At 64.1% G+C, this 55,612-nt stretch carries 57 protein-coding genes (2 of these 57 running past the window's edge); 27 read left to right on the top strand and 30 right to left on the bottom strand.

What is annotated here, in order from left to right; translation table 11 throughout:
* On the bottom strand, window positions 1–163 hold the 5' end (the start) of the coding sequence (gene smpB, locus V6657_RS08965; protein WP_048932312.1) for an SsrA-binding protein SmpB. 284 nt of this gene lie to the left of the window's left edge; only the first 163 of its 447 coding nucleotides appear in the window; the start codon lies at window positions 161–163; its stop codon lies beyond the left edge, outside the window.
* 134 nt (window positions 164–297) lie between these two features.
* Between smpB and V6657_RS08960 the strand changes: the two genes are divergently transcribed.
* A complete protein-coding gene (locus tag V6657_RS08960; RefSeq protein WP_021194398.1) occupies window positions 298–735 on the top strand; it encodes a type II toxin-antitoxin system RatA family toxin in 438 nt (145 codons plus the stop codon).
* Window positions 722–1,090, top strand: a complete 369-nt coding sequence (locus V6657_RS08955; RefSeq protein WP_048932313.1) for an RnfH family protein — start codon at window positions 722–724, stop codon at window positions 1,088–1,090. The genes V6657_RS08960 and V6657_RS08955 overlap by 14 nt, the downstream gene beginning before the upstream one ends.
* 7 nt (window positions 1,091–1,097) lie before the next feature.
* Here V6657_RS08955 and V6657_RS08950 read toward each other — a convergent pair whose 3' ends face one another.
* Complete coding sequence (locus V6657_RS08950) at window positions 1,098–1,625, bottom strand: hypothetical protein (protein ID WP_048932314.1); 528 nt, start codon at window positions 1,623–1,625, stop codon at window positions 1,098–1,100.
* Between the two features lie 153 nt (window positions 1,626–1,778).
* Complete coding sequence (locus V6657_RS08945) at window positions 1,779–2,723, bottom strand: DMT family transporter (RefSeq protein ID WP_048932315.1); 945 nt, start codon at window positions 2,721–2,723, stop codon at window positions 1,779–1,781.
* A gap of 167 nt (window positions 2,724–2,890) precedes the next feature.
* Between V6657_RS08945 and guaB the strand changes: the two genes are divergently transcribed.
* The 3 genes from guaB to guaA all read left to right on the top strand — a co-directional run bounded on the left by guaB (window position 2,891) and on the right by guaA (window position 6,654).
* Window positions 2,891–4,354 carry an IMP dehydrogenase gene (gene guaB, locus V6657_RS08940; protein ID WP_048932316.1) on the top strand — a complete coding sequence of 488 codons (1,464 nt, stop codon included), beginning with the start codon at window positions 2,891–2,893 and terminating at the stop codon, window positions 4,352–4,354.
* 124 nt (window positions 4,355–4,478) lie between these two features.
* Window positions 4,479–5,060 (top strand): hypothetical protein, encoded by a 582-nt coding sequence (locus V6657_RS08935; protein WP_048932317.1) that lies wholly within the window; start codon window positions 4,479–4,481, stop codon window positions 5,058–5,060.
* Complete coding sequence (gene guaA / locus V6657_RS08930) at window positions 5,035–6,654, top strand: glutamine-hydrolyzing GMP synthase (RefSeq protein WP_048932318.1); 1,620 nt, start codon at window positions 5,035–5,037, stop codon at window positions 6,652–6,654. Before V6657_RS08935 ends, guaA begins: the two co-directional genes overlap by 26 nt.
* Window positions 6,655–6,735: 81 nt before the next feature.
* Here the strand turns inward: guaA and V6657_RS08925 are convergent, their stop codons facing one another.
* From V6657_RS08925 to V6657_RS08890, 8 genes are all read right to left on the bottom strand, one after another.
* Window positions 6,736–9,069: an EAL domain-containing protein gene (locus tag V6657_RS08925; protein ID WP_048932319.1), complete on the bottom strand. Its 2,334-nt coding sequence runs from the start codon at window positions 9,067–9,069 to the stop codon at window positions 6,736–6,738.
* 371 nt (window positions 9,070–9,440) lie between these two features.
* A complete protein-coding gene (locus V6657_RS08920; RefSeq protein WP_048932320.1) occupies window positions 9,441–10,697 on the bottom strand; it encodes an MFS transporter in 1,257 nt (418 codons plus the stop codon).
* Window positions 10,694–11,023, bottom strand: coding sequence for a hypothetical protein (locus V6657_RS08915; protein ID WP_048932321.1), 330 nt, complete (start codon window positions 11,021–11,023; stop codon window positions 10,694–10,696). The genes V6657_RS08920 and V6657_RS08915 overlap by 4 nt, the downstream gene beginning before the upstream one ends.
* A gap of 16 nt (window positions 11,024–11,039) precedes the next feature.
* Window positions 11,040–11,492, bottom strand: a complete 453-nt coding sequence (locus V6657_RS08910; protein ID WP_048932322.1) for a MarR family transcriptional regulator — start codon at window positions 11,490–11,492, stop codon at window positions 11,040–11,042.
* A gap of 123 nt (window positions 11,493–11,615) precedes the next feature.
* Window positions 11,616–12,074: a DUF3828 domain-containing protein gene (locus tag V6657_RS08905; protein ID WP_048932323.1), complete on the bottom strand. Its 459-nt coding sequence runs from the start codon at window positions 12,072–12,074 to the stop codon at window positions 11,616–11,618.
* 7 nt (window positions 12,075–12,081) lie between these two features.
* On the bottom strand, window positions 12,082–12,456 hold the full coding sequence (locus V6657_RS08900; protein WP_048932324.1) for a CHAP domain-containing protein: 375 nt from the start codon (window positions 12,454–12,456) through the stop codon (window positions 12,082–12,084).
* Between the two features lie 145 nt (window positions 12,457–12,601).
* On the bottom strand, window positions 12,602–13,270 hold the full coding sequence (locus tag V6657_RS08895) for a PQQ-binding-like beta-propeller repeat protein (RefSeq protein WP_048932371.1): 669 nt from the start codon (window positions 13,268–13,270) through the stop codon (window positions 12,602–12,604).
* Between the two features lie 37 nt (window positions 13,271–13,307).
* Window positions 13,308–14,528: a hypothetical protein gene (locus V6657_RS08890; RefSeq protein ID WP_048932325.1), complete on the bottom strand. Its 1,221-nt coding sequence runs from the start codon at window positions 14,526–14,528 to the stop codon at window positions 13,308–13,310.
* A 110-nt stretch (window positions 14,529–14,638) separates the two neighbouring features.
* Here V6657_RS08890 and V6657_RS08885 point away from each other — a divergent pair, with 110 nt between their 5' ends.
* The 4 genes from V6657_RS08885 to V6657_RS08870 all read left to right on the top strand — a co-directional run bounded on the left by V6657_RS08885 (window position 14,639) and on the right by V6657_RS08870 (window position 19,080).
* On the top strand, window positions 14,639–15,418 hold the full coding sequence (locus V6657_RS08885; protein WP_048932326.1) for a DUF899 domain-containing protein: 780 nt from the start codon (window positions 14,639–14,641) through the stop codon (window positions 15,416–15,418).
* Complete coding sequence (locus V6657_RS08880) at window positions 15,396–16,214, top strand: DUF2182 domain-containing protein (RefSeq protein WP_048932327.1); 819 nt, start codon at window positions 15,396–15,398, stop codon at window positions 16,212–16,214. Before V6657_RS08885 ends, V6657_RS08880 begins: the two co-directional genes overlap by 23 nt.
* A 123-nt stretch (window positions 16,215–16,337) precedes the next feature.
* Entirely contained in the window at window positions 16,338–17,546 is a 1,209-nt protein-coding gene (locus V6657_RS08875) for a DUF418 domain-containing protein (RefSeq protein ID WP_048932328.1), read from the top strand.
* A 142-nt stretch (window positions 17,547–17,688) separates the two neighbouring features.
* Window positions 17,689–19,080 (top strand): L-cystine transporter, encoded by a 1,392-nt coding sequence (locus V6657_RS08870; RefSeq protein WP_048932329.1) that lies wholly within the window; start codon window positions 17,689–17,691, stop codon window positions 19,078–19,080.
* A gap of 51 nt (window positions 19,081–19,131) precedes the next feature.
* Here V6657_RS08870 and pcaQ read toward each other — a convergent pair whose 3' ends face one another.
* The gene (pcaQ, locus tag V6657_RS08865; protein ID WP_048932330.1) at window positions 19,132–20,076 is read right to left on the bottom strand and encodes a pca operon transcription factor PcaQ; all 945 of its coding nucleotides are present in this window, start codon (window positions 20,074–20,076) and stop codon (window positions 19,132–19,134) included.
* A 94-nt stretch (window positions 20,077–20,170) separates the two neighbouring features.
* Here pcaQ and pcaH point away from each other — a divergent pair, with 94 nt between their 5' ends.
* The 3 genes from pcaH (at window position 20,171) to thpR (ending at window position 22,324) form a co-directional block, all read left to right on the top strand.
* Window positions 20,171–20,911, top strand: a complete 741-nt coding sequence (gene pcaH, locus V6657_RS08860) for a protocatechuate 3,4-dioxygenase subunit beta (RefSeq protein ID WP_048932331.1) — start codon at window positions 20,171–20,173, stop codon at window positions 20,909–20,911.
* The gene (gene pcaG / locus V6657_RS08855) at window positions 20,911–21,606 is read left to right on the top strand and encodes a protocatechuate 3,4-dioxygenase subunit alpha (RefSeq protein ID WP_048932332.1); all 696 of its coding nucleotides are present in this window, start codon (window positions 20,911–20,913) and stop codon (window positions 21,604–21,606) included. Before pcaH ends, pcaG begins: the two co-directional genes overlap by 1 nt.
* 133 nt (window positions 21,607–21,739) lie before the next feature.
* Complete coding sequence (thpR, locus tag V6657_RS08850) at window positions 21,740–22,324, top strand: RNA 2',3'-cyclic phosphodiesterase (RefSeq protein WP_048932333.1); 585 nt, start codon at window positions 21,740–21,742, stop codon at window positions 22,322–22,324.
* A gap of 23 nt (window positions 22,325–22,347) precedes the next feature.
* On the opposite strand, the gene V6657_RS08845 is transcribed toward thpR, so the two are convergent.
* Window positions 22,348–23,043 (bottom strand): DsbA family protein, encoded by a 696-nt coding sequence (locus V6657_RS08845; protein WP_048932334.1) that lies wholly within the window; start codon window positions 23,041–23,043, stop codon window positions 22,348–22,350.
* 13 nt (window positions 23,044–23,056) lie between these two features.
* A complete protein-coding gene (locus tag V6657_RS08840; RefSeq protein ID WP_048932335.1) occupies window positions 23,057–23,938 on the bottom strand; it encodes an MBL fold metallo-hydrolase in 882 nt (293 codons plus the stop codon).
* A 111-nt stretch (window positions 23,939–24,049) separates the two neighbouring features.
* On the opposite strand from V6657_RS08840, the gene V6657_RS08835 reads away from it, so the two are divergent.
* Together V6657_RS08835 and V6657_RS08830 are read left to right on the top strand one after the other, a co-directional pair.
* Window positions 24,050–24,952, top strand: coding sequence for a LysR family transcriptional regulator (locus V6657_RS08835; RefSeq protein ID WP_048932336.1), 903 nt, complete (start codon window positions 24,050–24,052; stop codon window positions 24,950–24,952).
* A 54-nt stretch (window positions 24,953–25,006) separates the two neighbouring features.
* Window positions 25,007–25,951, top strand: a complete 945-nt coding sequence (locus V6657_RS08830) for an endonuclease/exonuclease/phosphatase family protein (RefSeq protein WP_048932337.1) — start codon at window positions 25,007–25,009, stop codon at window positions 25,949–25,951.
* Window positions 25,952–25,961: 10 nt separating this feature from the next.
* Here V6657_RS08830 and V6657_RS08825 read toward each other — a convergent pair whose 3' ends face one another.
* The 5 genes from V6657_RS08825 to V6657_RS08805 all read right to left on the bottom strand — a co-directional run bounded on the left by V6657_RS08825 (window position 25,962) and on the right by V6657_RS08805 (window position 30,580).
* Complete coding sequence (locus tag V6657_RS08825; protein WP_248694701.1) at window positions 25,962–27,176, bottom strand: MFS transporter; 1,215 nt, start codon at window positions 27,174–27,176, stop codon at window positions 25,962–25,964.
* Window positions 27,177–27,237: 61 nt separating this feature from the next.
* The gene (locus V6657_RS08820) at window positions 27,238–28,065 is read right to left on the bottom strand and encodes an isocitrate lyase/phosphoenolpyruvate mutase family protein (protein WP_048932338.1); all 828 of its coding nucleotides are present in this window, start codon (window positions 28,063–28,065) and stop codon (window positions 27,238–27,240) included.
* A 3-nt stretch (window positions 28,066–28,068) separates the two neighbouring features.
* Window positions 28,069–28,740: a 2-hydroxychromene-2-carboxylate isomerase gene (locus V6657_RS08815; protein ID WP_248694702.1), complete on the bottom strand. Its 672-nt coding sequence runs from the start codon at window positions 28,738–28,740 to the stop codon at window positions 28,069–28,071.
* Entirely contained in the window at window positions 28,733–29,569 is an 837-nt protein-coding gene (locus V6657_RS08810) for a CmcJ/NvfI family oxidoreductase (protein ID WP_048932340.1), read from the bottom strand. The genes V6657_RS08815 and V6657_RS08810 overlap by 8 nt, the downstream gene beginning before the upstream one ends.
* A 66-nt stretch (window positions 29,570–29,635) precedes the next feature.
* Complete coding sequence (locus V6657_RS08805; RefSeq protein WP_048932341.1) at window positions 29,636–30,580, bottom strand: LysR substrate-binding domain-containing protein; 945 nt, start codon at window positions 30,578–30,580, stop codon at window positions 29,636–29,638.
* A 138-nt stretch (window positions 30,581–30,718) separates the two neighbouring features.
* Between V6657_RS08805 and V6657_RS08800 the strand changes: the two genes are divergently transcribed.
* The 9 genes from V6657_RS08800 to V6657_RS08760 all read left to right on the top strand — a co-directional run bounded on the left by V6657_RS08800 (window position 30,719) and on the right by V6657_RS08760 (window position 39,302).
* A complete protein-coding gene (locus tag V6657_RS08800) occupies window positions 30,719–31,936 on the top strand; it encodes an MFS transporter (protein WP_048932342.1) in 1,218 nt (405 codons plus the stop codon).
* Between the two features lie 234 nt (window positions 31,937–32,170).
* Complete coding sequence (gene queE, locus V6657_RS08795; RefSeq protein WP_048932343.1) at window positions 32,171–32,809, top strand: 7-carboxy-7-deazaguanine synthase; 639 nt, start codon at window positions 32,171–32,173, stop codon at window positions 32,807–32,809.
* Between the two features lie 75 nt (window positions 32,810–32,884).
* Complete coding sequence (gene queD, locus V6657_RS08790; protein WP_009238193.1) at window positions 32,885–33,361, top strand: 6-carboxytetrahydropterin synthase QueD; 477 nt, start codon at window positions 32,885–32,887, stop codon at window positions 33,359–33,361.
* Between the two features lie 10 nt (window positions 33,362–33,371).
* Window positions 33,372–33,920, top strand: coding sequence for a tRNA adenosine(34) deaminase TadA (gene tadA, locus V6657_RS08785; RefSeq protein WP_048932344.1), 549 nt, complete (start codon window positions 33,372–33,374; stop codon window positions 33,918–33,920).
* Window positions 33,917–34,834 (top strand): muramoyltetrapeptide carboxypeptidase, encoded by a 918-nt coding sequence (gene ldcA / locus V6657_RS08780; RefSeq protein ID WP_048932345.1) that lies wholly within the window; start codon window positions 33,917–33,919, stop codon window positions 34,832–34,834. The genes tadA and ldcA overlap by 4 nt, the downstream gene beginning before the upstream one ends.
* A 124-nt stretch (window positions 34,835–34,958) precedes the next feature.
* Complete coding sequence (locus V6657_RS08775; protein ID WP_048932373.1) at window positions 34,959–36,581, top strand: ABC-F family ATPase; 1,623 nt, start codon at window positions 34,959–34,961, stop codon at window positions 36,579–36,581.
* A 276-nt stretch (window positions 36,582–36,857) separates the two neighbouring features.
* Window positions 36,858–37,112, top strand: a complete 255-nt coding sequence (locus tag V6657_RS08770; RefSeq protein ID WP_048932346.1) for an acyl carrier protein — start codon at window positions 36,858–36,860, stop codon at window positions 37,110–37,112.
* Window positions 37,113–37,202: 90 nt separating this feature from the next.
* Window positions 37,203–38,450: a polyketide synthase gene (locus V6657_RS08765; protein ID WP_082170118.1), complete on the top strand. Its 1,248-nt coding sequence runs from the start codon at window positions 37,203–37,205 to the stop codon at window positions 38,448–38,450.
* 63 nt (window positions 38,451–38,513) lie between these two features.
* Window positions 38,514–39,302 carry an alpha/beta hydrolase gene (locus V6657_RS08760; protein ID WP_248694703.1) on the top strand — a complete coding sequence of 263 codons (789 nt, stop codon included), beginning with the start codon at window positions 38,514–38,516 and terminating at the stop codon, window positions 39,300–39,302.
* Here the strand turns inward: V6657_RS08760 and V6657_RS08755 are convergent.
* Window positions 39,299–39,826, bottom strand: a complete 528-nt coding sequence (locus tag V6657_RS08755; protein WP_048932350.1) for a hypothetical protein — start codon at window positions 39,824–39,826, stop codon at window positions 39,299–39,301. The two genes, V6657_RS08760 and V6657_RS08755, sit on opposite strands and share 4 nt — an antisense overlap.
* Before the next feature lie 153 nt (window positions 39,827–39,979).
* Between V6657_RS08755 and V6657_RS08750 the strand changes: the two genes are divergently transcribed.
* Window positions 39,980–41,416 (top strand): aldehyde dehydrogenase family protein, encoded by a 1,437-nt coding sequence (locus V6657_RS08750; RefSeq protein WP_048932351.1) that lies wholly within the window; start codon window positions 39,980–39,982, stop codon window positions 41,414–41,416.
* Window positions 41,417–41,470: 54 nt separating this feature from the next.
* On the opposite strand, the gene V6657_RS08745 is transcribed toward V6657_RS08750, so the two are convergent.
* Both V6657_RS08745 and V6657_RS08740 read right to left on the bottom strand, forming a co-directional pair.
* The gene (locus tag V6657_RS08745) at window positions 41,471–41,704 is read right to left on the bottom strand and encodes a DUF1289 domain-containing protein (protein WP_048932352.1); all 234 of its coding nucleotides are present in this window, start codon (window positions 41,702–41,704) and stop codon (window positions 41,471–41,473) included.
* Between the two features lie 58 nt (window positions 41,705–41,762).
* Window positions 41,763–43,622, bottom strand: a complete 1,860-nt coding sequence (locus V6657_RS08740; RefSeq protein WP_048932353.1) for a glycoside hydrolase family 15 protein — start codon at window positions 43,620–43,622, stop codon at window positions 41,763–41,765.
* Window positions 43,623–43,657: 35 nt separating this feature from the next.
* Between V6657_RS08740 and V6657_RS08735 the strand changes: the two genes are divergently transcribed.
* From V6657_RS08735 to V6657_RS08725, 3 genes are all read left to right on the top strand, one after another.
* A complete protein-coding gene (locus V6657_RS08735) occupies window positions 43,658–44,890 on the top strand; it encodes a DUF2252 family protein (protein WP_048932354.1) in 1,233 nt (410 codons plus the stop codon).
* Window positions 44,891–45,050: 160 nt separating this feature from the next.
* On the top strand, window positions 45,051–46,592 hold the full coding sequence (locus tag V6657_RS08730) for a methyl-accepting chemotaxis protein (protein WP_048932355.1): 1,542 nt from the start codon (window positions 45,051–45,053) through the stop codon (window positions 46,590–46,592).
* Window positions 46,593–46,656: 64 nt separating this feature from the next.
* Window positions 46,657–47,184, top strand: coding sequence for a hypothetical protein (locus V6657_RS08725; protein WP_248694704.1), 528 nt, complete (start codon window positions 46,657–46,659; stop codon window positions 47,182–47,184).
* A gap of 9 nt (window positions 47,185–47,193) precedes the next feature.
* Here V6657_RS08725 and V6657_RS08720 read toward each other — a convergent pair whose 3' ends face one another.
* The 8 genes from V6657_RS08720 to V6657_RS08685 all read right to left on the bottom strand — a co-directional run.
* Window positions 47,194–47,916, bottom strand: a complete 723-nt coding sequence (locus V6657_RS08720; RefSeq protein ID WP_082170119.1) for an MgtC/SapB family protein — start codon at window positions 47,914–47,916, stop codon at window positions 47,194–47,196.
* Between the two features lie 96 nt (window positions 47,917–48,012).
* Window positions 48,013–49,116 carry an SDR family oxidoreductase gene (locus tag V6657_RS08715; protein ID WP_048932357.1) on the bottom strand — a complete coding sequence of 368 codons (1,104 nt, stop codon included), beginning with the start codon at window positions 49,114–49,116 and terminating at the stop codon, window positions 48,013–48,015.
* Window positions 49,117–49,397: 281 nt separating this feature from the next.
* On the bottom strand, window positions 49,398–50,429 hold the full coding sequence (locus V6657_RS08710; protein WP_048932358.1) for an XdhC family protein: 1,032 nt from the start codon (window positions 50,427–50,429) through the stop codon (window positions 49,398–49,400).
* A 49-nt stretch (window positions 50,430–50,478) separates the two neighbouring features.
* Entirely contained in the window at window positions 50,479–51,126 is a 648-nt protein-coding gene (locus V6657_RS08705; protein ID WP_048932359.1) for a carbon monoxide dehydrogenase subunit G, read from the bottom strand.
* Entirely contained in the window at window positions 51,117–52,376 is a 1,260-nt protein-coding gene (locus V6657_RS08700) for a VWA domain-containing protein (protein WP_182570808.1), read from the bottom strand. Before V6657_RS08700 ends, V6657_RS08705 begins: the two co-directional genes overlap by 10 nt.
* Before the next feature lie 2 nt (window positions 52,377–52,378).
* Window positions 52,379–53,275 (bottom strand): MoxR family ATPase, encoded by an 897-nt coding sequence (locus V6657_RS08695; protein ID WP_048932996.1) that lies wholly within the window; start codon window positions 53,273–53,275, stop codon window positions 52,379–52,381.
* Window positions 53,276–53,296: 21 nt separating this feature from the next.
* Window positions 53,297–54,103, bottom strand: a complete 807-nt coding sequence (locus tag V6657_RS08690) for a xanthine dehydrogenase family protein subunit M (protein ID WP_048932995.1) — start codon at window positions 54,101–54,103, stop codon at window positions 53,297–53,299.
* 15 nt (window positions 54,104–54,118) lie between these two features.
* Window positions 54,119–55,612, bottom strand: partial view of a xanthine dehydrogenase family protein molybdopterin-binding subunit gene (locus V6657_RS08685; RefSeq protein WP_048933000.1) — the 3' portion only. Its footprint extends 885 nt past the window's final position; only the last 1,494 of its 2,379 coding nucleotides appear in the window; the start codon falls outside the window, past its right edge; its stop codon occupies window positions 54,119–54,121.

The raw sequence follows: 55,612 nt of genomic DNA, 5'->3' as shown, positions 1-55,612 counted from the left end.
TCAGGAAGAGCTCCGCATTGCGGATGACGACATAGCCTTCCTTGATCTGGGCGCGGTTGGCGCGGATGGCCTTCACCTCCCAGCCCTCGAGTACGATGCCCGCCTCGTAGCGCTCTTCGATGAAGTAATCGAAAAAGGCTTTCTTGTTGTCGGCGATGGTCATGCGTTGGAATGTGTGGTGAGCGCATCGGGGTGACGATCCCGGCATGCGCTGCGATAAAATGGCGAGTTTAACAAATCCGCTGCAGCCCGAGGCTTACGCCCGGAGGTGCGGCGCGCAAAGCTCTCGGATGGCGCATGGCAGACGTTGAAAAAACCGTGTTGATCGGCTACTCGGCCGAACAGATGTTCGACTTGGTCACCGACGTCAAGGATTATCCGAACTTCTTGCCGTGGTGCGGCGGCGTAGAGATCTTCGAGCAGACGGAGACGTCACTCGATGCGCGCGTCGATATTGCCTTCAAGGGTATCCGCCAGCATTTTCGGACACGCAATACGCAAACGCGACCCACCCGGATCGATATGCAGTTTGCCGATGGCCCTTTCAAGGCCTTCACCGGCTTTTGGGTGTTCACGCCGTTGCGCGCCGACGCCTGCAAGATCAATTTCCACCTGCATTACGAGTTCTCCAGCCACCTGCTGGAAAAGATCATCGGCCCGGTGTTCAGCATGATCGCCAATACCTTCGTTGATTCCTTCGTCAAGCGCGCTGAGACCGTCTATGGCGAATCCTGAGCAGCTCGAGGTGATGGTTTGCCTGGCGACGGTCACGCCGCCGCGGCTGGTCAATGTGCTGGTGTCGGCGCAGTCGACAGTGGCTGATGCGGTGCGGCTCTCGGGGGTTCTGGATGGATCGGATCTGACGATCGATACATGCCGCCTGGGCATCTATGGCAAGCGCAAGACGCCGGATGCGCCGCTGCATGCGCGTGATCGGGTGGAAATCCTGGGTCCGCTGATCGCAGATCCGAAGACGGCGCGCCGGCGCCGTGTGCAGAAGGTGCGGGCAACCGGTACGCGCGAAGGCCTGAAGTGGCTGCGTAATGGGGCGCCACCCGAGGCGCCGCCCAAAGACAACGTCCTCAAGTAACGATCGTTCAGTTGCAGTTGGCGCTCAGGGCTGCCTGGTTGCGCGCTACGGCGGCGGCGCGCTGGTTGTCATCCATAAAGGCAATTGAGCCGTCGGCCTGCGCGGTACCGATGCGGCGGCCTTCCTGCATATACGTGGTTTCGTTGCGCAGGCGCGCGCATTCCGCCTGCTTGCGCTGAGCGGCTTCGGCCTGTTTGGCCTCGTCCTGCTCCTTCTTTGCGCGATCGGCCATGCGTTTGCGCAGGGCTTCGTCCGGATCAACGGCGACGCTGGAGGCAGGTTGGGTGGCCTTGGGTGCAGAGGCAGCCTGAACGGCGGAAGCCGGAGCCGGGATTGCCTCGTACGCGGTAGCCGTGCGGCTGTTCGGGTTGCGGATGATGCGGCTGGGCGGTACCGACGGCGGCGGCGCCGCGTCGCTGTACACCATCAGGCCTTTCTCATCGCGCCATTGCCAGGCCCATTGCGCTTGAGCAATCGGGCAGGCGAGGGCGATCAGGGTAGCGGTGGCGGGCAGCAGGACGTGCAGTCGTTTCATGGGGTTCTCGTTCGATGGCCTGCCGACGGCGCGCTGGCCGACCCGACGACGGCCCACGACGCGCACGGGAGCCCGGTGGCGTGATCGCCACTCGCAAATTGAGAACGATGGCGTAACCCGGCCATCGACTCGCCCCCCGGCAAGGCGCCCAGTTTATGCAGACTTGTCTTCTGCGTGCAAGCGTACGGACCAGCCGACACCCGCGATCAGCAAGGCGATTGCGGCGATTTCAAGCGGGCGCGGCCAACGCCCGTCGTACACAAAGCCATATGCCAGCGCGAACAGCGTCTCGAACACGATCAACTGGCCGGACAGCGTGAGCGGCAGGCGGCGGGAGGCCATGTTCCACAGGTTGTTGCCGATCAGCGACGCGCCGAGTGCCACGGCAGCGTTCACCGCCCAGAACGTGCCCCACACGCGCCCGCTGCCGCTGGTCCAGCCTATGCCGCCCACCAGCAGGGCAGCTGCGGTCAGCGCGGCCGACAGAGCGCCGCTCGAGATGCCGTACAGGGCCGACCATTCGTTGCTCGAAAAATGCGGATTGCGTTGCAGGTAACGCGCGTTGTCCACCGCGTACCACGTCCAGCTGCACAGCGCGCCGGCCGCGCAGACAATGCCGGCGATGCGCTGCCAGACGGGTCGCGCGGTGGCTGCAGCCGTTGCGGCCCCGTGGCCGAACAGATCGATGTTGATGCACACGATGCCTGCAGCCACCACCAGTAGCGGCCAGATCAGTCGGGAAAGCGGCACGGCGCCGTGGTCGCGGTGGCCGAGCACTGTCACGGTGATGGGCAGGATGCCGACGATGAGCGAAGTGGGCGCAACGCCAGCCAGTTGCACGCCAAACGCCACCAGAACGTAATAGACAAGGTTGCCGCTGCAGGATTGTTTGACCAGCGCCACGCAGTCGGCGCGGGTGATCTTGCGGGCAATGCGGGGAAGGATCGGGGCTGCAGCAATGGCCGCGATGGCGCCGTAGGCGAGGTAGCGGCCGAGGGCGAGTTCCCAGGGGGAGAACGCGGGCAGCGCGCGGGGCGCAATGAAGACCATGCCCCACATGGCCCCAGCCAGCAGGGCGCACAATACGCCAATTCCCATTCGAACACTCGCGAGGCTGGCACGGTATGACCACCAGCGGCGGCCGCTGGCGGCGCAGCGCGCTTTAGATGCGTGCGCGAAGAAAAATTTATCGAGCATAGCACGGCCTTCTACAACCGTGGGGCGATTTCCCGTATAATCCGATTTTGCGCCTAGAGGAAATTGCTATGCGTCTTGTCCAGAAAGCACTCACATTCGATGACGTGCTGCTCGTCCCGGCTTACTCGGCCGTCCTGCCCCGCGATACGTCCCTTCGCACCAAGCTCACCCGTTCGATCGAACTTGCCATTCCGCTCGTCTCCGCTGCCATGGATACGGTTACGGAAGCGCGGCTCGCCATCGCCATGGCGCAGCAGGGTGGTATCGGTATCGTCCACAAGAACCTGAAGCCTGAAGAACAGGCGCGCGAAGTCGCCAAGGTGAAGCGCTTCGAATCGGGCGTGCTGCGCGATCCGATTACCATCGGCCCGGACATGAAGGTCCGCGATGTGATGGCGCTGTCGGCACAGCACGGCATCTCGGGTTTCCCGGTGCTGGAAGGCAAGAAGGTGGTGGGCATCATCACCAACCGCGACCTGCGCTTTGAAGAAGAGCTGGACGCCCCGGTGCGCGCCAAGATGACGCCGAGCGAAAAGCTCGTCACCGTCAAGGAAGGCGCCTCGCTGGAAGAGGCTAAGCGCCTGATGAACAAGCACCGCCTGGAGCGCGTGCTGGTGGTGGGCGACGATTTTGAACTGCGTGGCCTGATCACCGTCAAGGACATTCAGAAGGCAACGGAATACCCGCTGGCTTCGAAGGACGAGCGCGGCTCGCTGCGCGTTGGCGCGGCGGTTGGCGTTGGCCCCGACAATGACCTGCGTATTGACCTGTTGGTCAAGGCCGGCGTGGACGTGATCGTGGTCGATACCGCGCACGGCCACAGCCAGGGCGTGCTCAGCCGCGTGCGTTGGATCAAGGACAACTACCCGCAAGTGCAGGTGATTGGCGGCAATATCGCCACCGGCGATGCGGCCAAGGCGCTGGTTGACCATGGCGCGGATGGCGTCAAGGTCGGTATCGGCCCAGGCTCGATCTGCACGACGCGGATCGTCGCTGGCGTGGGCGTGCCGCAAATCTTTGCGGTGTCCAACGTGGCCGAGGCGCTCAAGGGCACGGGCGTGCCACTCATCGCTGACGGTGGTATCCGTTACTCGGGTGATGTTGCCAAGGCACTGGCTGCCGGCGCGCACACCGTGATGATGGGCGGCATGTTTGCCGGTACGGATGAATCCCCGGGTGAGGTGTTCCTGTTCCAGGGCCGCTCGTACAAGAGCTACCGTGGCATGGGTTCGGTGGGCGCGATGAAGGATGGCGCTGCCGACCGTTACTTCCAGGAAGACAACACCGCCAACGTCGACAAGCTCGTGCCGGAAGGCATCGAAGGCCGCGTGCCTTACAAGGGCTCTGCGTTGCCGATCGTGCATCAACTCACGGGCGGTGTTCGCTCGTCGATGGGCTACTGCGGTTGCGCATCGATTGCCGAATGGCACGAGAAGAGCCAGTTTGTGGAGATCACGGCCGCAGGCATGAACGAATCGCACGTGCACGACGTGCAGATCACGAAGGAAGCGCCGAACTATCACCGCGACTGATCGGCAACTCGATCACCGCACACAAGATAGAAGGCAAGCAGTACTGCCGCCGGGGCGCGCGGGCGCTCCGGCTGATTCAACCGGTGGCCGGAGCACGGGCGGCCACCCGCAACTGGAGACACTGATGAAAGCGCTTTTGCGACTCGTTCTGTTTCTGGATGCGGCTGTCGCACTGTGCGTCGGTCTCGTCCTCCTGGCCTCGCCGATGACGTCCGTCTTCGGCGCACTGCAACTGCCGCAGCCGGAACCGGCGATGTACGGCCAACTGCTCGGCGTCACGCTGATCGGGCTGGCCTGGCTGTTGTGGCAAGCCACCATCAACGGGCAACTGACCACTGCGGTGGCGCAGGTGGTTGGCCACGTGAACCTGGCAGTAGCCGTGCTGGTGATTGCGTGGCTGCTGTTCTTCCACCTGCCGGTGGAAGGCGCGGGCCGGATCTGGCTGCCGACGTTTGCTGCAGTGCTGGCGGCGTTCTCTGCCGTGCAGATTCCCGCATCGCGCCGCGTGCGCACCAATGAGCGCGAGCGCGCGCAGAAGGCTCGCGATGAAGCCGCTGCCGCCCGCGAACGCCAGCGCACGGAAACCACCGCCGAGCGCAAAGAGCCCGCCTACATGCCGCCGCCTGGGTACGGCCCCGGCACTGAAGTCGACACGATTGCCGATTCCATTCCTCCCCAACATGCACGACAAAGTCCTCATCCTTGATTTCGGCTCGCAGGTTACGCAGCTGATCGCGCGCCGCGTGCGCGAAGCCCACGTCTACTGCGAAATCCACCCGAACGATGTGTCCGACGCCTTTGTGCGCGAGTTCGCGCCCAAGGCCATCATCCTGTCCGGCAGCCACGCCAGCACCTACGAAGACCACCAACTGCGCGCGCCCCAAGCCGTGTGGGACCTGGGCGTGCCGGTGCTCGGCATCTGCTACGGCATGCAGACCATGGCCGTGCAACTGGGCGGCAAGGTGGAGTGGAGCGACCACCGCGAATTCGGTTACGCCGAGGTGCGCGCGCACGGTCACACCCGCCTGCTCGACGGCATCCAGGACTTCGCCACGCCGGAAGGCCACGGCATGCTCAAGGTGTGGATGAGCCACGGCGACAAGGTCACCGAGCTGCCGCCGGGCTTCAAGCTGCTGGCGTCCACGCCGAGCTGCCCGGTCGCCGGCATGGCCGACGAGGCGCGCGGCTACTACGCCGTGCAGTTCCACCCGGAAGTCACGCATACCGTGCAAGGCCGCGCGCTGCTCGAGCGCTTTGTGCTGGAGATCGCCGGTGCCAAGCCGGACTGGGTCATGCGCGACCACATCGAAGAAGCCGTTCAGCGTATCCGCGAACAGGTGGGCGATGAAGAGGTGATCCTGGGTCTGTCGGGCGGCGTGGATTCGTCGGTGGCGGCTGCGCTGATCCACCGCGCCATTGGCGACCAGCTCACGTGCGTGTTTGTCGACCACGGCCTGCTGCGCCTGGACGAAGGCAAGATGGTGATGGACATGTTCGCCGGCCGCCTGCACGCCAAGGTCGTGCACGTGGATGCCTCCGAGCAGTTCCTCGGCCACCTGGCCGGCGTGACGGACCCGGAAGCCAAGCGCAAGATCATCGGCCGCGAATTCGTCGAGGTGTTCCAGGCGGAAGCCAAGAAGCTCTCCAACGCCAAGTGGCTGGCGCAGGGCACGATCTACCCGGACGTGGTGGAATCGGGCGGCACCAAGACCAAGAAGGCGACGACCATCAAGAGCCATCACAACGTGGGCGGCCTGCCGGAAACGCTGGGCCTGAAGCTGCTCGAACCGCTGCGCGACCTGTTCAAGGATGAAGTGCGCGAACTGGGCGTGGCGCTGGGTCTGCCGCACGAGATGGTGTATCGCCATCCGTTCCCGGGCCCGGGCCTGGGCGTGCGCATTCTGGGCGAGGTGAAGCGCGAATACGCCGACCTGCTGCGCCGCGCTGATGCGATCTTTATCGAGGAGCTGCGCGGCACCAAGGCAACGGCGCAGGATGCGGCTGCCGGTCTGTGCGCCGAAGCCGATGTCGGCAAGAGCTGGTACGACCTGACCAGCCAGGCATTTGCAGTGTTTGTACCGGTCAAGTCCGTTGGCGTGATGGGCGATGGCCGAACGTATGACTACGTGACGGCCATGCGCGCGGTGCAGACCACCGATTTCATGACCGCCCACTGGGCGCACCTGCCGTACGCGTTGCTCGGCCGTGTGTCGAATCGCGTCATCAATGAGGTGCGTGGGTTGAGCCGGGTCGTGTATGACATCTCGGGCAAGCCGCCTGCGACGATTGAGTGGGAGTGAGGTTGCACCTCCCAAGGTATTGAGAAGAAAGCCCGCATTGCGCGGGCTTTTTCTTGTGCTTGAAACCTTGCGTGAAACGAGTCAACCGACACACGCCCGACGTGCTGCGGTTTCCGGCGCCTCCACGTAACACGCCTCCACCGTGGCCTTGTCTTCATCGGACGGCGCGGGCCGGGCGTAGAAGTACCCCTGCGCTTCGGTGCAGCCTGCCTGGCAGATCATTCTGACGTGCGCCTGCGTCTCCACGCCTTCGGCCACGGTGGTCACACCGAGCTGGCGGCCCAGATCGGCGATGGCCTTGACCAGCACTGCGCTGTCAGATCGCTCCGGCAGGTCGCAGACGAAGGAGCGATCGATCTTGATCTTGTCGAATGGGAACGCGCGCAGATGCGCCAGCGACGAATAGCCGGTGCCGAAGTCATCGAGCGCGACACGCACCCCCATGTTGTAGAGCTGGCGCAGGTCTTCAAAGCTCTCTGCCTCGTTCTGGATCAGGGCGGTCTCCGTGACCTCGATCTCCAGGCGGTCCGCCGCGAGGCCTGAGTCGAGCAGGACGGCTTGCACCGTCTGTGCCAGCGTTGCCTTGCCCAGTTGCATGGGCGAGATATTGACGGCGACGCGGGCACCATCTTTCCAACGCGTCGCTTCGCGGCAGGCTTGGTGGAGCACGAAGCGGCCGAGCTGGTCGATGAGGCCGCTTTGCTCCGCAATCGGCACGAACTCCGCCGGCGGGACCCAGCCGCGCTGCGCATGGTGCCAGCGCACCAATGCCTCGCGCGCGGTCACTTTGCCGGTCTGCAGATTGACGATCGGTTGATAGAAGACGAACAACCGGTCCTGGCGCTCCAGCGCGGCGCGCAACTGGGCTTCCAGCCGAGCGCGTTCCTGGATGCGGGTTTCCATGGCCGTGCTGAACAGGCGTGCTGTGCCCCTGCCGGCCGCCTTGGCGGCATAGAGCGCCATGTCGGCGCGTGAGAGCAGGTTCTCGGCATCCTGACCGTGGGCAGGCGCCAGCGCAATGCCCACGGATGCCCCGATCCGCACGCTCTGATCCGTGCCGAGCGAGTATGGCGCACTGAGGACCGCAATGATGGCGCAAGCCAGCGCGTTGGCATGGTCCGCGTCGTCATGCGACACGAGCACGGCAAATTCATCGCCGCCCAATCGCGCGATGGTCGAACTGGCGTGGTTGCACACCGCGCGCAACCGCGCTGCGACCTGTTCCAGCAGCGCATCGCCCGCGCGGTGGCCCTTGGTGTCGTTGACGAGCTTGAAACCATCGAGGTCGATATACAGCAGCCCAGCGCGGGTCCCCGGTGTTGCCAGGCGGGCATCCAGCTCTTCACGGAAGTTGGTGCGATTGGCCAACCCGGTGAGCATGTCGTAGTGGGCAAGCTGACGGATGCGGTTCTCGGCTTCCACCTCTTTGGTCACCAATCCCCAGGTGAGCATGGGGCCGATGTAGCTGCCATCGTTGGCATGCACGGCTGAAACCTTCAGGTCCAGGACTTCCGGCCCAAGCTGCACGCGCGTGTTGTAGGGCAGGTTGGCCGGGTCGGCGAGCAGCCGGCGCTGAACCTCCGGGTGCGCATGGAAGATGTCAATCGACGTGCCAAACAAGGCGTCTGCCTTGACTGGCAGCAGATGCGCGATCCGATCGATCAGGCGCTTGGAGGTGTTGTTGGCGTAGTTGATGGTGAACGTGTCCGGTTTGACCGTCATGACCGCAATCGGCATGTCGTCGATCATGTGCAACAGGCGGCCCTGTTCGGCTTCTCGGCGGCGGGCCTCGGTCTGTGCGTTCACCCTGAGGGTGAAGTCCCGATAGTTGATCATCAGGATGACCAGCAGACCGAACGACACCAGGGCCATGTTGATGGCGATGGCCACGAACGTCGGTTGCCCCGTTGCTGCGAAGAACGCGATGAATGCGCCGTTGACGATCACCGTGACCGTGACGGCAGCCGGGCGCAGATGCATCAGGCAGAAGATGCATGCGATCACGGTGATGGCCATGTAGAAGGCCAGGTAGGAACGCGTATAGGGGTCGCCATAGTGAAACAGCGCCAGCGACCAGGTCGTGAAGGATACGGCGATGGCACCGGCCAGCCGATTGGTGCGTTTGAGGGCGTTGAGCGCAAGCTCAGGCGTCGGGTCGATGCGCCTGGAGCGCCACCAGTGCAGCACGCGCACGGCGCAGGCCGCGCTGAGCAGCAGCGGCACGCCGATCGACAGCCAGGCAGGGGCGACGGCGCGGAAGGTCAGCGCGACGGCCCAGGTGCTGGTGATGAGGATGAAATACATCATCGGCAACTGGCGCGAGAACGCGCGGTACTGCGCTTTGAGCAGTTCGGGGTTGTCCGAGGACACCCCCATGAAGTGCATTACGGTGCTCGCAAACGTTCTGATGTTCATTGAACGCTCCAGGGTTCGGAACGGTCGGGGTGCGAGCAGGTATCCGACACGTTGGGCAACGACAAAGTACTAGGTCGGGGCAGGGCCCTGGGCATATACGGCAGTTGCAGCGAGGGTTTGCATGACGACCATGAACGGCACGATCCCAGAACCGTTAGGCGACAGGGTTGGTGGGCCGCCAGCGGCATGACATTTCCTTTGGGTATGACAGGGCGGCCTGTTTTTGACACGGCTTATGCAAAAGAAGCGGACGATTCGTCCCTTTCTGCATAGCACATTCGTATGAGGGATGACGGCAAGAAAGGACTAGGCCTCACGTGAGAGGCCGTGGGCTCGATGCCCCCAGATGGCGATGCATCGAGCCCGTGATCTCAGGGCGTGCTTTGCCCCAACGTCGACGGCGTTTGCTGAGGCAGGTGAATCTGCTGCCGCATCACGTAAATCGCAACCGCGGCCGATAGCAAGCCTGAAAGCGCACCCACCCCGAGCGACCAGCGCGGCCCGAGATGATCCGCCACCCAGCCCACGATCGGCGCACCAATGGGGGTGCCGCCCAGCGCAATGGCCACGCGCAGCGCCATGACGCGGCCGCGCATGGCCGGCTCGGTGGACAGCTGCATCAGGCTGTTGCTCGTATTGGTGAAGGTGAGCGCCGCGATGCCAGTGATGACCAGCGCCGCCGCAAACAGCCAATAGCTCGGTGCAATGGCCGCCAGTGTGCAACCCAAGCCAAACATCGCCGCACCAATCAGCAGGGACTTGAATTCCGGGCGCTCGCGCCCCGCGGCGAATAACGCACCGGATATCGTGCCCACCGCCATCATCGACGACAGCACGCCGTAGCCACGCGCATCCGAATGAAAGACGCTGGCGGCCATCGTCGAGATGAAGATCGGGAAGTTCAACCCGAACGTGCCGATCAGGAACAGCATGACCAGCATGGCCTTGAGGTCGGGGCGGGCCCACACGTAGCGGATGGCCTCTGCGAAGCCGCCTTGCGAGCGGCGTGCACGCGCATTGGGGCGCAGTTCGGACTTGCGCAGGAAGAAGAGCGAAGTCAGCACCGCGATGAACGAGAGCCCATTGGCCAGGAATGCCCAGCCTGTGCCGAGAGTGGCAATGGCGATGCCTGCCGCTGCGGGCCCCACCATGCGCCCCGCGTTGAATGACGTCGAGTTGAGCGCCACCGCATTGGGCAAATCGCCATCGCCCACCAGTTCCGCCACGAACGTCTGGCGCACCGGCGCGTCAAATGCCGACGCGCAGCCAGACAGAAACGCCAGCAGATAGACATGCCATAGCTGAACCGCACCGGTCACGGTCAGCAGCCCGAGTATCAGCGCCAACACGCCCGACGTTGCCTGGGTGGCCATCAGCAGCTTGCGCTGGTTGTAGCGGTCGGCGGCAACGCCCGTCCAGGGCAGCAGCAGAAGCTGCGGCCCGAACTGCAGCGCCATCACCGTGCCCACTGCAGAAGCGTTGTGATTGGTGAGCTGTGTCAGGACCAGCCAGTCCTGAGCGGTGCGCTGCATCCACGTTCCCACGTTGGAGACCAGCGACCCCGCTGCCCAGAGGCGGTAGTTGTAGACGCGCAGTGAACGGAAGACGCCTGTTGACGATGTGCTCATTGGCGTTGTGGCAGGTTGCCGCCGTTGAAGCGGCCAAAGCGCCGCGCCAACGGCACGCTGAGGGCCAGGATGCCCAGACCGAGCGCTGCGGCATCCGCGGTGTCTCGCAAGTTGAAATCCCCCACGCGGAGAACGAGCACGTAGCCGACCACCAGGTTGAACAGGCTCCAGAGCACGTTCACGGTCGAGGATGAAAGGCCTTCGCCACGCGGCGTTGCAAACGGACTTTGGAACGGCTTGCCGGCGATACCGAACACGAAATGCGGTACGGCGTTGGCAAGAAATGCGCCGCCGAAGAACCACGATACGAGATGCAGTGATGCCATGTCAGGGGCTCCTTGTTCAGAATTCGGCAAGCCGTTGCAGCAGCTTGACGGCGCTGGCCAGCTCGGCTTGTTCCTGCGCAGACAGTTGGGCTTGCAGTGCACGGAAGAGCCAATCGTCCTTGGCGGCGCGGCTTTCCTTGAGCACTTTGCGGAAACCGGGTGTCAGCTCGATGAGCGTCTGCCGGCCATCGGTCGGGTCTGGCGTGCCGGCAACTGCCCCCATCCCTTCCAGCCCTGCAACGGTGACGCGCATGGACTGCGGCTTCACGCTCTCCGCACGGGCAAGTGCAGAAACCGTGGCGGGGCCGTTACGGTCCAGGCGCAGGAGCACCGACTTTTGTGCGTGGGTGAGATCGTTCGGATGCACTTGTTCGCGCAGCCGCCGGGACAGCTTGCCCAGAGCAATGCGCAGATCACCCGCCAGCGTGGCCGGCGGGGTGGGGTCGTTCGGGGGCGGTGATTTAGCCATGCGCCAAGCATAGCATTAATGCAGTTTAACTGTGCAGTTAAACTGTAATGTTTCGCAGGGTGCACAAAACGAAAAGCCCGCAGCAATACGGGCTCTTCTTCATGGGTGCGGCAGGTGCAGGTGTTACTGGAAGTCCAGCGTGTCCTCCACCTTGGTGATCTTCCACCCATCGTCCAGCTTGCGCAGGAAGACGAGCACGCTCACCTTGTCCTTCGAGCCAAACGTGACCGGCACCACGGCAACGCCCTCCAGCAGGATCGGAGCGCGGGCCACGGTGTGTTCCGCCCAGTCCTTCTCGTCGTAGTCCTGGACCTTGGTGAAGTAATCGGCGTCGCCCGGCATCTCATTGCGGCGGTAGGCTTCGCGCAGGCGGTCTACCGTGTCTTTTGCAACGTAGGTGTAGATGCCGTTGTCCGTGAGTGGGTAGACCGATTTGGTTTGCAGCTTGATGTACCACGCGTAGAACGCCTTCGTATCGGCTTCTGGCGTGGCCGCCTTGCCCTGTGCCATGACGGCTTGCATACCGAGCAGGCCGACGGCGAGAACCAGCCATGCCAGCGCTCTGGAAAGTCGTGTCTTCATGGTGGCCTCAGTCGTCGTGGCGATAGATCTTGTAGGCGGGCTGCGCGGTCCGATAGGCCTGTCCGGGGTAAAAACCTTGCGGCCCGTCGTTCTGCGTGAAATCGGACACCCATACCGTGCCGTTATAGATCGCCATGTGCCCGGACGGATGACCCGGCGCCGGCTGGATGACGACAATGTCGCCCTTGCGCGGGGCGGTCAGCACGGTGTGAAAGCCGGCTTCTTCAAGGACGGGGCCGTAGTCTTTGGCGTAGTGCGTCCGCCCAAGCGTTGCGCCACCCCATTCAATCGCCTTGCGCACGTACTTGGCACAGTTTCCGGTGCTGTTCGGCTGCACGTGGATGTCGGCGTAATTGGCGGCGCGGTTTCCATCGTAGGGCATCGTGTCTCTCCTGAAATACGAGTGTGGGCGCGGCCATCGTACAAGGAGTGCTTCAGCGGAATGTTATGGGGCTTTCAAATACGCCGGCGCGCAACAAAGAAAGCGCCCGCGCGATGGCGGGCTTGATGCTGGGGCGCCGGTTTGGCTATTCGGCGGCGCTGTCGGCCGGCGTTTTCGCCGCTTTTCCGGGGCGGCGCACGGCTCGAATCTTCCCGCTGGTGCCGCCGCCGCAGAAGAACTGGTCGGCGCCGTCCGATTCGAGCCCCGACACGCCCACACCTGTCGGCATGTCGATCTGTTCCAGCACTTCGCCCGTGTGTGGGTCGATGTGCCGGATGTCGCTGTCGTCGCCTTCCCAGGTGGCATGCCAGAGTTCGCCGTCAACCCAGGTGACGCCCGTCACAAAGCGGTTCGACTCGATGGTGCGCAGCACGGCGCCGGTTTCGGGGTCGATCTGGCGGATCTTCTTGTCCCGATAATGGCCCACCCATAGCGTACCTTCGGCCCAAGCGAGCCCGGAGTCTCCACCGGCGCCCGGCGCAGGAATGGTGGCGAGCACTTTTCCGGTTTGCGGGTCGATCTTGTGGATACGGTCTTCTGCGATCTGGAACAGGTGCCGCCCGTCGAAGGCCGTGCCGGCGTGGGCGGGCACGTCAATCGTGCGCAGCGCTTGGCCGCTGGCAGGGTCGACTTCCTGCACATGGCCCCCGGCTGCAAACCAGACGTGCTGGCCGTCGTACGTCACGCCGCCTACGTTGTCGGCACCCGGGAACGGGCCGTATTCGCGCACGATTTCGGCGGTGGATCGTTTCATGTTCGTGTCCAGTGGATTCGGTTGCGGAGTCTTCATCCTAGTCACTCGGCAGCGGCGCCGGGAGTAACAAGGTGGTCGCGAATCCGGGCACAGGTGGCGTCATCCAGCGGCGCGCGCGCCCGTGCCCGAAGCACTGCACCTTGCCTGCCGTCGCCAGGGTATCGAGCGCGCGCTGCACGGTACGTTGGCTGCTGCCCAGCGCGAGCGCCAGAGCCGAGCTGGACCACGACTCCCCATCTGCCAGGCAGGCAAGCACGGCGGCATGTGGCTCCTCAACGGGCTGCGCCAGCACGACGATCTCGTGCGCGCGCCGTGGCTGCAGTGCGAACCCTTGTTTGGTTGCGCTCACCGATGCTAGATCGCCGAGTGCGGCGCGCAGCCGCCCGATCTCGACACGCAGGCGTACGCGGTGCGATTCATCGGCGTGCCTCGTGCGGAATGCCTGGGCGATGAGCGTGTCTCTTGGCACGTCTGCCGGCCAGGCTTCGGCCAGCGCGCGGGCCAGGGTGAACAGCACCGGGCGTGTGGCGAGCGTGACGACCGTGTCGGTCTCGCGCACGGCAAGGCGGCATGCATCCACGACAAGCGTTCTTGACGCGAACAGCGCTTCCACCTCTTCGAGCCGGAGAAGGCGTGCATCGCCTCGCGAGAGCAGGCGTGCGGCAGGCGCCTGCAGGGCAAGGGCTGCGTTTTCGACTTCCGCCGTGAGTGCGGCGATGCCTGCTTGGCGCGCAGCGCGTTCAGCGTGCGCAAGCGCCGTACGTGCAGGCTGCGTTTGCAGGCGGCGCAGTGCAATGCCCGCGATGACCAGCTCATGCGCCGCCCGCAGGACAGGCGGCAGCGTGGCCGGGTTCTGCCCCTTCAGCATGCGTTCGGCGTCGTCCAGCCGGCCAATGAGAAGAAAACGTCGGATGTCGAGATACCGGGCATGTGCGGCGTTGACATGATCGCCATGCGCTTCAAGCGCGATACGTGCCGCGTCGAGCGTTTTTTCGGGCCAGCCCAGGTCACGCAAGGCGAGGGCAATTTCGGCTTCGGCAACGACGCAGCGCGCGCGGGCCAGGGCTTCTCTCGGTCCGAAGGCGCGCGCTGCGTTGCGCAGCAGTGCCCGTGCGCGCGTGAGATCGCCAAGCTGTGCCATGGCGATGCCGCGCAGCGCCAGTGCCGGCGGATCGTCGCGCAAAGCGACGCGGTTCAGCGCCCCGAACGGGTCACCCACCGCGAGCGCACGTGCGGCTGCCGTGATCAGCGAGTCCATCTGAATCCCGCCACACTTGTCACTCCCTCCGGTTGGTGTCGGCGCCTAATCTAGCACACGCGTTTCCACCCGAATTTCCATCCGAACTGTGCACCGATACGGAGGCAAGCATGACCACAACACACCTCACCCAACATGCCACCGCGACACGGCAAGCGTGGCTAAAGGCACGTCTTGAGCTGCTGGCAGCAGAGAAAGCGTTGACCCGCCGCAGCGACGAACTCGCACGCCAACGCCAGGCGCTGCCATGGGTCCGTGTCGACAAGACCTACCGCTTTGAAACCGATGAGGGGAGTGCGTCGCTGGCGGACCTGTTTCGCGGGCGTTCGCAACTGCTCGTCTATCACTTTATGTTCGGGCCGGATTACAAGGCTGGCTGCCCGTCGTGCTCGATGATTGCGGACGGGTTCAATGGCTTTGCGACCCATCTGGCGAATCACGACGTGCTGCTGCTGGCGGTGTCGCGCGCACCGCTGGAGAAGCTACAGGCCTACAAACAGCGCATGGGCTGGACCTTTCCGTGGGCGTCGTCGGTCGACAGCGATTTCAACTACGACTTCAACGTCTCGATTTCCGAAGCGCAGCAGCGCGCCGGTACGGCCGACTACAACTACGTGCGCGGCAGCCACGTGATGGACGCATCGGATCTGCCCGAACCCGTGCAGCAGTTCGCCGCCATGTGCGGCACCGATGCCCCCACCTATGTGCGCGACCGACCGGGCATGAGCGCGTTCGTGCTGGAGGATGGCATCGTGTACCACACGTACTCCACCTATGCGCGCGGGCTGGATGGCCTCTGGGGTGCGTACCAGTGGCTGGATCGCGCGCCCCTTGGGCGCAATGAGGCTGGTGTCTGGTGGCGTCGCCATGATGAGTACACGCAGCGTTGAACTGCCACGCACGCAAGCGGTGTCCGAGCGCGGTTTCCTTGGTGTCTCGGCGCTGCTTTTCGTGGCCAGCACGGTGGCGACAGTTGCGTGGTGCACGTCGATGGCGGGCGTGGGCCAGATGCCGATGCCAGGCGGCTGGACCGTGTCGATGATGTGGATGCCGATGTGCGGGCAGACATGGCTGGGCACCGCGGCATCGTTTCTCGGTATGTGGGTTGTGATGATGGTGGCGATGATGCTGCCGTCTCTGGTGCCGATGCTGCGGGGGTATCGGCACAGCGTGCGCGCGACGGGTGCGGTGCGTCTGGATGTACTGACCACCCTAGTAGGCCTTGGCTACTTTGCGGTGTGGGCTGCGTTTGGTGTGGTGGTCTTTGCGTTTGGCGCTGCACTGCTTGCGCTGGAGATGCGTTGGCCGATGCTGGCGCGTGCCATCCCCGCGCTGACGGGAATCGTTGTCCTCGGGGCTGGTGTGCTCCAGTTCTCCGCATGGAAAGCGCATCGGCTTGCGTGTTGCCGAGAGGCGGCAGGGTCCAATCGTGCATTGCCCATCGATGTTAGAGCGGCCTGGCGACATGGCGTGCGACTCGGTCTGCGTTGCAGTGGCGCCTGCGCAGGCTTGACGGCGATCCTGCTCGCTACAGGTGTCATGGACCTGCGTGTGATGGCAGTTGTGGCGGCAGCCATCACCGTTGAGCGTCTTGCGCCTGGCGGTAAGGCTGTGTCGCGCGTTATCGGTGCCATTGCCACAGTGGCGGGCGTGTTCCTGACCGTGCAGGCGGCAACGCTCGGGTGACAGGGCGCTCGCGCCCTTGCGGCCGGCTGAGCGCGTGGTGCCCGCAGTCAGTCAGCCACAAGGCAGCGCGTCAGCATGCGGAATATCCTGCCTTCCGTTCAAGCTGCCTTGTCGGAATCAGCCATGGCCCAGTCTTCAATCGAGCGTCAATCGAGCCTTGACGCGCTGCGCGGTTTTGCCCTGCTGGGCATCCTGGTCGTCAACATCATCGCTTTTGCTACGCCGTACTACGGCACGGGCGTGCCCGATCCGATGGCGCAGAGCCGCGTCAGCCACGCGGTCATGGCGGGCATTGCCTTGCTGTTTGAATGGAAGTTTTACCTGCTGTTCTCGTTTCTGTTTGGCTACAGTTTCACGCTGCAGATGCAGTCGGCCGAGCGCGACGGCAAGGCGTTTGTGCCGCGCATGCTGCGACGGCTTGTCGGGCTCTGGGTGCTCGGGCTGCTGCATGGCGTGCTGCTGTTCCATGGTGACATCCTCACCACCTATGCAGTGATGGGCGCTGTGTTGCTGGCGTTGCGCAGCCGGGCCGACAAGACGCTGACCAAGCTGGCCGTGGGCCTGATTGTGGGCACGGCCACGGTGTGGGCGATCATCGGCGTTCTCTCTGTGCTCGACGTCGATGCAACGCGCGATTCGAAGGCACTGGCGGAGGTCACCGCGGCGCTCACCGCGTTCCGCAGCACACCCTCGGGCGTCATCGCGCAGCATGTGGAAGCGCTCAAGGGAATGTGGGTCGTGACTGCCTTGATGCAGGCGCCGACCGCATTGGCGATGTTCCTGATGGGGTGCCTGGCAGGGCGGCGCGGGCTGTTCTCGGCATCGTCGCCAACCGCCGGCACCAGCAAGCTATACAAGCAATGCCTGATTGCCGGCGCCTGTGTGGGCCTACCGGCTGCAGTGGCATATGCCTATGGCACGACAAGGCTCGCTGGCACGCCGTGGGATCTGCTGGGCCTGTCGTTGAGTCTGCTGACGGCGCCATTGCTGACCGCTGCGTATATCGGTGGGATGCAGTTGCTGTTCCGCAGCCGCTGGGGCCGGTGGTGGCTGGGCGTGCTGGCGCCTGCCGGGCGAATGGCGCTGTCGAACTACCTGATGCAGTCGCTGGTGTGTTCGGTGATCTTTCTGGCGTATGGATTCCGCATGATGGGCCGGGTCAGTCCGCTGGACACGCTGCTGATCGCGTTTGCAATCTTTGCGGTGCAAACGGTCACCAGCCGCTGGTGGCTGGGCCGTTTTGCCTATGGCCCGGTGGAGTGGCTGCTGCGAGCGGTCACGCACTGGCGGTTTTCGGCGTTGCGCGCCGCACCGAAGGCGTTGAGCAGCTAGGGCAGCGCCAAGACGTTCGTGTGAGATTGAGTCATTCCTTGCTACGACGCCATTTGTGCATCTGTCGTAAGATGCCGGGGCAATTGACGATGGTGATGCAGGAGTCGTCACTTTCGCTCACACATAGCAACTCAATAGAACAATGAACGTTTCGCTCATCCTGAATATCGCCGCCTTCGCCGCCATCTTGATTGGCCTTGGCGCCTGCGTGAAGTCGAACTGGAGCCTGGCAAAGCGCGTGCTGCTGGGCATGGTGCTGGGTATCGTGTTCGGTCTGGTACTGCACCTGATCTATGGCGACGACAGCGCAACGCTCAAGCAATCGATTGCGTGGTTCAGCATCGTTGGCGGTGGCTACATCCAGTTGCTGCAGATGATCGTCATGCCGCTGGTGCTGGTCTCCGTTCTCAATTCGGTGGCCAAGCTCAACAGCACAGCGTCGTTGGGCAAAATCAGCGTGCTGACCATCGGCACGCTGCTGCTCACGACGCTGATTTCTGCGCTGGTCGGGGTGTTCGTCACCAACCTGTTTGGCCTGACCGCGCAAGGGCTGGTGCAAGGCGCGCAGGAAACCGCTCGCCTGACCGCGATCCAGGACAACTACGTTGGCAAGGTGGCGGACCTCTCGGTGCCGCAACTGCTGCAGTCCTTCCTGCCGAAGAACCCGTTTGCAGAACTGACTGGCGCCAAGCCGACGTCGATCATCGGCGTGGTGATCTTTGCCGCATTCCTGGGGGTGGCGGCACTGCATCTGCTCAAGGACGACGCGGTGAAGGGCGAGCGCGTGCTGACCGCCATCGATACCGCGCAGGCCTGGGTCATGAAGCTCGTGCGACTCGTCATCCGCCTGACTCCATATGGTGTGCTGGCGCTGATGACCAACGTGGTGGCCGTGTCCAACGTGCAGGACATCATCAAGCTCGGTGGCTTTGTGGTGGCCTCTTACCTGGGCCTGGCGATCATGTTTGGCGTGCATGCCGTGCTGCTGACGGTCAACGGCATCAATCCGATTCGCTTCTTCCGCAAGGTGTGGCCGGCGCTGTCTTTTGCGTTCACGAGCCGGTCGAGCGCCGCCACCATTCCGCTGAGCATCGAAGCGCAGACACGGCGCATCGGCGTGCCGGAATCGATCGCCAGCTTTGCGGCGTCGTTCGGCACCACCATTGGCCAGAACGGCTGCGCGGGCTTGTATCCCGCCATGCTGGCCGTGATGGTGGCACCTACGGTCGGCATCAACCCGTTTGATCCGGTGTGGATTGCAACGCTGGTCGCGATCGTTACGCTCAGCTCGGTCGGTGTAGCGGGCGTTGGCGGCGGGGCCACCTTTGCCGCGCTGATTGTCCTGCCGGCCATGGGCCTGCCGGTGACGCTGGTGGCGCTGCTGATCTCCATCGAGCCGCTGATCGACATGGGCCGTACAGCACTCAACGTCAACGGCTCGATGACCGCCGGGACCATCACCAGCCAGTTGCTGGGGCAGACTGACCGAAGCGTGTTTGATGCCGGCGACGAGCCGGAACTGATGCATCGTTGATCTCCGCGCCAAAAAAAGAAAATGCCGACCTCGTGGTCGGCATTTTGCTTTTCAGGGCGCTTGCGCCAGATCGGTCAGCATCTCCATGAATGCGCTGGCAAGTTCGCTGGGCACGCTGGCACTTCGGTGCAGCAGGCCGACGGGCTCCTTGGTGGCGGAGGTGGCAATATCCAGTCGGACCAATCCGCCGCGCTGAAGGTCATCACGCGCTGCGCGTTCAGGCGTGACCCACACCGCGTTGGAGCGGCATGCCAGCAAGCGGGCGACCGATACGGACAGCGTTTCCGTGACGCCTGTCGGCAAACGCAGGCCGTGTGTCTGAAATAGTGCTTCAGTATGATGGCGCGGCACGGTGCCCGGCGTGGCGATCACCAATGGGTAGTCCAGCACGGCCTGCAATGACGCGGATGCGCCTGGCAGCGCGAGCAACGGATGTTCCGGGCGCACTACCAGCGCCAGCGGTTCGGCGTACAGCAACGCGAACGACAACCCCTGCATGGCATCGGGCTCAGCCATGCGGCCAACCACAAGATCGAGTTCCCCCGCCTTGAGCGCTGCCAGCAATTCCGTGTTGATGCCTGTGCGCAACCGAATGCACGCATGCGGACGCTGCGCATGCAGGCGGGCAATCGCCTGCGGAAGCAGGCCGCTCGCCACCGTCGGCAGGGCACCGACGTGCACGACAGGTGCAGAGGCTTCGCCCGAACCCATTAGCGCAGCGGTGGCCGATTCCAGCGCTTGTGTCACCCCCACGGCATGTCGCAAGAACTGCTCGCCGGCCGCCGTGAGCCGCGCACCTTGCCGGCCACGCTCGACCAGTTGCACACCGGCAAGCGCTTCCAGTTCGCCCAGTGTTTTCGACACCGCCGGCTGGCTCAGGTGCAGCCGCTCAGCCGCACGCCGCAGGTTGCGCTCCTGCGCAATGGCAACAAAGCAGCTCAGATGGCGAAAGCGGATGCGTGAGGGCAGGTCACCGGGTAGGGCTGGACTATCCATAACTTGTGGTTATCGATTTTTCGATCAGAAGTCAATTTACTTCACTTTTTGGCAGAGATACAGTCATCCCCACAGATTCCAACGGAGACGCCCCATGACCCTGCCGCTTTCCGGCACCGGCGAGTTCGCCCAGCGCGACACCGCCCAACACCCGCCCGCGCTCACCCCCGTGTACAAGACCAGCGTGCTGCGCTCGCCGCGCAATGCGCTCATCTCCACGCTCAATACGCTGTCGGAGACCACCGCACCGGTGTTCCACCCGGATGACCTCGGCGCGCTCGATAACGACCTCATCCTCAACTACGCCAAAGATGGCCTGCCGATTGGCGAGCGCATCATCGTCCACGGCTATGTGCGTGATGAATTCGGCCGCCCGGTGCCGAACGCGCTGGTGGAGGTGTGGCAGGCCAACGCCGGTGGCCGCTATCGTCACAAGAAAGATCAGTACATCGCACCGATCGACCCGAACTTTGGCGGCTGCGGCCGCATGCTGACGGACGCCAACGGCTACTACGCCTATCGCACCATCAAGCCGGGGCCGTATCCGTGGCGCAACCGCATCAACGATTGGCGGCCCTCGCACATCCACTACTCGCTCTCGGGCGATGGCTGGGCGCAGCGCCTCATCACGCAGATGTACTTCGAGGGCGATCCGATGATCGCGCAGTGCCCGATCATCAAGACCATCCCCAGCGAAGAGCAGGTGCGCGGCCTGATTGCGCTGCTCGATACGGCCAACCACGTGCCGCTCGATGCGCGTAGCTACCGCTTCGACATCACGCTGCGCGGCCGCCGCGCCACGCATTTCGAGAACGCCCTGCAAGGAGCCAAGTGATGACGACGACCACGCTTCATGCCTCGCTCGAACGTGCGCAGGCAACGGCCATGACGACAACGCCGCCTTTCGCGCATTTCAATGAGACGGCCTCGCAGACAGGCGGCCCTTATGTGCATATCGGGCTTGCACCGCGCCAGGCCGGCTTCGATATCTACGAGAAGGAATTCGGCAATGTGCTGACCACGCCCGCCACGCGCGGCGAGCGCATCGCGCTTGAAGGCCGTGTGTTCGATGGTTCCGGCTCGCTCGTGCGCGACGTGCTGATCGAAATCTGGCAGGCCAATGCCGACGGCAAATACGCACACTCGGCTGACCAGCAGGACAAGCCAGTCGATGCCGCTTTCCGCGGCTGGGGCCGCGCGGGTGCCGATTTCGACACCGGCGTCTATCGCTTCGAAACCATCAAGCCGGGTGCCGTGGCAGGGCGCGGCAATACCGTGCAGGCGCCGCATATCTGCATGGTGCTGTTTGCACGCGGCATCAACCTGGGCTTGCATACGCGCGTGTACTTTGCGGATGAGGCCGCCGCCAACGGTGCCGATCCGGTACTCAATGGCATTGAGTGGGAAGTGCGCCGCAAGACGCTGATTGCCCAGCGCACCGAGCGCAATGGCGAGGTGGTCTACACCTTTGATGTGCGTCTGCAGGACACGCCCGATGGCGGTGCGGAAACAGTGTTCTTCGACATCTGATCGATCGCCGCGTCACATGAAACAACGCCCGACGGGTTCGTCCCGCCGGGCGTTGTTTTTTGGAGCAATGCGCAAGACGTCATGCGCTTGTCGATAATGGAGGCCTTGATGCTCCACACCTGACACCCGCGCTGTGACCCAACTCACTCTTCCCGGATTCGAAGCCACGCCGCAATTGCCCGCGCACCGCCTGTTTCTGGCGATCAAGCCCGATGCCGGTACTGCAGAACGCATCGTGCGGTTGGTCGAGCAGTTGCGCCCGGTAGTGGGTTTCAAAGGGAAGGCGCTACGCCCGGAGCGCTTGCATATCACGCTGTATCACCTGGGCGATTTTGTTCAACAGCCGCCGGAGGATCTGGTTGCGCGCACGCGGCAGGCTGCTGAGCGCCTTGCCTTGCCGGCTTTCGATGTCACGCTCGATCAGGTTGTGAGCTTTCATGGCCGACGCGACCATCGTCCGTTCGTGCTGCTTGGCAATGATGGCGTGAGCGAACTGATGGCGTTTCAGTCGGCGCTGGGCGAGGCCTTGCAGCATGCTGGCCTGCCTGTGCCGCTTGGGCATTTCAAGCCGCACATCACGCTGTTGTACGACCGCGGCGGCTTTGCGCCCAAGCCGGTCGAACCCGTCACCTGGACGGTGCGCGAGTTCGTCCTCATCCATAGCTGGCTCGGCAAGACGCGGTACGACGAGCTTGGCCGCTGGGCACTCAAAGGCTGAGCTTCGCGCCGTTCTTCGCCCGGTTACGCGCAGCCATCCGGACCGCAAACCGGGCCGTCAGCCTCACTTACTGGCGCGGGTGCACCGATATGCTGTGCAAGGGCCTGCGCCCATTGCTCCGGGCGGCCAAGCCACGGGCCGACGTCGATTGTGCCCAGGTGGCCTTCCGCATCTTCCAGTGCAAATGTCGGGAAACCCTGACCGCCCACGCGATCCAGCCACTGCCGGCTTGCCGCAATGTGCTGCAGCGTAAGCGCGCCGGCCTGCCGCGCATATTCCGCATCGAATGCCTCGGGAGGCAGGCCCAATTTGACGGCCAGCTCAAGCAGCACGGGCAGATCGGCAATCCGCCGGCCTTCTTCGTAGTGCGCGCGTTGGACGCGGTGGATCATGTCCAGCCCGTGCCCGCCAAGCGCTTCGGCAGCCAGCACCGCGGTGATGGGCGGCTCCGAATCCATGACCGCGCTGGTATCACGCAGCAGGCCGTCAAAGTACGGTTTGCCGAACGGCTGACCGGACATCTCGGCGATGCGGTGGTCGTGGGGCATGACGTAGTCGCGCCATTGCGGCGTGACCATGCGCCGGTTTGCGCCGGCCAGCATGCCGCCGCCATGAAAGGCGACGGTCAGGCCCGGCACCGTGCGGGCGGCATCCACCAGCGGCGCGGCGCCGTAGCACCAGCCGCACAGCGGGTCGAAGATGTAATGCAACGTCGTCATGAACAATCCTTGGTTACTGCGGCCACTTCATTTCGCCCTTGATGACCTTGGCGCTCAATTCCAGCGATGCATCGCCAGGCAGCGACGGGTAGGCCGCTTTCATCGCCTTGACCAGTTCGGTCGAGTTGTTGGCGCGGGCGGCTTCCACTTCAAAGGTCTTCAGGTAGTCCGCCGTAAAGCGGACCGCTTCCAGCCCCGTGGGCATCGGCCCGATGAAGTGGCCGGGCACCACCGTCGTCGGCTTGAGCGCGGTGATGTTATCGAGCGTCTGGAGCCAGCCCAGGCGTGATTCGCGCGTTTGCGTGTCGGCCACCCATACGTGGTCGCCGTGGTTGACCACCACGCCGCCGGCCACCGTCTTGAGCGACGGGATCCACAAGTACGTGCGTGCGGCGTCTGGGCCGTTCAAGCCCTTGATCTCGATCGTGCGGCCTTCCAGCGTGAGGTGGTCGGCGTGCAGTACGTCGGGTAGCACAAGCGCCTTGGGGGCGTTGTCTTTCAGGATCGGGCCCCAGTAGGCGAGCTTGCCTTGCATCGACGCCTGGATGGCCGCCACGGTTTGCGGCGTGGCCACGATCTTTGCCTTCGGGAAGGCCGCGCGGATGACGTCGAGGCCGAAGTAGTAATCCGGGTCGCTCTGGCTGATGTAGACGGTGGTGAGCGTCTTGCCGCTGGCCTTGATCTTCTGCACCAGGGCCTCTGCATCACTGCGCTGGAACTGGGCGTCGATCAGGATGGCGTCGTGCGCACCCGTGATGATCTCCGACGACACCGGGAAGACACCCTTGTCGCCCGGGTTGTACACCTCCAGGTGCAGCGGCGCCGGGGCGGCGGCATGGGCAACGAGGCCGGCGCTGACAAGGCTGGCGGCAAGGAGGGTGCGGATCAAGGTCATCGGGTGCTCCTGGGTAAGTGAGGTGTGATGGCAATGTCGCTACTGTAGGTTGCTTGATTCGATCGAAAAACCACCTAAGATGCGCATATTTGTTTCGCCAATCGATCAAATATGGACCGAATCGTTGCCGCTGAGGTGTTCGTGGCCATTGTCGAGCGTGGCAGCCTGAGCGCGGCCGCTGAAGGGCTCGACATGTCGCGCGCCATGGTCACGCGCTATCTGGCGCAGATGGAGGATTGGTCCGGCGCGCGCCTGCTGCACCGGACCACGCGCCGCATCGGCCTGACCCCGGCCGGCGAAGCCACGCTCGTGCGGTGTCGACAGATCCTGGAGATTGCCGCGCAGATGGCGGTGGCAGATGGTCCCGAGGCCGACACGCCACGCGGCTTGCTGCGCATCGCCTGCGCACAATCGCTCGCGCAGGAAGTGTTGAGCGCGGCGGTCACCGCGTACTTGCGGCGCTATCCGCAAACGGCGGTCGACCTCGTTGTCGACAACCGCACCATCAACCTTGTGGAAGAGCGCATCGATCTGGCTGTGCGCATCACCAACGATCTTGATCCGAACCTGATCGCGCGGCGGCTGGGCACGTGCGAATCCGTGGTGGTGGCCGCGCCGTCGTACCTGGCTGTGCATGGTACGCCGCGCCGAGTGGAAGACCTGGCCGTACACAACTGCCTGACCTATTCGTATTTCGGCAAGAGCCTGTGGAAGTTCACTGATACGAAGACGGGGGCGTCGTCCGACGTGCCGGTGAGCGGCAATCTGAGCGCGAATGAGTCGATGGCGCTGCTGGCGGCCGCCAGGGAAGGCGCCGGCGTTGCACTGCAGCCGGCGTTTGCCGCCGCGCCACTCATCGCCGCCGGCCAGCTCGTGCGCCTGCTGCCCGAGCACGTGCCGCAGGCGCTCGGCATCCATGGTGTCTATAGCTCACGCAGGCAGATGCCGGCGGCGTTGCGGGCGATGCTGGATTTTCTGGTGGAGTGGTTCAGACCACGTCAGGGCGCTGTCTGATATTGCAGTCTGCGTGCGGTCACTAGAGTGGCGGGCTTTCAGGCAGGGAGCCCCATGAACTACGACGGCATCACCCCAGAGATTGCGCGCGGCCTGCTGGTCCTGCGCGCACGTATTGCCCAAGCGAAGATCCCGTCTTCCAAACTGGATGAAACGCTCAACATTGCCACCTGGAACATCCGCGAGTTCGGCAAGAAGCCGCGCACCAAGACCGCGCTGTACTACATCGCGGAGATCCTGCGGCAGTTCGATCTGGTTGGCGTGCAGGAAGTGCGTGAGAACCTGGGCGACCTCAAGCGCGTGCTGGAGATTCTTGGCCCCGACTGGCGCGCCGTGTATTCCGATGCGTTGATCGACGCCGGTGGCAATCGGGAGCGCATCGCCTATGTCTACGATCGCCGTGCCGTTGCCTTTACCGGTTTGGCAGCGCAGGCGCAACCGCCACGCACAAAACGCGGCATGGAGTATCTGTCGGACATTTCATGGTGGCGCCGGCCGTATATGGTGTCATTCCATTCCGGCAACTTTGACTTCGTCTGCCTTTCCGCCCACATCCGCTGGGGAAACAGCGAGCGGGATCGCCTGCCGGAAATCGAGGCACTGGCCGACTGGGTCTACACCAAGGCGCAAGAGAAGGACACGGACGGCAAAGACCTGATCGTCATGGGTGACTTCAATGTGCCCAGCGAGAAGAGTCCGCTGTTCCAGGCGTTGACCGCCCGCGGGTTGCGCGTGCCGGACAAGCTGCTGCGCAGCACCTTTGGCAGCAACCTGGAGAAGAACAAGCGCTACGACCAGATCCTGCAAATGCCGGAATACCCCGAGAGCTTTACCAACGCGGGTGGCGTGCTCGATTTCTACCGGGGCGACCACACGCCGCTGTTCCCGCGCCTGACCAAGCAGGCGATGACGTATCAGCTCTCAGACCATCTGCCGCTCTGGGTGCAGATCAACACCAATACCGAGGAGCACGCGCTGCGGGCGCTGGCGGGTGAATAGGCGCGGGGTGTCAGTTGTTGGGCACGCTATGGATGTGCCGCACGAGCAGCAGACCCAGGGCCAGCACGCAGAACACCGCGCCGGCATGAAACGTGGCCGCCGCCCCCAGTTTGTCCCACAGCAATCCCGCCAGCACGCTGGCCGCCAGCATGGCCAATCCGCTGACAAGATTGAACACACCGTAAGCTGTGCCGCGCAGGTCGGCTGGCGCGGTATCGGCCACCATGGTTGCCAGCAATCCCTGCGTGATGCCCATGTGGATGCCCCACAGCGCCACGCCTGCAATGACCACGCCCCAGTGGTCGGACTTGCCGAGCACCAGATCGGCGGCGATCAGCACGGCCAGCCCCAGCACCAGCAGCAGCGTATGGTTCATGCGGTCTGAGAGCTTGCCGAACGGATACGCCGCCAGCGCATAGACCACATTCATCGCCACCATCACCAGCGGCACCAGCGCGACAGGAATGCCGCCTTGCTGCGCACGCAGCACCAGAAACGCTTCGGAAAAGCGCGCGAGCGTGAAGACCGCACCGATCATCACGACCCACCAGTACGCGCCGCTGAGCCGTTTCAGGTTGTGGCGCCGGATGGGGTTGGTGCCCCGAGCGTTGTCATGGGCTTCCGGCTCGCGCAGGCCGAGCACCAGCAACGCAACCGATAGCAGCCCAGGCACGACGGCCACCCAGAACACGGCCCGGAAGTTGTTGGCCCACAGCAGCATCAACCCGACCGCCAGAAGCGGACCGAGAAACGCCCCCACGGTATCAAGCGATTGGCGCAACCCGAACGCTGCGCCTCGTAATGCGGATGGCGTGATGTCGGCGACCAGCGCATCACGCGGCGCGCCGCGTACGCCCTTGCCGATGCGGTCCAGCAGGCGCGCCGTCAGCACGACGCCCGCGGTGGGGGCGATCGCGAACAGCGGCTTTGACAGCGCGCCTAGCGCGTAGCCGAAGACTGCCAGGCCTTTGCGCTTGCCGAGGTAGTCGCTCAGTGCGCCGGAGAAGATCTTGACGATCAGCGCGATCGATTCAGCCAGACCTTCTATCACACCGACCGTCAGCGCGCTGGCACCCAGCACCGACACCATGAACAGCGGCAGCAGGCTGTGGATCATCTCGGAGGCGATGTCCATCAGCAGGCTGACGAAGCCGAGCACCCAGATGCCTGGCGGCATCTGGCGCAGAACGCTGGCGCGCGTGACTGCAGTTTGGGTGGACCGCATGGGTGGTTTCACTCCAGGGCGATCCGTGCAGCTTATCGCCTTGACGTGATCACCGCGAGCTTCAGACGAATGGCGCAAACAGCCCGTTGAGCTTGGCCCCGCTGGCGGCATCGCGTGCAAAGGCGAAGGTGCCCGTGGTCCGCAATTCCTCTGCCGCGCGCAGGAAGGCGCCCTGCGCAACGCGCGCCAATGCCGCGCCCACGCTGATGCGTTTCACACCCAACTCGGCCAGTTCTGCCACGCTCAGGTTACCGTCGGCAAACCCCATCAGCACGTTGAGCGGGCGATCGATTTCGCGCAGCACGGTGGCGATCTCTTCACGTGTCTTTAGGCCGGGGGCATAGAGCACGTCGGCGCCGGCATCCTGAAAGGCCTGCAGGCGGCGGATGGTATCGGCCAGGTCGTTGCGGCCGTGCAGATGGTTCTCTGCGCGGGCGGTGAGCGTGAACGGAAACGGCAGTGAGCGCGCGGCTTCCACGGCGGCGCGTACGCGCTCGACGGAGGCTTCCAGCGGATAGATGGGCGCATCGGCGCGACCCGTGGCGTCTTCAATCGAGCCGCCTACGATGCCTGTGGCGCCTGCCAAGCGGATGGTCTCGGCCACGGTTTCGGGGGCATCGCCAAAGCCGTTCTCCAGATCGGCGGCCATTGGCAGGTCGGTTGCCGCGGCCAGGTCGGCCACGTGCGTGAGGATGAGATCGCGCCCAACGCCGTAGTCGGGCAATCCGCGCGAGAACGCGAAGCCGGCACTGGTGCTGGTCAACGCCTTGAAGCCCAGCGAGGCCAGCAGCCGGGCCGAGCCCGGATCCCACGGGTTGGGGATGACAAAAGTGCCGCTGCGTTCGTGCAGGGCGCGGAAGGCGTGGGCTTTTTCGATCTGAGTCGGCATGGGCTATCCGGTATGGAGTGGGCGGGGATTGGACTGCAAAGCTGCGGCACAGGCGAGCGCGTCATCCAGGCGATCATTGCCCCAGAACATCGCGTCGCCGACAAAGAACGTTGGGGCACCAAAGATGCCACGAATCTGCGCGGCGTGCGTTTGTTCGCGCAGGCGCTGCTTGTTGGCGTCGGACAGGGCTTCGGCCAGGATCGCTTCGGCGGGAAGCCCGAGTGCGGACAGTGCTTCGCACACGGCCTCCGGCGTGTGGATGTCGCGGTCCTGCGTGAAGTTGCGCAGCATGATGCGCTGGCAGAACGCGCCGATCCACGGTTGGTCGGCACCCAGCGCCGCCACACGCAGCGGCAGCACGGAATTGCGCGGGAAGGTGCTAGGCCGCGTCCACGGCACACCAATCTTCTGGCACTCGCGCACGATGTCTTGCCACATGTAGTCGCCTTTGGCCTTTTGCAGCATGAATGGCGAGTTACTCCAGCCGAACGATTGGAAGATCGGCCCGAGCAGAAACGCTTTCCATACGATGCGCACGCCCAGACGTATGGCAGCCGCCTCGATACGCATCACGCTCAGGTAGGTGTAGTTGCTGGCGAAGTCGAACCAGAACTCGACGGTGGGTGTGGGTATGAGGGCTTCCCACGTTGCGTTGTAGGGGGCGAGCTTAGTCATAGACCACCAGGCAGCGGATTTCGATGCTCTCGCGCGGTGGCGTGCCAGCCGGCGCATCGGGGTGGACGAACGCGGCATGCAGTGTGAATCGCGCCACGCCGCTGGCCTGCGAGTCGTACTGCTTGAAGACCAGCGCCTCGTGCCGATCAATGGCCGACGCGTACCACCAGCGGTGGCGCGGGTTGTGGGTGGCGAGGTAGAGCTCGCCGGTGCGTGTGGGATAGCGGATCTCTGCGGCGACCAGGTCGGCGACATTCACGCTGCGCGCATCGCACAGGGCCAGCGGCGTGTCGAGCACCGGCCCACGGATCGAGCGCCAGATGTTGACGATGCCATAACGCCCAACGGCCGCGGCCTGCGCCGAATTGGTCAGCACGCGGCCCAGTCGCAGGCTGCCGGAGGCTTCGGTGTAGTCGTTATGGATGCGGCCGACTGCAGAGGGCGCACCGTCGCCTTCGCGCCCGAACGTGAGGGTGGGGCGGCTTGGGTCGCGCCGGCGCACGAGGTGGTCGAATACGTGCGCGCTGCGGGCGCCGGTGGCGGTGCGGGCGAGTTCGGCGGCTTCTGCGTAGTAGAGCGTGCGGATCGCCTCTTCATCGCCAAAGTCCGTCATGCGCGTGGGTGCATCAGCAAGGATGAAGCCTTCGCGCTCAAGCGCCGGTGCTGCAGCGCGCATGTCGGCGATGCTGACTTCGCGCAGTTCGTATTCGCAGGTCTGCCACGGCTCGCCGGCGGGCGGCGGGTACATGTAGTTGACGGGCGTGTCGGCGCCGGGTTTGACGTAACTCAGGCCGCCGACCACCGTTTGTGGTCGGGTACGTGTGTCCATGCAGCCTCCAACGTGGGTGTCGTTGGCTGCATTACACGTGGTGCGCGGCGTGCGCTCAAACGCGTTTCATGCAAGTTCGGATGCGCTGGGCGCATGCGAAGCCTGGGCCGCGGCTTCAGCGCAGATCCAGTTGGCCACATCGCGTACGTCGCGGCGTGGGTTGAGCTCGGCCTGAATCAACCAATACGCATGCGTGTTGTGCACGCCAGGGGCCGTCGTCGGCACGGTCACCAACCGGCCATCGGCCAGCAGAGGGGCAATCAGCTCTTGCCGGCCCAGCGCAATGCCCTGGCCCGCCACGGCCGCGTGGATGATCTGGTCGTGCTGGTTGAAGCGCAGCACCGTGCGGGGTTTGGCGTGGCTCCAGCCGGCGGCGGCCAGCCAGTCGGTCCATTGGAGCCAGGGGCGGCGCAGATCGCGGTCGTCAAAGTCAAGCAGGGTCTGGCCGGCCAGCGCATCGGCGGAATCGAGCGAACGCAACGCCAGCGACGGATGTGCAACCGGCGCCACGGTTTCCCCAAACAGGCGGATTGCGCCGGGCGGCGCATCCTCCGGCGGGCAGTAGCGGATGGCCAGTTCGATACCTTCGTTCTTCAGATCGACGAGGCGGTTGTTGGTGGCTACCCGCACATCGATGTCCGGATACTGCTGCTGGAAGCGCGCCAGGCGCGGCAGCAGCCACAGGCCCGTCACGCCAATGCTGGCGGTAATCGTCACCGGCCGGCGCTCGGCCGCCACGCGAATGGCGCCGATGGCGTCCTGCAACTGCTGCACGGCACTGTCGGCGCTGCGGAACAGGCGTTCGCCCTCAGGCGTGAAGGCGATCGAGCGGTGGCCGCGCACCAGCAGCTTCACGCCCAGCGTCTCTTCCAGCACCGACACCTGGCGGCTCACGGCCGATTGGGTCAGGCACAGGTCGTCGGCAGCCAGCGTGATGCTCATGCGCCGGCCTACGGCCACAAAGCCGCGCAGCAAGTCCAGCGAGGCCAATCGAACCAACGGTGTCGACATGCGTTTTCCTCATGTGAAGCGTTCTCAAAGATCAATTGAGAACCCGGATGTGGCGAAGTTTAATAAGCCATCGGACCACATTCCAGTCAAATGCACGCTTGCAGCATGGGAATGTCAGTCGCAACGGAGAACGCATCCATGACATCGAAATCCTTGACGCAATCGCCCTGGCTGCCAGTACTGGCCGGCGGGACGGTGATCGGCCTGGCGTTGGGTATCCGCCACGTGCAGGGCCTGTTCCTGGTGCCCATCGCAATGGGCCACGGCTGGACGCGTGAGACCTTCGGCTTGGCCATCGCGCTGCAGAACCTGATCTGGGGCGCGGCGCAGCCGTTTGCGGGCATGCTGGCGGACCGTTTTGGGGCGGCCAAGGTGGTGGTCGCGGGGATTACGGTTTACGCACTGGGGCTGGTGCTGATGGCGCATGCAGGCACGCCGCTGGGTTTTACGTTGTCGGCAGGAGGGCTGATCGGCATCGGGCTCTCGGGCACCTCGTTTGGCGTCGTGTACGGCGCAATCAGCCGGCTGACACCGCCGGAGCGGCGTAGCTGGGCGCTGGGCGTGGCGGGCGCCGTGGGTGGCGTCGGCCAGTTCGTGATGGTGCCGGCGGCGCAGGGGTTGCTGAGCAACGTCGGTTGGGTGACGGCGCTGGTGGTCATGGCCGTGGTGATGGCGGTGTTCCTGCCGCTGGCGGCGCCGCTGCGCGAGAAGGCATCCACCGCCATGGCGCATGAAGCGCACCAGAGCCTGGGCGCAGCCATTCGCGAAGCGTTTGCGCACCCGGGTTTCTGGCTGTTGAACCTTGGTTTTCTGGCGTGCGGGTTTCAGCTTGCGTTCATTGCCGCGCACATGCCCGCGTATCTGCTCGACAAAGGGCTGACAGCGCGCCACGGCATGATTGCGCTGGCGCTCATCGCGGCCGCAAACATTGTCGGCACGTATTACTGCGGCGCGCTGGGCGGGCTGTTCCGGCGCAAGTACCTGCTGTCGTTGCTGTACCTGATTCGCACGGCGGCGATTGCGCTGTTTATCCTGCTGCCGCTGTCGCCGGTCACGCTGTATGGGTTTGCCATCGTGATGGGGCTGCTGTGGCTGGGCACGGTGCCGCTCACGAATGGGCTGCTGTCACAGGTGTTCGGGGTGCGCTATATCGGCACGCTGTTTGGGTTCGTGTTCCTGGGTCACCAGATCGGCGCGTTCCTGGGTGTGTGGCTGGGTGGCGTGGTGTACGACCGCCTGCATTCGTATGACGCGATCTGGATGGGCGCGATGGTGCTCGGCGTGGTGGCCGCGCTGCTGCACTGGCCGATCGACGATCGCCAACTGGCGCGCTCGCCAGCGGCCCAACCGGCATGAGCGGGCCGCTCAAACGATGGACGGCGTGGGCGCTGGCGGCAACCGGCGCTGCGCTGATTTTTACGGCGTGGCTGACGCCCGAGGGCGCGTTTTCCTTTGTGACGTTGGCGTCCTTCTGCGGATAACCCCGATTTGTGAAACAATATCGGGTTATTCACTAGTGGGTACTGGTACGGTTTGCGCGGGAATGACGTCGCTTTTGCGCCGTTCTCCTGTGAATGCCACCGTTCAGACATGACTTACGCCGTCAAGGAAATCTTCTACACGCTGCAAGGCGAGGGTGCCAACACTGGCCGCGCAGCCGTCTTCTGCCGCTTCGCCGGCTGCAATCTATGGAGCGGGCGCGAAGCCGATCGCGCCACCGCCGTCTGCCAGTTCTGTGACACCGATTTCGTCGGCACGGACGGCACGCAAGGCGGCAAATACACCACCGCAGACGCTTTGGCCGATACCGTCGCCGCCGAATGGCCGGCCGACGCCAAGGGCGGCAAGCCGCTCGTTATCTGCACCGGTGGTGAGCCGCTGCTGCAACTCGATAAGCCCCTGATCGACGCGCTGCACGCACGCGGCTTCGAGATCGCCATCGAGACCAACGGCACCATCGCCGTGCCCGAGGGCATCGACTGGGTGTGCGTGAGCCCGAAGATGGGCTCCGAGCTGGTCGTCACGCGTGGGGATGAGCTGAAGGTCGTGATCCCGCAAGACGGGCAGGACCTGGACGCATATGAACGGCTGGATTTCCAGCATTTCTTCCTGCAGGCCATGGATGGCCCGCTGGCGCGGCAGAATACGGCTGCAGCCGTTGAGCTGTGCCAGCGCCGCCCGCGCTGGCGCCTGTCGCTGCAAACCCATAAGATGCTGGGCATCCGCTGAGGCGGGCCGCTGCATTTTTCTCCAGTCGTTCCTGCTGTTTTGCGGCCTCCGCTGCCGCCCAGTCCTTAGCGCTCCATGACCAAGACCGTTTCCATCACGCGCCGGCTCGAATTCGATGCCGGCCACCGCATCCCGGGCCACGCCGGCCAGTGCCGCAACCTGCACGGCCATCGCTACCAGCTCGAACTCACGCTCACCGGCGAAGTCCTGCACAACGACAAGGCCGCCGACGACGGCATGATCCTCGACTTCGGCGACGTCAAGCAGCTCGCCAACAAGCACCTCGTGGATCTGTGGGACCACGCGTTCCTGGTCTATCGCGGCGACACGAAGCTGGTCGAATTCCTGAACGACATGGAAGGCGGCCACAAGACCGTTGTGCTGAACGACGTGCCCACTGTCGAGAACCTCGCGCAGGTCGCGTTCGACATCCTCGAGCCGGTGTTCCGCAACACGTTCGGGCACCATCTGCGCCTGTCCAAACTGGTGCTGTACGAAACCCCGAACTGCTGGGCCGACGTGAAGCTCGCGCGCCCGCACGAGCAGGATTGATTTCGTTCGCATGACCACGCCGCACGTCCTCACGCCGCCCGCTGACATGTCCACCCACGAGCGCGACGGCTACTGGATGCAGCAGGCGCTCGTGCAGGCCAAGTTCGCGTGGGGGCAGGGCGAGGTGCCGGTGGGCGCCGTGGTCGTGCGCGGCAACGAGATCGTCGGCGTCGGCTACAACGCGCCGATCGGCACGCACGATCCGTCCGCCCACGCGGAGATGCGCGCCTTGCGCCAAGCGGCCGAGAAGCTCGGCAACTACCGCCTGCCCGACTGCGAAGTCTTCGTGACGCTGGAGCCCTGCGTGATGTGCGCCGGGGCCATGCTGCACGCGCGTGTGGCACGCGTCGTCTATGGCGCGCCGGACCCGAAGACGGGCGCTGCCGGCAGCATCCTCGACCTGTTTGCCGAGACGCGCCTGAACCACCAGACCGCCATTACCGGCAGCGTGCTCGCGCAGGAATGCGGCGACATGCTGCGTGCCTTCTTTGCCGAGCGCCGCGCCAGCCAGAAGGCCGCGCGTCTTGCCACAACCGAAACCGACAACCCCGCCGCATGACCACCGTCCGCCTGATTGCACCTTCCGGTTATCCGAACGATGCAGCCATCGCCGAGCGCGGCGTGGCGCATCTGGAAGCGCAAGGCTGCACGATCGTCAACCGGGAATGTCTGAGCCGCCAGCATCAACGCTTTGCCGGCGAAGACGACGCGCGGCTGGCGGACTTGCACCAGATCGCCACAAGCAGCGGACAGGAAATCGCCATGGCCATCCGCGGCGGTTATGGGCTGACGCGCTTGCTGGACCGCATCGACTTTGCCGCCATTCACCAGCGCGCGCGTGCTACCGACACCATCATCGTTGGCCATAGCGATTTCACGGCGTTTTCGCTGGCGTATCTGGCCGCGACAGGCGGGGTGACATTTGCGGGGCCGATGCTGTGTGCGGATTTCGGCCCCCCCGAGCTGGATGCCTATATGGCCGAGCACTTCTGGAGCATCCTGCGCAACCCGACGTATTCGCTGCGCGTGGATGTGCCGCAGGCCGCAACACCTGCGCGCGTGACCGGCACGCTGTGGGGCGGCAATCTGGCGATGCTGTGCTGCCTCGTCGGCACGCCATACCTGCCGGAGATTCGCGACGGCATCCTCTGCGTTGAAGACATCAACGAACACCCGTACCGCGTCGAACGCATGCTGCTGCAGCTGCAGCAGGCCGGTGTGCTGGAAGCCCAGCAGGCGCTGGTGCTGGGCGATTTTTCGGGCTATCGCACCACGCCGTACGATGCCGGCTACGACTTCGACGCCATGCGCGACTATCTGGCCGAACGTCTGTCGATTCCGGTCCTTACTGGCCTGCCGTTCGGCCATTGCCCGACCAAGGCGACGCTGCCGATTGGCGCGCAGGCCGAGCTCGAGGTCGATGCCACGGGCTTTACGCTGCACTTGTCGGGGTATCCGACACTGAAGGCCTGAGCCTCCAAGCCATCCGGGTCACGCTCGGATGGTAAAATCCCCGGTTCTCCAAATGGCGTCCATCGCAAGCGTTCACCAAGTGCTTGCGGCGCCAGATCACCGCTTTTCAAATCAAGGTTTCCACGTGCTTTCCACCGCCAACATCACCATGCAGTTCGGGCCCAAGCCCTTGTTCGAGAACATCTCGGTCAAGTTTGGCGAGGGCAATCGCTATGGCCTGATCGGCGCCAACGGCTGCGGCAAGTCGACCTTCATGAAGATCCTGGGCGGCGATCTGGAGCCGAGCGCTGGCAACGTGATGCTGGAACCGGGCGTGCGCCTCGGTAAGCTGCGCCAGGACCAGTTCGCCTATGAAGACATGCGCGTGCTGGACGTGGTGATGATGGGCCACACCGAAATGTGGGCCGCCGCACAAGAGCGCGACGCCATCTACGCCAACCCGGAAGCCACGGACGACGACTACATGAAGGCCGCCGACCTGGAGGCCAAGTACGCCGAATACGACGGCTACACCGCCGAGGCACGTGCCGGTGAACTGCTGCTGGGCGTCGGCATTCCGACCGAGCAGCACAGCGGCCCGATGAGCGACGTCGCGCCCGGCTGGAAGCTGCGCGTGCTGCTGGCGCAGGCGCTGTTCTCGAACCCGGACGTGCTGCTGCTGGACGAACCGACCAACAACCTCGACATCAACACGATCCGCTGGCTGGAATCGGTGCTCAACGAGCGCAATTCCACCATGATCATCATCTCCCACGATCGCCACTTCCTGAACTCGGTCTGCACGCACATGGCCGACATGGACTACGGCACGCTCAAGGTCTACCCGGGCAACTACGACGACTACATGGAAGCCTCCATGCAGGCACGTGAACGCCTGCAGGCCGCCAATGCGCGCGCCAAGGAGCGCATCTCCGACTTGCAGGACTTCGTGCGCCGCTTCTCGGCCAACAAGTCCAAGGCCCGTCAGGCCACGTCGCGTTTGAAGATGATCGACAAGATCAAGGTGGAAGACATCAAGCCGTCGTCGCGCCAGAACCCGTTCGTGCGCTTCGAATTCGAGAAGAAGCTGCACAACCTGGCAGTGGAAACCGAAAACGCGCGCAAGACGTACGACCGCAAGATTTTCGACAACCTGACCATGGCCGTGCGGGCCGGTGAACGGATCGCCATCATCGGCGAGAACGGCGCGGGCAAGACCACGCTGCTGCGCTCGCTGCTCAACGGTGCGGTCAAAACCGGCGTGCAGCGCGGCATCGAGATCGACGGCGGCAGCATCAAATGGGCCGAGCACGCCAACGTCGGCTACATGCCGCAGGACACCTACGAAGAATTCCCCGAAGACCGCGACCTGATGGACTGGATGAGCCAGTGGACGCAGGCCGGCGACGATGACCAATCCCTGCGCGGCACGATGGGCCGCCTGCTGTTCTCGGCCGACGACATCAAGAAGAGCGTCAAGGTGCTTTCCGGTGGTGAGAAAGGCCGCATGATCTGGGGCAAGCTGATGCTGGGCCGCCACAACGTGCTGGCGCTGGACGAGCCGACCAACCACATGGACATGGAGTCGATCGAGTCGCTGCAGATTGCGCTCGACAAGTTCGAGGGCACGCTGATCTTCGTGTCGCACGACCGCGAGCTGATCAGCGCCCTGGCCACGCGCATTATCGAAGTGCGTCCGAACGGCACGATGACCGACTACCTCGGCACGTACGACGAGTACCTGCAGAGCCAAGGTGTGGAAGTCTGAGCTTCACGTGCGCTGAACGCGTACTTAACAAGAAAGGCGGCCAGATGAGCCGCCTTTTTTGTTGCCTGCACACTGCTGCAAGCCTGCAATTCGGCTCATGTAGCTGCGGTTGAAATAACGCTATTTGCAGTTTGTCATCGGATTATCGGTGGCATATCGTGATCTCCATCACTGGGCGCAATTTCAGCCAATGTTAGTGGTTCATAACAATATCCGCACCAGATTGAAGAACCGAACTCGCGAGTTCAATTCGGGTAATTCAAATGAGGGGGTGTTATGAGTTCAGTTATCACGCAGGACGAGATCAAATCGTGGTTGGTAGAAAATGTGGCGAAAGAGACCCAGAGTTCGCCACAAGATATTAAATGCGACATCTCTGTAGAGAAGCTCGGCGTGGATTCGGTGGCGGTTGGCGAACTGTTTACCAAACTCAGTGATTGGCTTGGTAAGGATATCGATCCGACGATTTCCTGGGATTACCCCACGATCGACAAAATGGCCGCCCATCTAGCCCAGGTTGTCTCGGGCTGATACCGCGCTTTCGCTTTATCCCTCGCTTTTGTTTTCGCCCTGGTAGCTGAAGCTTCTACCAATGGCGATGCGTTTTGGCAAAGGACCCACATGATTGTCATTGCTGGCATGAGCTGTCACTTTCCCGGGGGCGACGGGCTCGATGCCTACTGGCAGTTGATCAGGGAAAATCGTTCCGCTGTGGGGTTTCCACCTCTGCATCGAAATGAACTTCTTGGTGCGGCGGAAGCGTTGGGTATACCGGTCACTGGGGGGTATATCGACCATGAAAATACCTTCGATGCCGATCGGTTCCATATTCCGGAGCGTGAGGCGCTCTGGATGGATCCTCAGCAAAAGCTGGTGCTGATGCATGCATGCAAGGCTCTGGAAGATGCTGGCCTGACCGTCGACGAAATCAAGGGAAGCCAGACCGGCGTGTTCGTTGGCGCAATGGCAAATGATCTGGCGTATCTCCAGTTTGGCGACGTGTCCAATATCGAGGGCATGAATATCACGGGCAACGGCTTGTGCTTGATTGCCAACCGCTTGTCTTACGAACTGGATCTCCATGGTCCAAGCATGACGATTGATACAGCGTGTTCTTCGTCGCTCGTGGCACTGCATCATGCCGTTCGCGCGCTGCGTGATGGCGAATGCGATGTGGCCGTGGTGGCCGGCGTCAATGTGATCCTGTCCGCCCCGCTGCAAAAGTTCTATCAGATGGTGGGGGTGGGATCTCCGGATGGTCACTGCCGGTCGTTCAGCCATCGCGCCAACGGGATCGGGCGGGCGGAGGGTGTAGGCGTATTAGTGCTGCGCCGTGAAGAGGACTTGCCTGCCGAGCGCCGTCGTGGCTATGCCGTTATTCGTGGCAGCCAGGTCAATCATGGCGGGCAAAGCAGCCGCTTTACGGCTCCCAATGTTCAGGCACAGGTGGCGTTGCTACGGCAAACCTATGACAAGGCGGGTGTTCAGCCGAGCGAGATCGCTTACCTCGAGGGGCACGGCACAGGTACCAGGCAGGGCGACCACATGGAGATCAAGGCGTTGCAGCAGGTCTTTGAAGGTCGGGAATCGGCCTGCGCCCTGGGATCGGTCAAAACGCTCATCAGCCACACCGAGGCCGCGTCAGGTATTGCGGGGCTGATCAAAGTGGCACTCATGCTGACCCACCGGCATGTGCCATCAAGCGCCTATGCGGATGAGCCCGCGCCGTTGCTTGATGCTGCGTCGCCTGTGCAACTGGTACACGACGCGCGCGCACTGAGCCCCGAGCAAACGTATTTCATGGGGGTCAGCGCGTTTGGCCTGGGCGGCACCAACGCGCATGTTCTCTTGGCCTCGCACAACGCTTGAGATCTGCGCTGTCGCGCAGGAGGGCCGATCGGGATGCCAAGAATCAAGCTGGTGGATCAGTCCATGTACTACATGGATCGTGGCGAGGGTAGGACGATCGTCCTGCTGCACAGCTATCTTGCAAACGCGTTCATGTGGACCCCTCAGGTCCAGGCGCTCGAGGCGCACTACCGCGTCATTGTTCCGGACCTGTGGGGGCATGGCAGCTCAGGGCCGTTGCCTAAGGGCACGGAAGGCTTGGCAGCACTGACTCGCCAACTACAGCAACTGCTCGATAGTCTGGAAGTGGAACGCTACGTCCTGGTCGGTCAATCGATCGGGGGAATGCTGGCGGCCGAGCTTGCGTCGATATCACCTGCGCGAGCGGAGGGGGTGGTGTTGATAGGGACGCATCTCGGCGCAGAACCGGCGGGGCCGCAAGCCTATTTCTTAGACATGCTGGATCGCCTTGAGGCTAGCGGAGCGTTCTCCCCAGCCTTGCTCGATGAGGCGGTATCCCTGTTCTTCCGTGGTTCGGCATCCACCACGGCTTCCCTGAAGGCATCGTTTCGGAAGCAGCTTTCGTCCAGGTCTGCGGAGGCATTGCGGGAAAGCATCATCCCTATCGGGCGCATGATTTTTCAGCGCGTCGATCGGCGGTCTCTTTTAGATGGCCTGGCTGCAGCATCCACCTTGGTCATGTGCGGCGAACATGACTCGGTACGACCGCCGTCGGAATCGCGGGAAATGGCCGAGCGCATCGGATGCCGATACGTGGAAGTCCCTGACGCGAGTCATACATCCAACCTGGAGCAGCCCGAGTTTGTTACGCAGGCGCTGCTGAGTTTTCTGGCCAAGCTGGATCGCCGCTAGCTCGTCGCTTCGTCGATCAGCAGATCCAGCTGGGCGATGACGTTGGCGGCTTCCGGCTCGCCACGCGCCTTGGCAAGTGCAGCCTTGAGTGTGTCGCGCAGGGCGACGAGGTCGGCGACATTGCCGGCTTTTTCCACCTTCATTTCGAGCAGGTAGCCGCGCAGGCCGAGGTAACGGCTGATGGTCTCGGTATAGAAGCGGTAGAGGCGCTGATAGCCTTCAACGCCGCGCTCGCTGGAGATGGCGTTTGGCGCAGGTGCGGCAGGGGTGTCCAGTGCGGAGGCGGGTTCACTTTTGGCGGGCGTTGCCCCAACCCCATGGGATCGGATATATCCGGCGTGCTCCAGCTCTTCGAATACCGCCTGGTTCATGCCCAGTGGGGCGAGCTGGACGAGGATCTCGTCGCAGGTTTTTTCGCCATTGACCATCAGCAACAGCGCGCGATGCTTCTGATCCAGGTGGTAGGCGCGCGTGCGGATTTCCTCCTGCCCCTTGTCCGTCTTCTGATAGATGCTGGTGGTCATGCTTGTCTCCCTCGGCCGGCGCGTCTGCAGTGCGCGCTCTGCTGGCTCTACAATAGGACGATCATAACCGCCCGGGTAGCGACGGCGATCCTAGTCACAACCCGGATAGCACAACGCGCAAACCGCGCATCCAACAGAGCGAGACAAGCAACGATGCAGCAACGCGACAAGCTTTTCATCAATGGCAAGTGGGTGGCGCCGCAGGGCAGGGGCGTCATTGAAGTGATTCATTCGGCCACCGAAGAGGTGATGGGGACGATCCCTGAAGGCAGTGCTGCCGATGCCGAAGCCGCCGTAGCCGCCGCCCGTGCAGCGTTTGATGGTTGGGCCGCTACGCCCGTGGCCAAGCGCGCCGAGTACATCCAGAAGATCGCCGATGGCCTCAAGGCCCGAAGTGAAGAACTGGCGCAGCTGATTGCCGGTGAAGTCGGCATGCCGATCAAGCTGGCGCGCGCCATCCAGGTGGGCGGCCCGGTGTTCAACTGGGGCAACGTCGCCAAGTTGCTCGGCAAATTTGAATTTGAAGAGCAGGTCGCCAACTCGCTGGTGGTGCGCGAGCCGGTGGGTGTGGTGGGCGCTATCACGCCGTGGAATTACCCGCTCAACCAGATCACGCTGAAGGTTGCGCCCGCACTGGCTGCCGGCTGCACGGTGGTGCTCAAGCCGTCGGAAGTGGCGCCGCTCAACGCGTTTGTGCTGGCGGAAGTCATTGAAGAGGCCGGCCTGCCGCCGGGCGTGTTCAACCTCGTCACCGGTTACGGCCCGGTGGTGGGCGAGGTGCTGGCGAGCCACCCGGACGTCGACATGGTGTCGTTCACGGGCTCGACGCGCGCGGGCAAGCGTGTGGCCGAGCTGGCAGCACAAACGGTCAAGCGCGTGGCGCTCGAACTGGGCGGCAAGTCCGCCTCGGTGATCCTGGATGACGCGGACCTGTCAGCGGCGGTCAAGGGCACGTTGTCGGCGTGTTTCCTGAACTCGGGGCAGACCTGCTCTGCGCACACGCGCATGCTGGTGCCGCGTGCCAAGTACGAAGAGGTGAAGGCGCTGGCCGCGCAGTTTGCTGCTGCCTATGTGCCGGGCGACCCAGCGCAGGAGACCACGCGCCTGGGCCCGCTGATCTCCGCCGTGCAGCGCGACCGCGTGCTGGGCTACATCCGCAAGGGCCTGGAAGAGGGCGCCGACCTGATCACCGGCGGGCCGGAAGCACCGGAAGGGCTGTCGACCGGATTCTTCGTCAAGCCCACGGTACTGGGTAACGTCAAGACCACCGATACCGTGGCGCGCGAAGAAATCTTCGGCCCCGTGCTCACCGTGATCTGCTACGACAACGAGGATGACGCCATCCGCATCGCCAACGACAGCATCTACGGCCTGGGCGGCGGCGTGTGGTCGGGGGATGAGGCGCGGGCGATTCGCGTGGCGCGGCGCATCCGCACCGGGCAGGTCGACATCAACGGCGGGCCGTTCAACATGCAGGCGCCGTTTGGCGGCTACAAGCAGTCCGGCAACGGGCGCGAGAACGGCAAGTATGGGCTGGAGGAGTTCCTGGAATACAAGGCGCTGCAGCTCAAGCCCGCGCAGACGGCCTGATCGGTTGGCTGCGTCAACAAGAAACCCGGCTTCGGCCGGGTTTTCCTTTGGCGCTTACTTGCGGCTACCGTCGGGGTTGTAGCCCTGGGCTGTGCCTTCGGCCAGGATGCGCGTCCAGACCACGTTGCGCTCCTCGTCGGTCATGAACACCCAGTTGCTGACTTCCAGCTGGGTGCGCCCACAGCCCTGGCAGACCTCATCGAAGAGGGTCGAGCAGATGCCGACGCACGGGCTGTCGGGGCGGCCGAGCAGGGTGCTTTCGGGCGCACTGGAAAGGTCATCGGGCATGGCAGGGGCAGTTGAATCAGCAGGGCCGCCATTCTACCGGGATGGCGGATTCCGGTTTCTAGGTGCGCGTTCGCTGGCTGACATGATCGGCCGCGGCGGACAATGCCAGCGCTGAGTTCACCAGCGCGATATGCGAGAACGCCTGCGGAAAATTGCCCACCAACCGACGCACGCGCGGGTCGTACTCTTCCGACAGCAAGCCCACGTCATTGCGCAGCGCCAGCAGCTTCACGAACAACGCGCGCGCTTCTTCATCGCGGCTCTGGAGGACGAGGTTGTCGACGTACCAGAAGCTGCAGGCGAGGAAGACGCCTTCGCCTTCCGGCAGCCCGTCCGCCACGGCCTCGGTGCGATAACGGCGCACGAGACCATCGACGAGCAGATCCTCCTCGATGGCGCGCACGGTGGCCTGGATGCGCGTGTCCGCTGCGGGCAGGAAGCCCACCAGCGGCAGCATCAGCAAGGCGGCGTCCACCTCTTCACCGCCGTAGCTCTGCACGAAACAGCCGCGGCGTGGGTGGATGCCACGCGTGCAGACTTCAGCATGAATGCGGTCGCGAACGGCACGCCAGCGCTCAAGTGGGCCTTCCACGCCAAATTGCTCGATGCTTCTGACAGCGCGGTCGAAAGCCACCCAGGCCATCACCTTGGAGTGGGTGAAGTGCCGGGATGGGCCGCGCACCTCCCAGATGCCTTCGTCGGGGAGCTGCCAGATGTCTTCCAGATGCGTCATCAATGCGAGCTGCAAGCGCCATGAAGCGTCGTCGCCCGCCAGGCCGCCTTTGCGGGCGAGGTAGAGCGCGTCCATCAGTTCACCGTAGACATCGAGCTGGAGTTGCAGGGCGGCGGCGTTGCCAATGCGCACGGGCTGAGCGCCTTCATAGCCGGGTAGCCAGGGCACGGTCCATTCGCCCAGGCGGCGCTCACCGGCAATGCCGTACATGATCTGCACCTGTGCGGGGCTGCCGGCGATGGCGCGTTCGAGCCAGGCGCGCCAGGCGCTTGCCTCGTCGTAGTAGCCGGCGTTCATGAGGGCGAGCAGCGTGAGGGTGGCGTCGCGCAGCCAGCAGTAGCGGTAGTCCCAGTTGCGTACGCCGCCGAGTTGTTCGGGCAACGACGTGGTGGGCGCGGCGACCACACCGCCGGTGCGGTGATACGTCAGCGCCTTGAGCGTAATGAGCGAGCGCTCGACGGCCTCTGTCCATTCACCGGCGCCGTGGCACCGACTCGACCACGCGCGCCAGCGCGCCTCGATGTCGAACTGGGCTTCCAGCGCGTCGATGGAGGCCGGCAGCGGCAGGTGCGATGGTGAATGCGTCAGCACGAAGGGCATGGCCTCGCCCTCGGCCACCGTGAATTCGGCCACGGTGGAGAGGTTCTCGCCACGGAGCAGGGCCGGCGTGCGCAGCGTCACCATGTCAGGGCCGGCAATGGCACGCAGTACGCAGTCGGGGGTGTCGCATGCGCTGTCGGCAGGGGCACCGGTGGTTTCGACCACGCGGCTGACCCACGGCACGGAGGCGCCGTAGTCGAAGCGCAACGTCAGGTCCATACGCATGGCAACCGCGCCCGAAATGCCCCGCACGATGCGCACGAGATCCGACGTATCGTTGCGCGCGCTGGGTGTACCCGGCAGGCGTACAGGCATCAGGTCGGTCAGGCTGATGGTGCCGGTGTCGGTCTCGAACATGGTCTCCAGCACAAGCGTGCCGGGCAGGTAACGGCGGCGGATCGAATGCGTGCCACCCTGCGGCGCGATCTGCCAGCGGCCATGATCAGGTGTGCCCAGCAACGCGGCAAAACAGGCGCCTGAATCAAACCGGGGCCAGCACAGCCAATCGATAGACCCGTCGCACGAAACCAGCGCCGCGGTTTCGCAATCACCGATCAGGGCGTAATCTTCGATTTTCGAGGGCATTGCACTCCACTCCAACAATCGATAAGGCAGCGACCATGCACGAGAGTACCCGCGTCATTCTTGAGTACAACGCCGGGCGAGACCCGGAGCGCCTCACGCGCAAGCTGGCTGCCATCGCCGCCGATCCGTTCTCGTTCTTTCGCGGCACCAACAATCTGTATGCGGCGTCGATGATCGATGCGCCGCTCATGCACGAAGCTCCCCGCACGCTGGTCTGTGGTGATCTGCACCTGGAGAACTTCGGCAGCTTCAAGGGTGAGAACGGCCTGGTCTACTTCGACATGAACGATTTCGACGAGGCACTCACCGCACCGTTTACGGTCGACCTTGTGCGCGTACTGTCCAGCCTGCAAGTGGCTGCGCACAGCTGGAAGCTGGCCGACGAAGACGCAAACAACCTCTGCCGGCGGTTTCTCGATACCTATGCGGCTGCGCTGGTCGACGGCAAACCACGCTGGGTCGAGCGTGCCACCGCCACCGGCATCGTGCGTACTCTGCTGCGCGGCCTGCGCAGGCGCAACCGTGCGGCCTACATTGCCGAGCGCACGGAACGCAACGGCAACCAGATCACCCTGCGCATCGATGGGCGCCGCACATTACATGCCAGCAAGGATGAGGCCCGCCGCGCGCGCCGCATTCTCCAGGCGTATGCCGAGCAGGGCAACGGACACGGCCAGCGCTTTGTTGCCGTAGATGTCGCGCGTCGCATTGCCGGCACGGGCAGCCTGGGGCTGGAGCGCTATTCGGTGCTGGCCCGCCCAGAGAACGACCCCGACACCCTGCGTCTGATCGACATCAAGCTCTCCGTACCGAGCGTCTGGGCAGACACGCTGGGCGACGCGTGCAGCGTGGCGCCGTGGCATAGCGAGGCAGGGCGTGTGGTCGGCATCCAGCGGATCTCACAGGCGATTTCGCCGGCATTGCTGCGTGGCGTCGTTTACGGGGCCAAGGGTGAAAAGCCGAAGTCTTACGTGGTCAAAAGCCTGCAGCCGACGGCCGACCGCGTGGAGCTGGGCTCCGGTAAGCACGTTGTCGCCAACCTGGACGATGCGCTGCAGACCATGGCCCACGTGGCTGCCTGGTGCCATCTGCGCAGTTGTGGCCGCCTCGGCACCGATCTGGTTGAGACGGTGCAGGACTACGCTTCCGGCACGGCATGGCGCAAATCAGCGCTGAAGCTGGCCACGCATGGGCGCAAGGTGTCGCTCAAGCAATGGGCCGAGTTTGCAGAGGACTACCAGCAGGCGCGCAAGGGCAAGGCAGGCTAAAGCCTTGAGCCAGGGGCGGTGTCAGGTGATGCATTGGGCATGCCGGCCTCAAGTTCCCGCCGTGGGCGACCGATAGTGCCAAGGTAGCCGGCCGCCCGGCGCGATCGTCGCGCCTGCGTGAGAAGCCGTGCACGTCACTCCTTGCCACCCTCCAGCGCCCATGTCTGCCCGATTGACCATCCGCACCCGTCTGGTGCTTACGGTTTCCATTCTGTTTTTGCTGGCCCTGCTGATTGGTGTGGCCGGGCTGCTTGGCCTGCGTGACGCCAATCGTGCACATGAACAGACCTTCACCAACCAGTTTCCGTCTGCGCTGGCCCTGGGCGAATCCGACCTGAGCCTCACGCGCGCCCGCACTGCGCTCGATAAGGCGATGCTGTATCCGGAAGACAAGGGCGCGATGCAGTTGCTCGACCGTACCGAAGAGCTGATCGCCCGCTCGGACGAGGCGTGGAAAAAATACCTGGCCCTGCCGCGCGACGATGAAGAGGAGCGCCTGGCCAAGGATGTCGCCACCAAGCGTGAGGCCGCATCGGGCACGCTGCGCGACATCATCAAGGCACTGCGCGCCGGTGACCGCGCCACGGCCGACAAGATCATGGATAAGGGCGTCTCCAAGGCCTTCCGCGATTCCAATGACACCAGCCTGGCACTGAGCAAGAAGCAGCTCGCCTTCTCCAAGGCCAACTACGATGAATCGCGCGATGCCTACGCGCGTTTCCGCATGATCGTGATTGCGGCCATCGTCTTTGCATTGCTGGTGGCGCTGGTGTGCGCATGGTCGCTGCTGCGCGCCATTGTCGGGCCGCTGAACGCGACGCTGGCGCAATTCGACCGCATTGCCGCGGGTGATCTGACACAGCCCGTGCATGTCGACCGTGGGGACGAGATGGGCCGCCTGCTCGAAGGTCTGGCCCGCATGCAGGGTGCATTGACCGACACCGTGCGCCGCGTGCGCACCGGCTCCGAATCCATTGGCGCAGCCACCAAGCAGATTGCTGCCGGCAATGCCGACCTGTCTCAACGCACGGAAGAGCAGGCCAGCTCGCTGGAAGAAACCGCATCCAGCATGGAAGAGATGACCTCCATCGTGCGCCAGAACGGCGACAACGCCCGTCAGGCCAGCCAACTGGCCGACAGCGCCTCCCATGTAGCCAGCCAGGGCGGCGCGGTGGTGACTGACGTGGTGGCGACCATGCGCGAGATCAACGCATCGTCGCGTACGGTGTCCGAGATCATCGGCGTGATTGACGGCATTGCCTTCCAGACCAACATCCTGGCGCTGAACGCCGCCGTGGAAGCCGCCCGCGCCGGTGAGCAGGGTCGTGGTTTTGCCGTGGTTGCGGGCGAGGTGCGCAACCTCGCGCAGCGCAGCGCCGCAGCGGCCAAGGAAATCAAGGAGATGATCGAGGCCTCGCTGTCCAAGGTGGAGACGGGCAGTGCGCTGGCCGAGCGTGCCGGCACCACGATGGAAGATATCGTCGCCTCCATCCGCCGCGTGACCGACATCATGGGCGAGATTGCCGCTGCCTCCAATGAGCAAAGCTCGGGCATCGAACAGGTCAACAAGGCCGTCACGCTGATGGACGAAGCCACGCAGCAGAACGCCGCGCTGGTGGAGCAGGCGGCCGCGGCGGCCGAGTCGCTGGAAGAACAGGCACAGGTGCTGAACGCTGCCATTGCGGCGTTCCGATTGGCCTGACCCGATCCATACCGGATTTGATACAAGCGATCGATTTGATCGGCATGTGTGGCAATGACTTGCCTTGAGCGCCGTTTCGGTTGATATAACCGGAACGCACATCCAAGGATCAAGGAATCACACCATGCCGTTCATCATTGCCGCGTTTGCGCTGGTTGGCCTGCTTATCTATGGCGCGGTCCGGCTGTATGTAACGGTTGCTTCGGCGTACGGTGCCATCGCGGGCGGCGCGGCGGTGTTGATTGCGGCAGCCCTCATCGCCGGAGCTGTCGTCAGCGTTGTCCGCCGCTATCGCGCGGTGCATGGCGTCAACGTGAAAGGGCAGCGGGTTGTGTCCCTGAGCGGGAGCTGGGGGCAGATTGCTGTTGATGCCGAACAAAAGCGCGGGTCATTGCGCCTGCATGACCAGGACGCGCGCTTCCTCTTTGCCGACATTGCCGGCGCCGACGCGGTTGAGCGCGGCGGCGCGTGGTCTCTGGCGCTGCGCCTGAAGCATCAGGCGCAGGCGGATTGGCCGATTCCGATGCGCAATCGCCAGGAGGCGAAGCGCTGGGCCAAGATCATGGCCCTGGCGGCCTCGCAGGAGCTTTGAGCGCTGCGGTTATTCCGTCGTGCTCGGGTTCCAGAACGCCTGGGCGATGTGCGGCTGGGCTTGCAGCACAGTGACGATGCGGTCCAGCTCGACGGCATTGACGGCGGTGGACATCAGCATGGCTTCGATTTCCACATGGTCTTCGCCAAAGGGCTCGACCGACAGGTCGCTGACGGGGTAGCTGGCTTCTTCCAGCAGGCGCTCCAGGTCGGCCAAGGCTTCTTTCTGGCGCTCGCGCGCCGTGATCACGCACATGGTGTACGTGACTTCAGCGGATTGGTTGTTCAGCGGCGTGCGGTTGATGCGGTTCACCACGGGCCGCAGCAGAATGTTCGAGGCCAGCACAAACAGCGAAATCAAGATCGCCTGACCGATCAGGTCGGAGCCGGCGGCTGCACCCACGGCAGCCGAGCCCCACAACGTAGCGGCCGTGTTCAGCCCGCGCACGTTCAACCCTTCCTTCATGATGGTGCCGGCGCCCAGGAAACCGACGCCGGACACCACGTAGGCGATCACGCGGGTGGTGTCCGATGGGGTACCGATCTGCGCGGCCATGTCGACGAAGGCCGCCGCCGCCACTGCCACCAGCGCGTTGGTGCGCAAACCGGCCGTCCGCTGCCTGACCTGTCGCTCGAAACCGATCAGTGAGCCGAGCGCAAAGGCAGCGGTAAGGCTGATGAACGAATCCACCAGCGTAGTGACATTGAGGTTGGCGAGGGATTGCAGCACCATCGGCGGCTCCTTGTTTTAGACCGGAGTCTTGGTAAAAGCGCCGATGGTTATAACACGGCGCCATGACACGCCGTGCAAACCGGGTAGGCCTGACGGCTACTTATAGTCCCACTGCATCTGCTCGGGAATCGGCACGGCGTCCGACGTGTCGAGGCAGCGGTCGAGGTAGGCGAGCAGGGAGCGCGGCTGGAAGCCGGTCTCCTGCACCAGTCGCGTGTTGTCGAACACGTAGCTCATGCTGGCGAACTTGGCATACAGGTGGATGCAGCGCGCGACCAGTCGCACATTGCCGTCACCCGTCATGCTCAGGAATTTACGCGCCAATGCTTTCTCGGCGATTTTTTCCTGATACACGTACCCGGCCAACGCCTGGGCGTCTTCTTCCGGGGTCTTGCAGCGCTTGAAGCGCGGGTACAGCGTTTCGATGCGCTCGGAGTTCGTATCGCCGGCGCTGATGTGGTACAGGTCGTGCGCCAGCGTGGGCTTGGTCGCCAGCCGGACGATGGCCTCGGCGCAGTCGTCCACTGGCAGGATGTCGACACGGTCCGACAACTGACAGCTGAAGGTCTCCAGCAGGGCCACCATGCGCAGCATCCAGAAAATGCTGCCCGAGGGCTCGCAGCCCAGCGTGCTGTGACCAACCACGATGGACGGCCGCACCACGACCAGCGGCAGCTCGGGCACGGCTTCGCGCAGCTTCAGCTCGGCCATCCCCTTGGAATACGTGTAGGGCACGGCGTGCTGCTCGATCGGCGGCACTTCCCAGCTTTCGTGGACATGGTGGTTGGCCAGTTGGCCGCACGACATGGCCGTGCCGATCTGCAGGAAGCGCTTGAGGCGCGAGCCCTGCGCAGCCAGTTTGCCCAACGCCAGCACGCCGCCCACATTGGTATCCCACAGCGACGGATGGTTCGAAAACGTTGCCAGCGCCGCGCAGTTGATGATGACTTCCGGGTCGCCCAGCTTGGCCTCGCCGGCGTTGCGCAGGTCGAACGGCACGATCTGCGATTCGGTGATGCCGTCCAGCACGGCTTGCGGCAACTGGAACCGGCGCAGGTTGCTGCGCAGGCGCGCGAGCCCGTCCGCGGGCGTGTCACCGCGCACGGCAAAGCGCGTATCGGCCAGCAAACCTTTGGCAGACAGATCTGCGGCAATAGCGCCGCCCACAAAACCGGTCGCGCCGGTCAGCAGAATACTCATGCGAGAAAGCTCGAAATCTTTGAAGTGCGAAGCGAGCGACCAACCCGCCTGCCAATAACCGCATCGGTGCCGCATGTGCGGACACGGAATGCTGATGGTGCGCGCAAGTCCTGAGCGGGAACATCCGCAGGGCGCGCAAGGTGCGAGACTCGCCGCGCCGCATGACAGGTGTTGTGCGGTACGGTCAAAAGCCGCGCAGAATCAGCGATTTATAAGAATGTAACCTTTCAGGCGCCTTTCGGCACGCCCTTTTGTAGACCTTTCACGCTAGAAGTCAGACTTCAGGCATGCGGCACTGCGCAGCTGGACGTGGCATTGGCCGCAATTTCGCGCGCGGCCTTGGCCCCTTCCACCTGCAGGATGGTCGGCAGCGAAACGCCGTTCTTGGCGGCTGTCACCTCGGCCAGGATGGAGATGGCGATCTCCGGCGGCGTGCGGCTGCCGATGTAGATGCCTACCGGGCCGTGCAGGCGTGCCAGTTCCGCCTCGGTCAGGTCGAACTCCTTCAGGCGTTCGCGGCGGCTGGCGTTGTTGCGGCGGCTACCGAGCGCGCCCACGTAGAAGGCAGGCGTCTTGAGCGCCTCCATGAGCGCCAGGTCGTCGAGCTTGGGGTCGTGCGTGAGAGCGATGACGGCGCAGCGCTCATCCAGCTTCATGGCCATGACCGTGTCGTCGGGCATGGTGCGAACCATGGCGACACCCGGGATATCCCATTCCTCGCTGTACTCTTCGCGCGGGTCGCACACGGTCACCTGGTAGTCCAGGCCCACGGCGATCTGGCATAGATAACGCGAGAGCTGCCCGGCGCCGATGACGAGCATCCGATAGCGTGGCCCGTGAATGGTGACGAGGCGTTCTTCATCAAACTGCAGGCCATCGGTGACGGTGGCGTGCTGCAGTTGTGTCGCGCCCGTGGACATGTCGAGCGTGCGGGCGACAAGCTGACCGGCTTCCACGGCGTGCAGCAGGGCATCCAGGCCGCTGGCGGCGTTGAGCGGCTCCAGCACAAGCTGGAGCGTGCCGCCGCAGGGCAGGCCGAAGCGGTGGGCCTCTTCGGCGCTGATGCCGTATTTGACGGCCTCGGGCTTGACCTGCTGCAGGCCTTCGCGGCGCACACGGTCGATCAGGTCGTCTTCAATGCAGCCGCCCGATACCGAGCCGACGACGACACCATCGTCGCGCAGCGCGAGCATGGCGCCTTCGGGCCTGGGCGATGAGCCCCAGGTTTTCACAACGGTGACGAGCAGCACACGCCGCCCCTGTTCCAGCCAGCGCACGCTGGTTTTCAAGACTTCAAGATCGACGCTGTCCATGATGCGTTTCCTGCGCCTATGCGCGGTATTCGATGCGGGGGATGCCCGATTATGCCCCGTGGTGCAAAAACAGGTAGGCCGCCGCCACGGCCACTACGGCCACGATGATCCACGGCCACGGATTGCGAGGTTGCACGGCGGGGCTGATGACCGGTGCGTTTTGTGGCGCCCCGTGGGCCTGGAGTTCGCCGGCTGCCAGATCCGGGATGGCATGTTCGGCGGGCTGGTTGTCGAGCGCGGCCGCGTCATCGGAGGCGGGGCCGAATTCTGCCGCAAAACGCTGGAAGAATTCGTCGGCCAGTTTGCGCGCAGCGCCGTCAATCAAGCGTGAGCCGATCTGCGCGAGCTTGCCGCCTACCTGCGCGTTGGCGGTGTAGGAGAGCCGCGTGACCGTCGGCCCCTCGGGCAAGAGTTCCACTTGTGCATTGCCTTTGCCGAAACCCGCGGCGCCGCCCTGGCCGTCGAAATGCAGGGTGTAGCTGCGCGGCGGCGCGATATCGGTGAGTTCCATGCGCCCCTTGAAGCGCGCCTTGACGGGGCCGACGGCCGCTGTCATTGCGACCTCGTAGGCATGGTCGCCGGCCGCGGTGATGCTCTCGCAGCCCGGGATACAGCGCTGCAGCACGGCCGGATCGTTGAGTGCATCCCAGGCGGTCTGCAGCGGTACAGGCAAGAGATGGGTCTGGGCTAGTTCCATGGGGCGGTTGGGTGGGCTGGGGTAGGGGTGGGCCGAGAGTGATGGGGGCGTGGAAATGGGGCGCGGCGCGCATGCGCCAATTCCTGCTCCAGCGCCGCCAGGCTGTCGAAATGGTGCGCCGGCACCATCGCGTCGACGTGCGGCAGGATGGCCCGGACGCCGCGTGCCCGGGGCTCAAAGCCGGCAAAGCGCAACAATGGGTTGAGCCAGACGATGCGGTGGGCAAAGCGCGCCAGGCGGGCCATCTCGGTGTCGAGCAGGTCGATGTGCTCGTGGTCGAGCCCGTCGGTCACGAGCAGCACGGTGGCACGACCAGACAGTGTGCGGCGCGCCCAGCGGCGGTTGAACTCGGCCAGTGCTGTGCCGATGCGCGTGCCGCCGGACCAGTCCGGCACGAGCTGCGCGATGGCTTGCACGGCAATGTCCGGATCACGCTCGCGCAGATGCCGCGATACGTTCGTCAGCCGCGTGCCGAACAGAAAGGCCTGGATGCGCTCGCGCGATTGCAGCAGCGCGTGGCAGTAGTACAGCACCGCGCGCGAATAGCGGCTCATCGAGCCGGAGATATCGAGCAGCAGCACGAGCGGGGGTGTGCGGTCGACCGGCTGGCGGTACTTCCAGCCTGTCCAGTCGCCGCCGGCGCGCACGGCCTGGCGAGCGGTGGCGCGCAGGTCCGGATGGCGTCCGCGTGAGGCTGCTTTCAGCCGACGCGTGCGCTCCTGCGCCAAGTGCACGCGCCTGCGCCGGATCATGTGCTGCAGCGTGCGCCATTCCGCAGCGTTGAGCGTGTCGAAATCGCGCGTGCGCAGCGCTTCGTTTGCGGAAAACGCCATTGGCGCAATGATGTCGTGCCGCTCGCCGTCGGGCGTTGGGCCGGGCGGCAGATTGGTCGACGGCTGCGCGCGCAGCGCATCGGCCAGGCGGTTGCTGCGCGCGGGGGGAATGCCGCCCCGCACCTTGGGCAGCAGCAGGGCGCGCAGCTTGCCCTCCCAATCGGGGTCGCGCCAGAACACGTTGAATGCGGCATCGAACAGCGTGCGTTCGTCCGGGTGCGAGACCAGCAAGGCGGTCAGCGCGGCTTTGACGTCATCTCGGCGGCCAATGTCGATATGGCCCATGGCTTCGATGGCATCCACGGCGCGTGAGGGCGCAAGCGGCATGCCGGCGTTGCGCAACAGGCGCACGAAGTGCGTCACGTTGCGGGCGAGGATGGGCAACTGCGTCGGTAACGGCGTGGTCAACGTGTTCATGGCTACTCCGGCAACGCGGGTGCCGCCAGCAGTTGCTCGATGGTGGGTGCGTCCACGCGGGCTAGGTCGTCCTGGTACTTGAGCAGCACGCCCAGCGTGTCCTGCACGGATTGCGGATCCAGCTCCATCACGTTGAGTGCGGCCAGTGCGCGGCACCAGTCGATCGCCTCGGCAATGCCGGGGGCTTTGAACAGGTCGATGCCACGCAGGCGGTGCACGAAATCCACCGCGCGTTGCTGCAGATGGGCGGCGGCTTCAGGCGCGCGCTGCGCCACGATCTGCAGCTCACGCGCCTTGTCGGGGTACCCGATCCACTGATACAGGCAGCGTCGCTTGAGCGCGTCATGCACCTCGCGTGTGCGGTTGGAGGTCATGATGACCAGCGGAATCACCTGCGCACGCACGGTGCCAAATTCCGGGATCGACACTTGGAAATCCGACAGCAGCTCTAGCAGGAACGCTTCGAACGGTTCGTCGGCGCGGTCGATCTCGTCGATCAGGAGGACGCGTGGCGTATCCGGGTGGGCAGGGTCAGGCAGCAGCGCCTGCAGCAAAGGGCGCTTGAGGAGGAATTCATCACGGTAAAGCGTGTCGGCACGCGGTTTTTCACCCGCCGCTTCGGCCAGGCGCAACGCCATGATCTGCCGCGGGTAATCCCACTCGTAGAGGGCGCTGGCGGTGTCCAGCCCTTCGTAGCATTGCAGCCGCAGCAGCGACGTGCCGAGCAGCCCGGCCGCCGCCTTCGCCAGCTCGGTCTTGCCGACGCCGGGCTCGCCTTCCAGAAACAGCGGCCGCTGCATGCGCAGCGCAAGGAACAGGGCCGTGGCCAACTCACGGCTGGCAAAGTAGCCCTGGCCTTGCAGTTGCGCGATGCAGTCGTCGATGGAGTCGACCGGCATGCAGTTTCCTAGCAAATGCGCTTAGTGATGGTGCGCCAACGCCTGCTCAACCGCGCGCGCTGTCAGCACTGGAATCAGGTGCGCCCGATATTCCGGCGAGGCATGCAGGTCGCCCACCAGATCATCGGCCGACACCACCACCTTGCGCGCTGCCTCCGATGTGAAGCTGGCCCCGAGCGCCTGTTCCAGAGGCGTACAGCGGAATACGCACGGTGCCGCCCCCGTGATCGCCACACGCACGTTGTTGCCCTTGCGGCTGACAAACACGCCCACCAGCGCAAAGCGCGAGGCCGGGTTACGGAATTTCACGTACGCGGCCTGGTCCGGTACAGGGAATTGCACCTCGGTGATGAGCTCGTCTGCCGCCAGCGCCGTCTCGTACATGCCGAGGAAGAAATCGTCCGCCGCAATGTTGCGCCGCTCTGTGACGACGGTGGCATTCAGCCCCAGCACAGCGGCCGGATAGCACGCAGCCGGGTCGTTGTTGGCGAGCGACCCGCCCAGTGTGCCCATGGCGCGCACCTGCCTGTCGCCAATGCCGCCGGCCAGTTCCGCCAGCGCGGGCAGCATGCGGAGGATCTCGTCACTCTCGGCCACGTCGGCATGGCGTGTGGCCGCGCCCACGGTGATCACACCCGGCTGCGAGCGGATGCCCGTCATGCCGGGAATGCGCGTGACATCCACCAGCGTGGAGGGCTGTGCCAGCCGCAGCTTCATCGCCGCCAGCAGGCTCTGGCCGCCGCCGAGGTACTTGGCGTCTGCGTGCGTTTTCAGCGCGGTGACAGCGGTCTGGGCGTCCGTGGCTTTCTGGTACTCGAAGTCGTACATGGTGGGCTCCTCTACCTAGGCCTTGGCCGCTTGAATGGTTTGCCACACACGGTGCGGCGTGGCGGGCATCTGGATGTCCTTCACGCCCAGCGGTGCCAGCGCATCGACGATGGCGTTGATGAGTGCCGGCGGTGAGCCGATGGCGCCAGCTTCGCCGCAGCCCTTCACGCCCAGCGGGTTGTGCGTGCACGGCGTGCCCTTGGCGGTTTCCACCGTAAAGCTCGGCAGATCGTTGGCGCGCGCCATGGCGTAGTCCATGTACGAGCCCGTCAGCAACTGGCCGGTTTCGTCGTACACGCAGCGCTCCAGCAACGCCTGGCCTATGCCCTGGCCAAGCCCCCCATGCACCTGCCCCTCGACGATCATCGGGTTGATGATGTTGCCGAAGTCGTCCACCGCAACGAATCGATCGATATGCACCTCGCCGGTGTCGGGGTCGACTTCCACTTCGCAGATGTACGCGCCGGCAGGGTAGGTGAAGTTGGTCGGGTCGTAGAAGGCGTTTTCATCCAGCCCAGGTTCCAACTTGTCGAGCGGGTAGTTGTGCGGCACGTAGGCCGTGAGCGCGACTTCGCCGAAGGTCTTGGTGCGGTCCGTGCCGGCCACGCGGAAGACGCCGTCCTTGAACTCGATGTCCTCCGCCGAGGCTTCCAGCAGATGCGCCGCGATCTTCTTGGCCTTGGCCTCGATTTTGTCGAGCGCCTTCATGATGGCCGAGCCGCCCACGGCAATCGAGCGCGAACCATACGTGCCCATGCCGAAGGGGATGCGGCCGGTATCGCCGTGCACGATCTCGATGTTCTCGATCGGCACGCCCAGGCGATCGGCCACGACTTGCGCAAAGGTCGTTTCATGGCCCTGGCCGTGGCTGTGCGAGCCGGTGAATACCGTGACGGAGCCCGTCGGGTGCACGCGGATTTCGCCGGCTTCAAACAAGCCAGCCCGTGCCCCCAGCGCCCCAGCGATGTTCGATGGCGCAAGCCCGCACGCCTCGATGTAGCAGGAATAGCCCATGCCGCGCAGCCGGCCCTTGGCGCGTGAGGCGTCGCGGCGTTTTGCAAAACCCTTCACGTCGGCCAGTTCGATGGCGCGTTGCAGGAGGGGCTCGTAGTCGCCCGTGTCGTACGTCAGGCCAACGGGTGTGGCGTAGGGGAACGTGCGGATGAAGTTGCGGCGGCGCAGTTCTGCAGGATCGATTTGCAACTCGCGTGCAGCGGTTTCGACCAGCCGCTCGACCACATACGTGGCTTCCGGCCGCCCGGCGCCACGGTAGGCATCCACGGGCGCGGTATTCGTGAAGACCGCTTTGACTTCGGCGTAGATGGCTGGTGTTTTGTACTGCCCGGCAAGCAGCGTCGCGTACAGGATGGTCGGCACGCTGCTGGCAAACGTCGACAGGTACGCGCCCATGTTGGCCGTGGTGTGCACGCGCATGGCGAGGAAGTTGCCTTGCGCGTCGAGCGCCAGTTCGGCGTGCGTGACGTGGTCGCGGCCATGCGCGTCGGTCAG

Origin of the sequence: Ralstonia sp. RRA (assembly GCF_037023145.1) — a bacterium.
Classification (GTDB): Bacteria; Pseudomonadota; Gammaproteobacteria; order Burkholderiales; family Burkholderiaceae; genus Ralstonia.
This window is presented reverse-complemented; position numbering and strand designations above follow the sequence as displayed.

Coding starts and splice junctions, on each gene's coding strand:
- V6657_RS08960 (WP_021194398.1), top strand. CDS start 298: ATGGCAGACGTTGAAAAAACCGTGTTGATCGGCTACTCGGCCGAACAG.
- V6657_RS08955 (WP_048932313.1), top strand. CDS start 722: ATGGCGAATCCTGAGCAGCTCGAGGTGATGGTTTGCCTGGCGACGGTC.
- V6657_RS08950 (WP_048932314.1), bottom strand. CDS start 1,625: ATGAAACGACTGCACGTCCTGCTGCCCGCCACCGCTACCCTGATCGCC.
- V6657_RS08945 (WP_048932315.1), bottom strand. CDS start 2,723: ATGGGAATTGGCGTATTGTGCGCCCTGCTGGCTGGGGCCATGTGGGGC.
- guaB (WP_048932316.1), top strand. CDS start 2,891: ATGCGTCTTGTCCAGAAAGCACTCACATTCGATGACGTGCTGCTCGTC.
- V6657_RS08935 (WP_048932317.1), top strand. CDS start 4,479: ATGAAAGCGCTTTTGCGACTCGTTCTGTTTCTGGATGCGGCTGTCGCA.
- guaA (WP_048932318.1), top strand. CDS start 5,035: ATGCACGACAAAGTCCTCATCCTTGATTTCGGCTCGCAGGTTACGCAG.
- V6657_RS08925 (WP_048932319.1), bottom strand. CDS start 9,069: ATGAACATCAGAACGTTTGCGAGCACCGTAATGCACTTCATGGGGGTG.
- V6657_RS08920 (WP_048932320.1), bottom strand. CDS start 10,697: ATGAGCACATCGTCAACAGGCGTCTTCCGTTCACTGCGCGTCTACAAC.
- V6657_RS08915 (WP_048932321.1), bottom strand. CDS start 11,023: ATGGCATCACTGCATCTCGTATCGTGGTTCTTCGGCGGCGCATTTCTT.
- V6657_RS08910 (WP_048932322.1), bottom strand. CDS start 11,492: ATGGCTAAATCACCGCCCCCGAACGACCCCACCCCGCCGGCCACGCTG.
- V6657_RS08905 (WP_048932323.1), bottom strand. CDS start 12,074: ATGAAGACACGACTTTCCAGAGCGCTGGCATGGCTGGTTCTCGCCGTC.
- V6657_RS08900 (WP_048932324.1), bottom strand. CDS start 12,456: ATGCCCTACGATGGAAACCGCGCCGCCAATTACGCCGACATCCACGTG.
- V6657_RS08895 (WP_048932371.1), bottom strand. CDS start 13,270: ATGAAACGATCCACCGCCGAAATCGTGCGCGAATACGGCCCGTTCCCG.
- V6657_RS08890 (WP_048932325.1), bottom strand. CDS start 14,528: ATGGACTCGCTGATCACGGCAGCCGCACGTGCGCTCGCGGTGGGTGAC.
- V6657_RS08885 (WP_048932326.1), top strand. CDS start 14,639: ATGACCACAACACACCTCACCCAACATGCCACCGCGACACGGCAAGCG.
- V6657_RS08880 (WP_048932327.1), top strand. CDS start 15,396: ATGATGAGTACACGCAGCGTTGAACTGCCACGCACGCAAGCGGTGTCC.
- V6657_RS08875 (WP_048932328.1), top strand. CDS start 16,338: ATGGCCCAGTCTTCAATCGAGCGTCAATCGAGCCTTGACGCGCTGCGC.
- V6657_RS08870 (WP_048932329.1), top strand. CDS start 17,689: ATGAACGTTTCGCTCATCCTGAATATCGCCGCCTTCGCCGCCATCTTG.
- pcaQ (WP_048932330.1), bottom strand. CDS start 20,076: ATGGATAGTCCAGCCCTACCCGGTGACCTGCCCTCACGCATCCGCTTT.
- pcaH (WP_048932331.1), top strand. CDS start 20,171: ATGACCCTGCCGCTTTCCGGCACCGGCGAGTTCGCCCAGCGCGACACC.
- pcaG (WP_048932332.1), top strand. CDS start 20,911: ATGACGACGACCACGCTTCATGCCTCGCTCGAACGTGCGCAGGCAACG.
- V6657_RS08845 (WP_048932334.1), bottom strand. CDS start 23,043: ATGACGACGTTGCATTACATCTTCGACCCGCTGTGCGGCTGGTGCTAC.
- V6657_RS08840 (WP_048932335.1), bottom strand. CDS start 23,938: ATGACCTTGATCCGCACCCTCCTTGCCGCCAGCCTTGTCAGCGCCGGC.
- V6657_RS08835 (WP_048932336.1), top strand. CDS start 24,050: ATGGACCGAATCGTTGCCGCTGAGGTGTTCGTGGCCATTGTCGAGCGT.
- V6657_RS08830 (WP_048932337.1), top strand. CDS start 25,007: ATGAACTACGACGGCATCACCCCAGAGATTGCGCGCGGCCTGCTGGTC.
- V6657_RS08825 (WP_248694701.1), bottom strand. CDS start 27,176: ATGCGGTCCACCCAAACTGCAGTCACGCGCGCCAGCGTTCTGCGCCAG.
- V6657_RS08820 (WP_048932338.1), bottom strand. CDS start 28,065: ATGCCGACTCAGATCGAAAAAGCCCACGCCTTCCGCGCCCTGCACGAA.
- V6657_RS08815 (WP_248694702.1), bottom strand. CDS start 28,740: ATGACTAAGCTCGCCCCCTACAACGCAACGTGGGAAGCCCTCATACCC.
- V6657_RS08810 (WP_048932340.1), bottom strand. CDS start 29,569: ATGGACACACGTACCCGACCACAAACGGTGGTCGGCGGCCTGAGTTAC.
- V6657_RS08805 (WP_048932341.1), bottom strand. CDS start 30,580: ATGTCGACACCGTTGGTTCGATTGGCCTCGCTGGACTTGCTGCGCGGC.
- V6657_RS08800 (WP_048932342.1), top strand. CDS start 30,719: ATGACATCGAAATCCTTGACGCAATCGCCCTGGCTGCCAGTACTGGCC.
- queE (WP_048932343.1), top strand. CDS start 32,171: ATGACTTACGCCGTCAAGGAAATCTTCTACACGCTGCAAGGCGAGGGT.
- queD (WP_009238193.1), top strand. CDS start 32,885: ATGACCAAGACCGTTTCCATCACGCGCCGGCTCGAATTCGATGCCGGC.
- tadA (WP_048932344.1), top strand. CDS start 33,372: ATGACCACGCCGCACGTCCTCACGCCGCCCGCTGACATGTCCACCCAC.
- ldcA (WP_048932345.1), top strand. CDS start 33,917: ATGACCACCGTCCGCCTGATTGCACCTTCCGGTTATCCGAACGATGCA.
- V6657_RS08770 (WP_048932346.1), top strand. CDS start 36,858: ATGAGTTCAGTTATCACGCAGGACGAGATCAAATCGTGGTTGGTAGAA.
- V6657_RS08765 (WP_082170118.1), top strand. CDS start 37,203: ATGATTGTCATTGCTGGCATGAGCTGTCACTTTCCCGGGGGCGACGGG.
- V6657_RS08760 (WP_248694703.1), top strand. CDS start 38,514: ATGTACTACATGGATCGTGGCGAGGGTAGGACGATCGTCCTGCTGCAC.
- V6657_RS08755 (WP_048932350.1), bottom strand. CDS start 39,826: ATGACCACCAGCATCTATCAGAAGACGGACAAGGGGCAGGAGGAAATC.
- V6657_RS08750 (WP_048932351.1), top strand. CDS start 39,980: ATGCAGCAACGCGACAAGCTTTTCATCAATGGCAAGTGGGTGGCGCCG.
- V6657_RS08745 (WP_048932352.1), bottom strand. CDS start 41,704: ATGCCCGATGACCTTTCCAGTGCGCCCGAAAGCACCCTGCTCGGCCGC.
- V6657_RS08740 (WP_048932353.1), bottom strand. CDS start 43,622: ATGCCCTCGAAAATCGAAGATTACGCCCTGATCGGTGATTGCGAAACC.
- V6657_RS08735 (WP_048932354.1), top strand. CDS start 43,658: ATGCACGAGAGTACCCGCGTCATTCTTGAGTACAACGCCGGGCGAGAC.
- V6657_RS08730 (WP_048932355.1), top strand. CDS start 45,051: ATGTCTGCCCGATTGACCATCCGCACCCGTCTGGTGCTTACGGTTTCC.
- V6657_RS08720 (WP_082170119.1), bottom strand. CDS start 47,916: ATGGTGCTGCAATCCCTCGCCAACCTCAATGTCACTACGCTGGTGGAT.
- V6657_RS08715 (WP_048932357.1), bottom strand. CDS start 49,116: ATGAGTATTCTGCTGACCGGCGCGACCGGTTTTGTGGGCGGCGCTATT.
- V6657_RS08710 (WP_048932358.1), bottom strand. CDS start 50,429: ATGGACAGCGTCGATCTTGAAGTCTTGAAAACCAGCGTGCGCTGGCTG.
- V6657_RS08705 (WP_048932359.1), bottom strand. CDS start 51,126: ATGGAACTAGCCCAGACCCATCTCTTGCCTGTACCGCTGCAGACCGCC.
- V6657_RS08700 (WP_182570808.1), bottom strand. CDS start 52,376: ATGAACACGTTGACCACGCCGTTACCGACGCAGTTGCCCATCCTCGCC.
- V6657_RS08695 (WP_048932996.1), bottom strand. CDS start 53,275: ATGCCGGTCGACTCCATCGACGACTGCATCGCGCAACTGCAAGGCCAG.
- V6657_RS08690 (WP_048932995.1), bottom strand. CDS start 54,103: ATGTACGACTTCGAGTACCAGAAAGCCACGGACGCCCAGACCGCTGTC.